At 40.1% G+C, this 57,671-nt stretch carries 52 protein-coding genes (1 of these 52 running past the window's edge); 16 read left to right on the plus strand and 36 right to left on the minus strand.

Annotated elements, in window-relative coordinates; translation table 11 throughout:
* Nucleotides 1-52: 52 nt before the first annotated feature.
* Nucleotides 53-748, minus strand: a complete 696-nt coding sequence (locus L3Q70_RS16755; protein ID WP_237115484.1) for a hypothetical protein — start codon at nucleotides 746-748, stop codon at nucleotides 53-55.
* Nucleotides 749-1,934: 1,186 nt separating this feature from the next.
* On the opposite strand from L3Q70_RS16755, the gene L3Q70_RS16760 reads away from it, so the two are divergent.
* The 3 genes from L3Q70_RS16760 to L3Q70_RS16770 all read left to right on the plus strand — a co-directional run bounded on the left by L3Q70_RS16760 (nucleotide 1,935) and on the right by L3Q70_RS16770 (nucleotide 3,032).
* Nucleotides 1,935-2,288, plus strand: a complete 354-nt coding sequence (locus L3Q70_RS16760) for a hypothetical protein (RefSeq protein WP_237115485.1) — start codon at nucleotides 1,935-1,937, stop codon at nucleotides 2,286-2,288.
* Between the two features lie 28 nt (nucleotides 2,289-2,316).
* A complete protein-coding gene (locus L3Q70_RS16765; protein ID WP_237115486.1) occupies nucleotides 2,317-2,547 on the plus strand; it encodes a hypothetical protein in 231 nt (76 codons plus the stop codon).
* Between the two features lie 140 nt (nucleotides 2,548-2,687).
* Nucleotides 2,688-3,032, plus strand: a complete 345-nt coding sequence (locus L3Q70_RS16770; protein ID WP_237115487.1) for a hypothetical protein — start codon at nucleotides 2,688-2,690, stop codon at nucleotides 3,030-3,032.
* A gap of 179 nt (nucleotides 3,033-3,211) precedes the next feature.
* On the opposite strand, the gene L3Q70_RS16775 is transcribed toward L3Q70_RS16770, so the two are convergent.
* Both L3Q70_RS16775 and L3Q70_RS16780 read right to left on the minus strand, forming a co-directional pair.
* Nucleotides 3,212-3,493 (minus strand): antibiotic biosynthesis monooxygenase, encoded by a 282-nt coding sequence (locus L3Q70_RS16775; protein ID WP_062567770.1) that lies wholly within the window; start codon nucleotides 3,491-3,493, stop codon nucleotides 3,212-3,214.
* Nucleotides 3,490-3,711 (minus strand): DUF2798 domain-containing protein, encoded by a 222-nt coding sequence (locus tag L3Q70_RS16780; RefSeq protein WP_062567771.1) that lies wholly within the window; start codon nucleotides 3,709-3,711, stop codon nucleotides 3,490-3,492. Before L3Q70_RS16780 ends, L3Q70_RS16775 begins: the two co-directional genes overlap by 4 nt.
* Nucleotides 3,712-3,792: 81 nt before the next feature.
* On the opposite strand from L3Q70_RS16780, the gene L3Q70_RS16785 reads away from it, so the two are divergent.
* Nucleotides 3,793-4,647, plus strand: a complete 855-nt coding sequence (locus tag L3Q70_RS16785) for a LysR family transcriptional regulator (protein ID WP_237115488.1) — start codon at nucleotides 3,793-3,795, stop codon at nucleotides 4,645-4,647.
* 121 nt (nucleotides 4,648-4,768) lie between these two features.
* Here the strand turns inward: L3Q70_RS16785 and L3Q70_RS16790 are convergent, their stop codons facing one another.
* Nucleotides 4,769-5,242, minus strand: a complete 474-nt coding sequence (locus tag L3Q70_RS16790; RefSeq protein WP_237115489.1) for a hypothetical protein — start codon at nucleotides 5,240-5,242, stop codon at nucleotides 4,769-4,771.
* A 217-nt stretch (nucleotides 5,243-5,459) separates the two neighbouring features.
* Between L3Q70_RS16790 and L3Q70_RS16795 the strand changes: the two genes are divergently transcribed.
* Nucleotides 5,460-6,170 carry a hypothetical protein gene (locus L3Q70_RS16795; RefSeq protein WP_062567774.1) on the plus strand — a complete coding sequence of 237 codons (711 nt, stop codon included), beginning with the start codon at nucleotides 5,460-5,462 and terminating at the stop codon, nucleotides 6,168-6,170.
* A 65-nt stretch (nucleotides 6,171-6,235) separates the two neighbouring features.
* Here the strand turns inward: L3Q70_RS16795 and L3Q70_RS16800 are convergent, their stop codons facing one another.
* The 4 genes from L3Q70_RS16800 to L3Q70_RS16815 form a co-directional block, all read right to left on the minus strand.
* Nucleotides 6,236-7,162, minus strand: coding sequence for a histone deacetylase (locus L3Q70_RS16800; protein WP_237115490.1), 927 nt, complete (start codon nucleotides 7,160-7,162; stop codon nucleotides 6,236-6,238).
* Nucleotides 7,163-7,352: 190 nt separating this feature from the next.
* Complete coding sequence (locus L3Q70_RS16805; protein ID WP_237115491.1) at nucleotides 7,353-9,197, minus strand: hypothetical protein; 1,845 nt, start codon at nucleotides 9,195-9,197, stop codon at nucleotides 7,353-7,355.
* A gap of 395 nt (nucleotides 9,198-9,592) precedes the next feature.
* Nucleotides 9,593-10,624 carry an HNH endonuclease gene (locus tag L3Q70_RS16810; protein ID WP_237115492.1) on the minus strand — a complete coding sequence of 344 codons (1,032 nt, stop codon included), beginning with the start codon at nucleotides 10,622-10,624 and terminating at the stop codon, nucleotides 9,593-9,595.
* A 305-nt stretch (nucleotides 10,625-10,929) separates the two neighbouring features.
* On the minus strand, nucleotides 10,930-11,523 hold the full coding sequence (locus L3Q70_RS16815) for a class I SAM-dependent methyltransferase (protein WP_237115493.1): 594 nt from the start codon (nucleotides 11,521-11,523) through the stop codon (nucleotides 10,930-10,932).
* A gap of 337 nt (nucleotides 11,524-11,860) precedes the next feature.
* Between L3Q70_RS16815 and L3Q70_RS16820 the strand changes: the two genes are divergently transcribed.
* The gene (locus L3Q70_RS16820; RefSeq protein WP_130151967.1) at nucleotides 11,861-13,009 is read left to right on the plus strand and encodes a porin; all 1,149 of its coding nucleotides are present in this window, start codon (nucleotides 11,861-11,863) and stop codon (nucleotides 13,007-13,009) included.
* A 12-nt stretch (nucleotides 13,010-13,021) separates the two neighbouring features.
* A complete protein-coding gene (locus tag L3Q70_RS16825; RefSeq protein ID WP_237115494.1) occupies nucleotides 13,022-13,429 on the plus strand; it encodes a phosphate ABC transporter substrate-binding protein in 408 nt (135 codons plus the stop codon).
* Nucleotides 13,430-13,515: 86 nt separating this feature from the next.
* On the opposite strand, the gene L3Q70_RS16830 is transcribed toward L3Q70_RS16825, so the two are convergent.
* The 4 genes from L3Q70_RS16830 to L3Q70_RS16845 form a co-directional block, all read right to left on the minus strand.
* Nucleotides 13,516-15,141 (minus strand): methyl-accepting chemotaxis protein, encoded by a 1,626-nt coding sequence (locus tag L3Q70_RS16830; protein WP_062567780.1) that lies wholly within the window; start codon nucleotides 15,139-15,141, stop codon nucleotides 13,516-13,518.
* Nucleotides 15,142-15,432: 291 nt separating this feature from the next.
* Nucleotides 15,433-15,930 carry a DUF417 family protein gene (locus tag L3Q70_RS16835; protein WP_062567781.1) on the minus strand — a complete coding sequence of 166 codons (498 nt, stop codon included), beginning with the start codon at nucleotides 15,928-15,930 and terminating at the stop codon, nucleotides 15,433-15,435.
* A 69-nt stretch (nucleotides 15,931-15,999) separates the two neighbouring features.
* Entirely contained in the window at nucleotides 16,000-16,536 is a 537-nt protein-coding gene (locus L3Q70_RS16840; RefSeq protein WP_237115495.1) for a peroxidase-related enzyme, read from the minus strand.
* An 88-nt stretch (nucleotides 16,537-16,624) separates the two neighbouring features.
* Nucleotides 16,625-17,185, minus strand: coding sequence for a TetR/AcrR family transcriptional regulator (locus L3Q70_RS16845; RefSeq protein ID WP_237115496.1), 561 nt, complete (start codon nucleotides 17,183-17,185; stop codon nucleotides 16,625-16,627).
* Nucleotides 17,186-17,472: 287 nt separating this feature from the next.
* On the opposite strand from L3Q70_RS16845, the gene L3Q70_RS16850 reads away from it, so the two are divergent.
* Nucleotides 17,473-18,240: an EAL domain-containing protein gene (locus L3Q70_RS16850; RefSeq protein ID WP_062567784.1), complete on the plus strand. Its 768-nt coding sequence runs from the start codon at nucleotides 17,473-17,475 to the stop codon at nucleotides 18,238-18,240.
* A gap of 207 nt (nucleotides 18,241-18,447) precedes the next feature.
* A complete protein-coding gene (locus L3Q70_RS16855; protein ID WP_083515247.1) occupies nucleotides 18,448-20,043 on the plus strand; it encodes an ABC-F family ATPase in 1,596 nt (531 codons plus the stop codon).
* 67 nt (nucleotides 20,044-20,110) lie between these two features.
* Here the strand turns inward: L3Q70_RS16855 and katG are convergent, their stop codons facing one another.
* Together katG and L3Q70_RS16865 are read right to left on the minus strand one after the other, a co-directional pair.
* Nucleotides 20,111-22,288, minus strand: a complete 2,178-nt coding sequence (gene katG / locus L3Q70_RS16860; RefSeq protein WP_237115497.1) for a catalase/peroxidase HPI — start codon at nucleotides 22,286-22,288, stop codon at nucleotides 20,111-20,113.
* Nucleotides 22,289-22,870: 582 nt separating this feature from the next.
* A complete protein-coding gene (locus tag L3Q70_RS16865; RefSeq protein ID WP_237115498.1) occupies nucleotides 22,871-24,244 on the minus strand; it encodes a GAF domain-containing sensor histidine kinase in 1,374 nt (457 codons plus the stop codon).
* Nucleotides 24,245-24,515: 271 nt separating this feature from the next.
* Between L3Q70_RS16865 and L3Q70_RS16870 the strand changes: the two genes are divergently transcribed.
* The gene (locus L3Q70_RS16870; RefSeq protein WP_062567788.1) at nucleotides 24,516-25,406 is read left to right on the plus strand and encodes a tetratricopeptide repeat protein; all 891 of its coding nucleotides are present in this window, start codon (nucleotides 24,516-24,518) and stop codon (nucleotides 25,404-25,406) included.
* Nucleotides 25,407-25,622: 216 nt separating this feature from the next.
* Here the strand turns inward: L3Q70_RS16870 and L3Q70_RS16875 are convergent, their stop codons facing one another.
* The 5 genes from L3Q70_RS16875 to L3Q70_RS16895 form a co-directional block, all read right to left on the minus strand.
* Nucleotides 25,623-26,333, minus strand: coding sequence for a nuclear transport factor 2 family protein (locus L3Q70_RS16875; RefSeq protein WP_237115499.1), 711 nt, complete (start codon nucleotides 26,331-26,333; stop codon nucleotides 25,623-25,625).
* 70 nt (nucleotides 26,334-26,403) lie between these two features.
* Nucleotides 26,404-27,144 carry a ferredoxin--NADP reductase gene (locus tag L3Q70_RS16880; RefSeq protein ID WP_237115500.1) on the minus strand — a complete coding sequence of 247 codons (741 nt, stop codon included), beginning with the start codon at nucleotides 27,142-27,144 and terminating at the stop codon, nucleotides 26,404-26,406.
* A 166-nt stretch (nucleotides 27,145-27,310) separates the two neighbouring features.
* Nucleotides 27,311-29,665, minus strand: a complete 2,355-nt coding sequence (locus L3Q70_RS16885) for an Ig-like domain-containing protein (protein WP_237115501.1) — start codon at nucleotides 29,663-29,665, stop codon at nucleotides 27,311-27,313.
* A gap of 269 nt (nucleotides 29,666-29,934) precedes the next feature.
* Nucleotides 29,935-30,636 (minus strand): purine-nucleoside phosphorylase, encoded by a 702-nt coding sequence (gene deoD / locus L3Q70_RS16890; protein WP_036972525.1) that lies wholly within the window; start codon nucleotides 30,634-30,636, stop codon nucleotides 29,935-29,937.
* On the minus strand, nucleotides 30,636-31,865 hold the full coding sequence (locus L3Q70_RS16895) for a phosphopentomutase (RefSeq protein WP_062567791.1): 1,230 nt from the start codon (nucleotides 31,863-31,865) through the stop codon (nucleotides 30,636-30,638). The genes deoD and L3Q70_RS16895 overlap by 1 nt, the downstream gene beginning before the upstream one ends.
* A gap of 191 nt (nucleotides 31,866-32,056) precedes the next feature.
* Here L3Q70_RS16895 and udk point away from each other — a divergent pair, with 191 nt between their 5' ends.
* From udk to L3Q70_RS16910, 3 genes are all read left to right on the plus strand, one after another.
* Nucleotides 32,057-32,686 carry a uridine kinase gene (gene udk / locus L3Q70_RS16900; protein WP_062568159.1) on the plus strand — a complete coding sequence of 210 codons (630 nt, stop codon included), beginning with the start codon at nucleotides 32,057-32,059 and terminating at the stop codon, nucleotides 32,684-32,686.
* Between the two features lie 18 nt (nucleotides 32,687-32,704).
* The gene (locus tag L3Q70_RS16905) at nucleotides 32,705-33,928 is read left to right on the plus strand and encodes a NupC/NupG family nucleoside CNT transporter (RefSeq protein WP_062567792.1); all 1,224 of its coding nucleotides are present in this window, start codon (nucleotides 32,705-32,707) and stop codon (nucleotides 33,926-33,928) included.
* 157 nt (nucleotides 33,929-34,085) lie between these two features.
* Nucleotides 34,086-34,817 carry a transporter substrate-binding domain-containing protein gene (locus tag L3Q70_RS16910; protein WP_237115502.1) on the plus strand — a complete coding sequence of 244 codons (732 nt, stop codon included), beginning with the start codon at nucleotides 34,086-34,088 and terminating at the stop codon, nucleotides 34,815-34,817.
* Here the strand turns inward: L3Q70_RS16910 and L3Q70_RS16915 are convergent.
* The 14 genes from L3Q70_RS16915 to L3Q70_RS16980 all read right to left on the minus strand — a co-directional run bounded on the left by L3Q70_RS16915 (nucleotide 34,814) and on the right by L3Q70_RS16980 (nucleotide 48,766).
* The gene (locus tag L3Q70_RS16915) at nucleotides 34,814-35,500 is read right to left on the minus strand and encodes a transporter substrate-binding domain-containing protein (protein ID WP_167346331.1); all 687 of its coding nucleotides are present in this window, start codon (nucleotides 35,498-35,500) and stop codon (nucleotides 34,814-34,816) included. The genes L3Q70_RS16910 and L3Q70_RS16915 overlap by 4 nt on opposite strands.
* Before the next feature lie 188 nt (nucleotides 35,501-35,688).
* Nucleotides 35,689-35,898: a cold-shock protein gene (locus L3Q70_RS16920; RefSeq protein WP_036972536.1), complete on the minus strand. Its 210-nt coding sequence runs from the start codon at nucleotides 35,896-35,898 to the stop codon at nucleotides 35,689-35,691.
* Between the two features lie 203 nt (nucleotides 35,899-36,101).
* Entirely contained in the window at nucleotides 36,102-36,806 is a 705-nt protein-coding gene (locus L3Q70_RS16925) for a hypothetical protein (RefSeq protein WP_062567794.1), read from the minus strand.
* Entirely contained in the window at nucleotides 36,794-37,540 is a 747-nt protein-coding gene (locus tag L3Q70_RS16930; RefSeq protein WP_237115503.1) for an iron transporter, read from the minus strand. The genes L3Q70_RS16925 and L3Q70_RS16930 overlap by 13 nt, the downstream gene beginning before the upstream one ends.
* Nucleotides 37,527-37,847 carry a cupredoxin domain-containing protein gene (locus L3Q70_RS16935; RefSeq protein WP_062568161.1) on the minus strand — a complete coding sequence of 107 codons (321 nt, stop codon included), beginning with the start codon at nucleotides 37,845-37,847 and terminating at the stop codon, nucleotides 37,527-37,529. The genes L3Q70_RS16930 and L3Q70_RS16935 overlap by 14 nt, the downstream gene beginning before the upstream one ends.
* Nucleotides 37,848-37,866: 19 nt before the next feature.
* Nucleotides 37,867-39,177, minus strand: coding sequence for an ATP-binding protein (locus tag L3Q70_RS16940; RefSeq protein WP_237115504.1), 1,311 nt, complete (start codon nucleotides 39,175-39,177; stop codon nucleotides 37,867-37,869).
* Nucleotides 39,177-39,836, minus strand: a complete 660-nt coding sequence (locus L3Q70_RS16945) for a response regulator transcription factor (protein ID WP_062567797.1) — start codon at nucleotides 39,834-39,836, stop codon at nucleotides 39,177-39,179. Before L3Q70_RS16945 ends, L3Q70_RS16940 begins: the two co-directional genes overlap by 1 nt.
* Nucleotides 39,837-39,839: 3 nt before the next feature.
* A complete protein-coding gene (locus L3Q70_RS16950; protein WP_237115698.1) occupies nucleotides 39,840-40,460 on the minus strand; it encodes a hypothetical protein in 621 nt (206 codons plus the stop codon).
* Nucleotides 40,461-40,507: 47 nt separating this feature from the next.
* Nucleotides 40,508-41,284, minus strand: coding sequence for an SDR family oxidoreductase (locus tag L3Q70_RS16955; protein ID WP_062567799.1), 777 nt, complete (start codon nucleotides 41,282-41,284; stop codon nucleotides 40,508-40,510).
* Complete coding sequence (locus L3Q70_RS16960) at nucleotides 41,281-43,440, minus strand: AMP-binding protein (protein WP_237115505.1); 2,160 nt, start codon at nucleotides 43,438-43,440, stop codon at nucleotides 41,281-41,283. The genes L3Q70_RS16955 and L3Q70_RS16960 overlap by 4 nt, the downstream gene beginning before the upstream one ends.
* Nucleotides 43,437-44,078 carry a thermostable hemolysin gene (locus tag L3Q70_RS16965; protein ID WP_237115506.1) on the minus strand — a complete coding sequence of 214 codons (642 nt, stop codon included), beginning with the start codon at nucleotides 44,076-44,078 and terminating at the stop codon, nucleotides 43,437-43,439. The genes L3Q70_RS16960 and L3Q70_RS16965 overlap by 4 nt, the downstream gene beginning before the upstream one ends.
* Before the next feature lie 185 nt (nucleotides 44,079-44,263).
* Nucleotides 44,264-46,423 carry a S46 family peptidase gene (locus L3Q70_RS16970; protein WP_237115507.1) on the minus strand — a complete coding sequence of 720 codons (2,160 nt, stop codon included), beginning with the start codon at nucleotides 46,421-46,423 and terminating at the stop codon, nucleotides 44,264-44,266.
* Nucleotides 46,424-46,537: 114 nt separating this feature from the next.
* Nucleotides 46,538-47,422: a GTP cyclohydrolase FolE2 gene (gene folE2 / locus L3Q70_RS16975; protein WP_237115508.1), complete on the minus strand. Its 885-nt coding sequence runs from the start codon at nucleotides 47,420-47,422 to the stop codon at nucleotides 46,538-46,540.
* A gap of 12 nt (nucleotides 47,423-47,434) precedes the next feature.
* Nucleotides 47,435-48,766: a dihydroorotase gene (locus L3Q70_RS16980; RefSeq protein ID WP_237115509.1), complete on the minus strand. Its 1,332-nt coding sequence runs from the start codon at nucleotides 48,764-48,766 to the stop codon at nucleotides 47,435-47,437.
* 129 nt (nucleotides 48,767-48,895) lie between these two features.
* Here L3Q70_RS16980 and L3Q70_RS16985 point away from each other — a divergent pair, with 129 nt between their 5' ends.
* Together L3Q70_RS16985 and L3Q70_RS16990 are read left to right on the plus strand one after the other, a co-directional pair.
* Complete coding sequence (locus L3Q70_RS16985; RefSeq protein ID WP_237115510.1) at nucleotides 48,896-49,831, plus strand: endonuclease/exonuclease/phosphatase family protein; 936 nt, start codon at nucleotides 48,896-48,898, stop codon at nucleotides 49,829-49,831.
* Between the two features lie 15 nt (nucleotides 49,832-49,846).
* Complete coding sequence (locus L3Q70_RS16990) at nucleotides 49,847-52,012, plus strand: M3 family metallopeptidase (protein ID WP_237115511.1); 2,166 nt, start codon at nucleotides 49,847-49,849, stop codon at nucleotides 52,010-52,012.
* A gap of 115 nt (nucleotides 52,013-52,127) precedes the next feature.
* On the opposite strand, the gene L3Q70_RS16995 is transcribed toward L3Q70_RS16990, so the two are convergent.
* The gene (locus L3Q70_RS16995; protein WP_237115512.1) at nucleotides 52,128-56,141 is read right to left on the minus strand and encodes a rhombosortase-dependent M36 family metallopeptidase; all 4,014 of its coding nucleotides are present in this window, start codon (nucleotides 56,139-56,141) and stop codon (nucleotides 52,128-52,130) included.
* A 124-nt stretch (nucleotides 56,142-56,265) separates the two neighbouring features.
* Between L3Q70_RS16995 and L3Q70_RS17000 the strand changes: the two genes are divergently transcribed.
* Nucleotides 56,266-56,760, plus strand: coding sequence for a hypothetical protein (locus L3Q70_RS17000; RefSeq protein WP_237115513.1), 495 nt, complete (start codon nucleotides 56,266-56,268; stop codon nucleotides 56,758-56,760).
* Here the strand turns inward: L3Q70_RS17000 and L3Q70_RS17005 are convergent, their stop codons facing one another.
* Both L3Q70_RS17005 and L3Q70_RS17010 read right to left on the minus strand, forming a co-directional pair.
* On the minus strand, nucleotides 56,761-57,462 hold the full coding sequence (locus L3Q70_RS17005) for a M15 family metallopeptidase (protein ID WP_237115514.1): 702 nt from the start codon (nucleotides 57,460-57,462) through the stop codon (nucleotides 56,761-56,763).
* A 50-nt stretch (nucleotides 57,463-57,512) separates the two neighbouring features.
* Nucleotides 57,513-57,671, minus strand: partial view of a sensor domain-containing diguanylate cyclase gene (locus L3Q70_RS17010; protein WP_237115515.1) — the end only. The gene runs 1,455 nt beyond the window's last position; 159 of the gene's 1,614 nt are visible here — the last part of the coding sequence; its start codon lies beyond the right edge, outside the window; the stop codon is at nucleotides 57,513-57,515.

Raw genomic sequence — 57,671 nt, forward strand, 5'->3', positions numbered from 1 at the left:
GTTGATATTAGTTAGAGTGCAATAAACTATTCATAGTTTATTGCACTCTAACTTAGTCTTTAATAGCAGGACGTGGGCGCATTAAAAAGTGAAAAATAAAGATAAGCGAAAAGAACACCGTTACGGCTAACGCACATAACACAATAATATTTGTTGGTAGAATTGTATCGTTAGTGTAGCTATAACGCTTTAACTCCCGTTCAGCCATTATTCTAGCTCGTTCAGACTTACTCGGTAATACAAACTCGTGAAAGGAATCTGTCGATTTAGCCTCAGCTCTTTCATACTGCGCACTTTTTTGCTGCCACAACATATCAAACTGCTGAAACTGAACCTGTTTATTCTCGATACACCAATCTAAATATTGAATATTTAAAGGCCTGTGTAAACAACGCGAAGGAATAACATAATAACGCTCCCACGCTGCTTGTTTACTAATATAACCTTGCTCAGATAAGGGTTTAGCTAATGGGTTTTCAAGATAAGCAATATCTTGGTTATAAAACGAATGAGTTCGCTTTAATATTTGTTCGTCGGTTAAGCAATTATCTGAAATGCGCGATGAAAGATTATGTAAGCGTTGTTTGTACGAATCAATTTTATCGAGTAGGTGGGTTTTTCGAATGGCTGATTGCAGCTCAGCTCGCTCTGCTTGCATGCTTTCGCATTGCTCAACACTGAGAGCTTGCTGCCCCCATGCAAAACAAGGAGCCATGAATAAAGCTGATAATAAAATCCTTTTGATCATAAATTTACGTCACTGTAAAAGTTAGAGGTACAGCCTAACATTTTTATATAATACTGCAACAAAACAGCGCTAAAATGACTAAAAAAGATGATAAGTAACTGCTTTTTTGTTAATACATTTTAACTGCTTATATACTAAATAACTCCCGTTAATATTTCCCCTCTTGAATTTAACTTTTAGCTTAGACATTGCGAGCAAACTTAATTTTATATAGAGCATGAGGAATGGAAATAGACCTGTTTATTTATCTGTTATAAAGTTAAGCTTCTAAACATGCTCTATAGGAAACCTTATACTCGAGAAAGTATATTAATGTCTATGGCTTATTTATCAGGCTACTTACTAATAACATTCATATGTGTTTGCTTTATTTCATCTCTTTTATTTTCAAAAGTGTCAATTAAGCATATAAAAAATGGAACTAGACGACTTGCACCTTCATAGTTGGGACCGAGGTATCGGCGCAAGCGATTCGTTTTATGTATTTGCAATACTTTTTAACAACTACAGAATTAAAAATAAACTATTTGATGCCCGCTTTATAGCTAACCATACACGACCTATTGATAGAGTGATTACAGCGGCTTACTTTCTCTCAGTTACAGGAACTACCATTAGTCTTTGTATTGCCTTATATTATCAAAGCAACTGATGACGTAGCCACTACAAAAAAGCTAAAACTTTATATAATAGATAACCCTTAACACAAGATTTTTTTGCAATGACAGTACTTAACTTTATCCTGTATTGTGTAATTTTCTTCTTTGCTCTCATGATGATAATGACTGTGATATTCCCCAGAATATCAATACGACATATAGAAAGTAAAATGCAGGAAAATGGAGTTTCATCTCCTAGTTGGGATAGAGGAATTGGAGCAAGTGCTCCTTTTTACGCACTCGCTATCTTTGTAAAAAGAACTCGTAAGTCTACGCCATTATTTGATGGCAGGTTTGTCGCCAAACACGCAAGGCCTATTGATAAGTTTCTCGCTTTTTTGCACCTTGTATCAACATCTGGCTTTATAATTAGCGTATTCCTTATGGTAATTTTAGAGTACTTTTTGTTGTAGCTGAGTTTTTTTACTTATTTCTAAAATAAATATGTGTATTAATACTAATAGCTTCGTAAAAAAGGCTATTGATAATATTTATGATCGTAAACTATTCATAGGGGTATTTTATAGATGGATCTTACTCTAGCTCCTATTTTAACTTCCTTATTTTTAACTTTTCTTTTCAGCTTTTTTATTTCATCTCTTTTATTTTCAAGAGTGTCGATTAAGCATATAAATAAAAAAATGGAAAAAGATGGCGTGTACCCACCCAGTTGGGATCAAGGGATTGGAGCAAGCGCTTCGGTTTATGTATTTGCAATACTTTTTAACAAGTACAGAATTAAAAATAAACTATTTGATGCCCGCTTTATCGCTAAACATGCGCGGACTATTGATAAAGTAATTGCAGCAATTTATTTTACTTCAGTGGCTGGCATGATAATTTGCCTCTGTATTATTACTTTATTTAAAAGCCTTACCTGAATTAACCTCTATGACAGGAGGCGCCATTATGACGATCTCATTGGAAAAATTAGTTCTAGCGAACATGTTTGTATTCATGGCTTTAGCGTTTCTTTTTGTAGTTTTATTTACACGCATCTCTATCGAGTACATAAATAAACAAATGCTAAACGACAGTGTTACTCCTCCGCTTTGGGACAAAGGCACTGGCGCTAGTACCCCCTTTTTATGCCATGGCAATATTTTTCAAACGCTCGCGATTACCCACACCTATTTTTGATGGCCGTCTTATAGCAAAATATGCAAGGTCAGTAGACAAAGTACTAGCATTCTTACATCTTTTTACAATGATAGGGTTCACAATCAGTGTATTTACAGCCATGTATTTAGATAAACTCTAAACAAAAGAGAATTTACAAAATGGATTTTAAAATCTTTATTTTCTACTCCTTCATTATATTTACAGTGGTTACTTTTGCGTCAGGCGTGCTGTTTTATCGAGTGTCAGTGAAGTATATAGATAAGCATATGGAGAAAGATGGTGTATCTCCCCCTAGTTGGGATAAAGGTATCGGCGCAAGCGTTTCGTTTTATATATTTGCTATGTTTTTTGAGCGTTCAAGAATCCCAACGCCACTATTTGATGGCCGCTTTGTAGCTAAATATGCAAGGCCTATCGACAAAGTTATAGGAGCTGCGCACTTAATCTCGGTCTTTGGGGCGATTATTTGCCTATGTATCGTTTCTTATTATCAAAAAGGCTAATTCCTTTGTCTAACTACAAAACTATCGATGATCTAAAAGTGCGACTGAGTAGGCGTGAAACTTGTTTCGCGCGCCATGCCATATGGCCATGCAGTAAAGCGCCCCACAACCAATTTATGAGTAATAAACGAGCTATAATGAGGCGCTTTAATAACCGAATATTTATATTTGGCTTTTAACTAATACACCTCTACTTTTGAAACCTCAACAGGCTGTGCCAGCGCATTTTCATAAAAAGCGAACACAGCTTTGGTGTATGGCTGCTCGTAATGAGCATCAAGTGCAGCTTGCGATACAAACTGCTCAACTAAAAACAGACAACGCTGCTCTTTACTCGCAAACAGCTCAAAACGATTACAACCCTGCTCTGCACGAGTGGCGTTTAATATGCCCTGTAAACGCCCTTTACAGTCTTCAAAAAATGCTGCTTTAGGGGTAATTTTTGCTACGATATTAATCATACTAACTCCTTAGCGTATAATTTTAAAACCAATGCCCTTATTGGCGGCGCAACCGTAAAAGCCACCACAAAAGCAGCAGGCCATGCATTGGCAAACGCCTTCATCCAGCTTGCTAAAAATGTATCGCTTAGCCCTAAATTGACATAGGTAACCCATGCCGAAAGCAAAAACGACATTAAAAACGAAAATGCCGCAGTAAATGTAAAATGAATTTTCATATGTCCTCCTTGGCGTTACTATATTTGCATAGCCCAAGTAGCAACAGTCACTAAAATGCAAACTAAGATTGAGGGAGTAGTATGCTGGATGATCTGCATTTATTTATCGAAATAGCCCGCCGTAAAAGCATGAGCCAAACAGCAAAAGATTTAGGACTGAATCTATCAACGCTTTCTAGGCGCATTCAAACACTCGAAGACAAGCTCGGTGAGCCATTATTACAACGCACGGCCAGAGGCATTGTGTTAACCACCAAAGGCGAGTCACTTTATAACGAATTAGGCGAGCAAGTGCTTGCTCTCAATAGTCAGTTAGCACAATTAAACGACTCGCCTACCGCAAAAGACTTTTACCTGTTGTGCCCACAAAACATCATTGCGGGTCCACTGATGGGCGCAATTAATCAATTTGCGATGGCAAACCCTGCGTTAAACCTCCACATATACCCAAGCAATGCCAATAGTCAGTTAAGCCAAAAACGTTTTGACTTAGCTATTCGTATTGGCGAACAACAAGACTCTAGCTACTACCAAAAACGCCTAGGTATGATTGCAATTAAACTTATAACAAAACAAGGCGCACCTAAATCACGTTTAATTATCCCCTACTCTGAGTCACAACTACCCAGTGGTTTGCTAAACAAATTAAAAAAAGAGTATGAGCAAATAAGCTTTTGTTTTGATATCACCATTGCCAGAAAAATGATTGAAGCAGGCTATGGTGCAGGCATACTCCCTATGAGTGAAATAGGCTGTATAAAAAACACCAATCAATTTAATTACCTAGATACGCCACACAATTTACCTGCGAGACCTATTTACGCCCTCTGGCCGCATTCACGCACCCCCTCTGCCAATGCCCAGCTCTTAATAGAGCAACTGCAAAACAGCATTACTCACACCCCTAGCTTACAAGGGGATGTGATAGAGCTATAGAATGAGTAGCAGCGATTTTACATCGCGTTTTAATAAGCTACTTTTAATAACTTACCGTCGCAGCATAAAGCCACTGCTACGCGTGTAAGAAAGTAACTTAAAAAACAAGCCTAATTTTGATTTAAGGCTGGGCATTCCAAGCAGATTCAAACAAGGCTTTTTGCTCAACTTTGTTTTCACTACACCATACAAAATCCGCTTGCTGGATTTTCTTTGCTCTACAGCGCTCTGGTAGCTTATAAAACTCTCCCCACGCTTTACGTTTTTCATCATCATTGTATGAATTGGAATAAACAGTAGAGTTATATACTTTCGTATTTAAAAGCCCTGTCGGGTTTGACCGATAACTATAATTACCGCCATTACCCGCGCTTCTTGTCGGTTTTTTGCAATGTCTTGCCAGCAAAGTAAACAGCTCGTCGGAGCGCTTATTCCAACGCTCACCTTGTTGTGCGCTATAACTGCGATTCATTCTTTTACGAATAGACTCACGTTCAGCTTTAATGTTATCGCATTGGTTTTGAGAGTATTGCTCGTTGGCAATTGAAGTTGGGCTTACTAATAAACTAGCGAGTAATAAAATCCATTTATTCATAATTTCACATCAATTTTGTTAATTGTTTTTCCCTACAAATATTACCGACTAAAAAATATAAATAGTCTCAGAACTGACATGCCTTTTATAACATAATTTAAACAAAACTCTATTTATTTTAGGGCTATATAAAGTACCCAAAATTTATTTTTAGCATATTAACATTACAAATAATCATGATAGAATTCTGCCCATAGGATTTTAATAAGGATATTTTATGGATATTATAATTGGTCAACACGTGCTGAAGAAAAAAGCACAGTTAACCCAACTTTCAGATCGCGCAATCGGGCGAGAATTTAAAGATCAAGCAGCCCTAGCAATACAAATGACACAATGTAGCGCAGCTGTTTATCGTCGCTTACAACGAACGTATAAATCAACCATCACACCAAAAGATCAAAAACGTGTAAAAGCGGGCGGCTTAAGTACAGAATCTGTGACTTTTTCAACAAGTAACCGTAGCCAAAAATCTTTTAACAGTTTACTTCCCGCTATGCGAGGAGGTGCATCTGCTCCTGGTAATGTGCCAAAAACATCTAATGATGTTGCTGTTGCTTCTAACCAACCCCAAGCAACTAACTTACTCGCTTTACTACACCCTATACTCAGCGAAGATATTATGAAAACGGGTAACAGTGTAGAAAAAGCCGCAACAATACTTGGCCTTGTCACAACAACAGCGGGTTTTGTTATTCCTGGCGGCGGCGTTGCTTCTTCAATCGTAAGTTGGGTAGGAAGTGGCGCAACTTATTCAAGCTACTCAATGTCAAGAATTCGTCCCGATGCACCAGACCGCGCTTTTCACCAACTAACAAACTACATTACCTGCTTAGCAGCATGGAATAAAAAAGCGTGTGAGTTAATTGATATTGCCGACTCAAACGGCCAATGGACTTTCCGCGATATTGAAACGGGCTTTGCATAAAACAAAGCTCGTTTTAATGCACAGACACCACAGCATTGTGCTTGGTGTTTGTGATTTTAAAAAAATTAACGCTTCCATAAGGCCGTACACGCTCTAATTGCAGCAGCAATAGCTGACGCACTTTGTTTTGAGTAACCCCCACCACCAGTAACGACGGTTGGTATATTTAGGCTTTTTAAACGAGATAAAATACTCTTTTCACGCTCAACAACATCTTCTATTGTCAGTTTAAAGCCACCCAGTTTATCAACGGCCAGTACATCTGTTCCTGCAATTACAAAAGCCAAAGCATATTCATCAATCACTAATTCGAGCGCTTGATTAAGTTTCGTCAAATACTCTTCGCCTTCGACACCGCTTTTTAATGGCACAGGAAAATTCACTCTATTGCGGGTGAAGCTCGATGTTGGGTAAATATCTTCATTGTAAACATCTAACAAATGTACGTTTTCATTATCTTTAAATGAATACGCATTACCGTTGCCATGATGAGCATCAACGTCAATAATCAACACTTTATCTGTTTCGCTTAAATGGCCATTTTTTCGTAATTGCTGGTAAGTAATGCCAATATCATTATAAATACAAAACCCTTCCATATTTAAATTACTAGCATGATGAAAGCCACCAGATAAATTCCACATAGTCTCGCCAGACTCTAGCGCTTTTTCGGCACCTAATAGAGTACCCGAAACAGCTAAACGCATAGGCGTTAAGATTTTTTTATCTAGAAAATCAAAGCTAACAAAAGGGATTTTAGGAACTTCAAGGGCACGGAAAATAAGCATTCGACTCAAGACCAATTTTCTCATTAGCTCATTGAGGTACTCGTTAATTATATCGGTAGAAATTGGTTCATTCGGTTGGATTACTTCAACATCCACACTATCAAGTTCAGATGCTACTTTGGCAAACTTTTCACCATCAAATGGATGCAAATACTTCAGTAATCCTAGCTGATAATTAAAGCGTGGTTCATAAATAACTTGCATATTTATGCATTTTCCGTTTCTGCAAGCTCTTTAGCGTAACGCAATACCTCATGAGGTGTCTAAACATATACTTTCAACATACAAAAAGCTTTACCCCTATAAGGACCAACCTATACATTTAAAAGATAATAATCAATTACGTGGTTCAAAATAACCATGCAAGTAATTTAGGCTTTGGAACTACACCTTTCTATATATTCTTGGCTATTAACTCTGCTTTCAACAAGCCACCTTTTGTAAGTAACTTTGGCGCAAAACTGGGGTTTCGTTTAGATTTAAAAGCATCAAGAATCAACTTCAGGCCATGCGCTTCAAGAAGAGAAATGTTTACCTCTGTATCCATTTCAGCAGATTCAATAAAATCCTCAGAAAAACTCGGTGCAATTATTAGTACTTGAGCAACTCGTTTGCCCTGATTCTCAGCACGATTTACATAAGCTTTAATTTGACGAGAGGTTGTTGAATATTTAGCAAAGTCACCGTTCTTGCAAGTTTTAGCTTCACCAATGATAATATCGTTATCACTCAGTGAAATAACAATATCGGCCTTATCTTTGGCCGTATTTAGATCTTTGCGTAAGTCTTCATCAATATTCAATTCTAAAACTTCTAATATCGCTTTTGTAACTTCTTCGAACTTAATACCTAAATCCACCTCTGAAACTTCAACCCCAACATCTCGAAGAGCATTAACGTCTCTTTTAGCCAATAAGTCATAGTTCTCTATTAACTTGTCTGTTGCATTAGCGAAACTTTCTAGTATGGCAAAGCGAGGATTACCACGCTTTGATAACCCCATACCATCTCGTACTTCTTTTACTTCTTCATTAGATAAAAGATATAAAATGTCATGTGGCGTAATACTCAATGAACGAAGCTTTTCAGTATCAATAATCTCTGTTGGCTCTAATTCAAAAGCCTCTTTCAAAACTGCTTGCATGGATGGAAAATGATCTTCCAAGGTCTTTAACAATTGTTTAAAGCCACTCACGCTTAAACAATCGAACTCTTTTTCAGTCGCCCCTGAGAGTGAATTTAGAATTAAGCCAATTCTTTCATCGAGTGTTGTACCCAGTTTATCTGTATCAATTTCTAGGTCAGTAATTAGCTGTTTTAATCTTTCTTTACGCTGATTTTGAGTGTCTTCTGGATTATGGATATCATCACTTAAAAGCTTAGATGCACTTATACCTGAATGAATAATAGTTTGAATCTTCTCGGCGCGACTAATGCCTCTGATCTTACGACCATGAGCTTTCAATGCATTTGAAAGCTCAGCATCTGTGCAGGTTCTTAATATTCTTAACACATATTTATCAGCTAAGTCTTTGCCTTGTAATTCATTTAATAATGTAACAATTTCATCAGGAACAAATACTTCTTGTCGTTTTTTGCTGATAAATACAAGCCCAATATCTCTTAGACTATTTAATGCATCTAAAACACCCGTCTCAGGAATAACATCCACTAAATGCTCTATAGCTGCACATTCATCGGTGGTAAGCTCTAGTTGATTTGCAAGTACATTAAGGATACTTCTCTCATCGTCAGTAACCTTTGCATCACGGTTATTCTTTTGATCATTAAAATATGCTTCACTCATACAAGCATGATAAATTTTAAGTGCTTTATCTCTATCAATTGATGCATCAGATGAACCTTGGTTTATACAATTAAAAAGCTCCTTAGAGAGCTTAGATAGTTCTTTCCACTCTTTCGCATAAAGAGTTTCAATCCAACTGATACGAGCAACACAATTCCCGTCACGGCTCAGTAAATTGACTAATAAATTTAATTGAGCAGAACTCATCAGAATTTGCTCTTTGACAGACTCTTTGAAAAACTCCCTCACTGTATTAAACAGTTGGGTTATTTCACTGCCAGATGCATTTTTTATTTGCCCATCTATGTTATCTATTGTTTTAGCGAGTTTTTTGTTACTTTTTGCTGCATCAGAACAAAGGCGATCGAGACATGAAATGAATTTTGATTTTTCAACTTGATTAACGATAGATAAAACTTGATTAAGTTTCATAGATAGAGTCCTTTCTTATTATGTAGTTACAAACCTAGCAGCTATTTATAATTAGAGCAATTTTCATTCAGTCTATATTCATTAACAGAGTTAAATGAAACATCTTTTGAGTAACACCAATCTACCAGTACACTCCAATTCCCCATGATCACACCTAAAACCATTTAGGCAATGTTGTACATCAAGTGTGCTCCTCGGCAGCCTCTCTTTGGTTGCCATCGCCAACGCGATAAAACCTCAAATAGAGGTTTTTAAATCCCTTCGCAACTCCTAAAAACACATAAAAATACGTGCCTTAAAACCTGTTTTCAAAAAGCAAAGCACGATATAAAATCGAGCCTACGCGTTATAACTTGGCTTACCGTCCGCCACTTAACCAAGCTCATTTTTTGCTATTAATAAACAGCACTTTCTGCAAACTCAAATCTATCTTTTGCAAGCCAGAGTTTTGCGCCATTACTGCTAGCCACTTGATACGCCCAGTCGCTCACTGAGCGTGACTTTTCAGCATCACAATTAAAATAATCGCTCAACTCACGAGTTATATGCTGGTTATTTATAACGAGGTTTTGTTCTTGCCAGCGCTCGCGATGCTCTTGCGCAGCTAAAAAGTCGCGTTTGCTGTTATTGCATTTACTATGAGCTGCCACAAAGTTATGGCCTAAATCGTTGGCGTAACGCGTAAACGGAATAAAGTGGTCAATCTCAGTTTTGCTGTTTAATGTCTTTTGACAATAAAAGCACTGCCCTTTTTGTAGTTCTATTAATACAGGTTTTTCTTTATTGAGTGCATTGCGATCAAAGCCAAATAAAAAGTCATGAAGTTGGCTTTGCGGGCCAATTAGCGCTTGGTTGTATTTAATACTTTGAATTTTTTGTAGCCATGCATTTTTGGCTAAGTAAACAACTAAGTCGTAAAATCGTCTAAAGCAACTGGCAATACCTGCATTTAAGGTAATGTATTGCTGGCCTTTAACATGAGGGTATAAAAAACACTCTTCCTTACCATTTAGCTTTTGTAATAACCATAACGGTCCTTCTTTAATGGTTTTTAACGTTGTTTTACGTATGTTTTCCCAATCACTGCACTTTTTTAATTGGCTAACTGAGTTAATGTTTCTTAATTTTGCATCGTGCAGTGTGGTGATGATTTTGGCTTGTTTTTTGGAATTGGTGTTTTGTAAAAGCAACAGGTCTCTATTATTACCAATAGCAGCAAAAGGAGATGCTTGGTGCCAATACAAGGTAATAAACTTTTCGACTAATTCGTCAAAGGTTATTTGTAATTGGGCATTCGGATCTATTTGCTGTTTTTCAATGCTGATATCAGCAAGCGCATGTAACAAAGCAAACTTATAAGTGGCACTAAAATCCCCTTCCACCAGCATGCGCTGGATATAAGCGATAAAGTCGAGCTGTTGCTGCATAGCCATATCCAAACTATGCCTTTAAAAAATTAATGAGGGCTGCTTTTAAGCGCATAACTAAATCCTGTTACTGCGGCTTAAAACTAAAAAACCGCTCCATGGTTTGAATTAATACTTATTAACTAGATATTAAGCTAGCGTTAAGTTTTAAATAATCTAGCATAAGTAGTGATGAAAAATATAGACTTTTTCAGTAGTCGGGGTAATAGATCTAATTTTTAAGGAGGGATTTTATAGCTAGAATGCGGTACTTTAGGGGTGTACCACATTATTTTTAATAATTGACTATAAGACTAAAAGATTACTTAAATAGTCCTTCTGTGCAAAATAGCATTCAGCCAGATCTCTGACGCTCGCTCGGGCCGTTGGTCGGCGCTTTGCCACGATTTTAAACTAAACAGGTTGGTGTTTTTAATAATGCTCTCAAGCATTTTCTCGTTTAGGTCGGTAAATTCGCGGCCGTTGTGCTCGCGCTCACCGTCGCCGTATTTAAACGATACGTACACAATTCCTTGTGGTTTAAGTGCACGGGCAAGGTTGTTAAATGCCTCGGTTAAGTCTTTTTTTGCGACATGAATTAAGCTTGCGCAGCACCAAATACCATCGTATTTATCAACATCATCAAGCGCTTGAAAACTGCTTACAGCCACTTTTTGATTTAGGTATTCTGAGGCGAGTTTGGCAATTTCAGGGCTTATATCAAACGCATCAACATTAAAACCACGCTCTTTAAAAATGAAGGCGTCGCGTCCTGAGCCACACCCGGCATCTAACAACGTGCCATTTTTGGGGATTAACGGTAAAAATTCATCGTAAAGCTCTGTTAAGTCTACATCGAGCGTGGCATCTACAAATGCTTGTGCATTCTGGTTGTAATAATCGATTGTTTTGGTTGCCATTTTATATCCTTTATTGCGGCAGCGGTGTTTGCGTTAAAAATATCATTAAAAGGTGAGGATCATAAATAAATTTAGCAAATGTAGTAAGTATATAAATAAGTATTTATATGTAGAACGCCATTTAAGTACTATAAAATTATAAATATAACCTCTACTGACTTTTTAACTGCTACCTCAATTTATAATATTAAAACACCTTTAAACATTATTAATTAAAACAACAATTTTTTATTGCTCTGGTAACAATTTTCTCATACCTTATGTCGCCCATTTCGCAACTTACTACTATAATATTAAGCGAAATCAACATTTTCATACTAAATATTAGGGATACACAATGAAAAAACTTCCTATTGCATTAGCTCTATGTGCTGCTTTTGTGTCTGCAAACACGCTAGCAGAGGTTCGCATAAACGGCTTTGCTTCAATAGTTGGTGGTAAAACTCTTGATGACGACAACGCGACACTGTACGGCTACGATGATGACATTTCGTTTAAAAACGAGAGTATGTTTGCATTACAGCTGTCTGCTGATTTACAAGAAAAACTAAGTGCCACAGCGCAAATTGTTGCTCGTGGCAGTGATGATTTTGATGCTGAATTTGAATGGGCTTATCTAACTTATGAGTTTACAGATGAGCTACAAGTTAGTGCAGGTAAAATGCGCGTGCCTTTTTATCGCTACTCTGACTTTTTAGATGTGGGCTACACGTATCGCTGGGTTCGTCCACCACAATCGGTATATAACTTACCATTTTCGACTTATGAGGGTTTAAGTCTTCTTCATAATACACAGCTAGGCGACTGGGATTCTACGGTACAGGTTATCTATGGAAGCTTTGACGACAAAATTGCGGTGGTTTCTGTAAACGGTGATACCGAACTAAATGATATTGCAGGTATTAACTGGACGCTATCTTACGACTGGTTTAGTGCCCGCGCTGCTTATTTTGTAGCAGAAACCTCAATTGCGATTGAAAACGATACCGATGCTGGCATTGCACTAAATGGCTTAGAGCAGACATTGCGTAATGCAGGTTTTGTTGATCAAGCTGATGATATTGCTGTTAACGAAGATGATGGCTCTTTCTTAGCGCTTGGTTTTTCAATTGATTACAACGACATTTTATTTGATGCCGAATACACTGAGTTTGAAGTTGATAACAGCGCGCTTGCTAAGCAAACACAGTATTACACGTCGGTAGGCTACCGTATGGATGAGTGGACTGTTCACTTAACTTACGAAAATAACGATGATAAGCACGATAGTAGTCGTTACAACGCTCTTCCTGCTGTACCTGCTTTAAACGCCGGTATTAACCAAGTATTGGAAAGCGGTAAAGCTAAAAGTAATGTTTACACTATTGGTACTCGTTATGACTTCCACCCTTCAGCCGCTTTGAAAGTGGACTTTAGCCGCTTTAAAGATGACATCACTGATACAGACACTGATGTTGTTGCTGTTGCTGTAGACTTAGTTTTTTAATTGGAGCGCATAATGAAAAAATTACTTTTAGCTACAGCGGTAGCGCTTTTATCAAGCACCGCTTTTGCTGATGTTGCTGTGATTGTTAACCCTGCGAATGGCAATGCAATTGATGAAGGCACAATTAAAAAAATCTACTTAGGTAAAGCAAAGTCATTTGATGATGGCACTAAAGTAAACCCAGTAAACCAAGACGGCAACAGTGTTAGCGATGAATTTAACGATAAAGTAGTCGGTAAATCGAGCAGCCAGCTTAATGCTTATTGGTCAAAATTAGTATTTACAGGCAAAGGCACGCCGCCAGAAAAACTTGCTAATGACCAAGCTGTTATCGATTTCATATCAGCAAATGGTGATGCTATTGGTTATATTGATGCATCAAAAGTAACTGATAAAGTGAAGGTTGTTGCAACGTTCTAATTGCGTTTCAATAACAAGAGCCACCTTCTAAAAGGTGGCTCTTTATGAGTCTACTAAAGCTGGGGTTGCCAGCTTTTTATGTGATTTTATTCGACCTTAAATTTAGCCGTAGCATCTAGTAGTGAGTCCGAGAGGTAATGCAGGTTCTTCGCAACATCTCTTACCTCAGACAACGAATTCATTGTCTCTTCAAATGACATATGCATATTAGAAACATTATCAACCACCATACTCGCGACCGATGTTTGCTCTTCAGTAGCCGCTGCAATTTGTGAGTTCATACCATTTATTTCTAGAATCTGCTCCGCAATTTTTTCAATTGAAAGGCCTGTACTCTCAGCTGCTTGTGCATTATTTGTAGCCATATCTCTGGCTGATGTCATGGCATTAACTGACTCATTTGCTGCCGTTGTTAATGTTGTCAGCAGCTCTCTAATTTCGTTGGTAGAGTGCGATGTTCTTGATGCAAGTTCTCTCACTTCATCTGCAACAACGGCAAAACCTCGTCCTTGCTCACCAGCCCTTGCAGCTTCAATCGCTGCGTTAAGTGCCAATAGGTTAGTTTGCTCAGCTATAGAGGTAATAACGTTTAAAATCTGTGTCACATTTTTTGTGTCATCAGCGAGTCGGTTAATGGTCGTTGCAGCTTGATTAATTTCATTGCTCAAAGTGCGTGACTCTTGCACTGAACGCTGTATTTGGGTGCGGCTTTGCTCTACTTCTTGCTCAGCAGTTTGTGCTGCATGTGACGCACTGGCTGCCGATTGTGAAATGTCAGCAACGCTTTGACGCATTTCTTCCATTGAGTGTTTTACCACTTCTGCATCTGTTGTTTGCTTGGTTGTTGCTTTTTCTGCACGCTCCATACCTTGCACTAAGCGTGTTGAGTTTTCCATTAACGGCTCACACACAGACATCACATCCAGCACCGCGGCCTTTAATAGCTTAATAAAGGCATTAAAGTTAATAGACACTTGGCCAATTTCATCCTTTGCATGAACTGCAAGTTGTGTGCTTAACGAGCCTTTACCATCAGCAAGCAAGCCTAAATTATTTGCCGCTGCACTGGCTGACGAGCCAATTCCACGAGCAATCCAAATAGAGGTGATTACCAATAAAAAGAGTGAAATAACTGACACCACAAGCATTAACTGCAACGCATTGTCTGAGCGTGCTTTAGTCGCCTGAACAAGTTCAAAGAAACGGTCATCCGCGCGTGTTTGAGCACGCTTAAAACCTTCAAGTACAGCCTCATAGAGTTGTGTTTTTTGCTGAGCTTGCTGCTGAATTTTACTAAAATCAGCGGTACCTGAGATCATTGAGCTGGCGATCGTAGACGAAATATTAGCATACTGTTTTAGCTTTTCTTTCGTATCATCATGAACATAGGTATCGTTAATGGCTATAATATTTTTTAAATTTTCATTAATTGTCTTATAAGTTTGTGCCGCACTTTCAACTAAGTCTGGCTCGCCAAATGTCACTGCTTGTGTGTAAAGCTCGTCTAATTTTTCGAGTAAGCCAACATTTGATGACGTTAACTTTACTACTTCGTATGAAGACTTTTCTAACTCATCAAGTGACGCTCTGTTGTCATTCATTGCGATGTAGTTTACTAACACAATAATGACAAATGCTGCCACTGCTATACATGTAATCGCGTGTATTTTTTTAGTAATACTTAAGTTTTTAAAAGAAATACCTGCCGCCATTGAATTCACCTTTGCTGTCTTGTTATACGTATTATCGCCCGATTTATAAAAACTGTTAACTATATTTATATATTTTCAGGTTTTTTTGTTAGCAACTGGCAAACAGTTTTAATCAAAGATACGTTTAACTTGAATGTAAACTCAGTATAGCAGTAACTTTTAGCTCGCAGCTTCTTGATTACAAAATCAATCCTTTTTTATCAAATTGACTTTATGTTTTAAAATAAGGGAGGGGTGCTTTATTAGTGAGCAAAATGAAAAAGGCCCTTTCGGGCCCCAACGTGGAGAGGGTTATTCACCGCCTTGGTTTGTAGCGATAATTTTCAGGCTATTTCCAGCAATAAATAAAGATGCTGCAAACAAACCGATATCTTTCAGTAGAAACTCACCAACAAAACTTAGCACAGGGAAACCTGCTTCCGTTGTAATGCCGGATAGAAATACCATCATGCTAATTGTTACAACAAATAACGCCATTGATAAAAGGCCACCAACCACTGATAACGCAGGATTGACGAAACGTCCAAAAAATAGCAAACCAATGATGATTTCAAGCGTTCCTAAAAAATTCACCAAACCTTGTTTCGAGAAAATGACATACATCCAAGAAACGAGAGGGTTATTGGCAATCATGCCGTACATGCCTTCAGCCTGTCCTTGCGTAAATTTAATCCCACCAAACCAAATATAAATAATACCTAGGGTAATATATAAAAGTGGTAAACCAGCATTCTCTAGTTTGCTTGCAATACGTTGTGCTGTTTGTTGCTGTGTTGTAGTTAAGTTCATGAGTTTCTCCTGTGGCTATAGCCGTTTTTGTTTAAAGGCTTTTAGCCTCACTTAGGGTAATTAGGTTAATTAGGTTAATTCAACTTGTGGAAAGTCAATTTCAATATCGAATGCTTCGTTAAAGTAATTAGTAAAGCTATTTAGGGCGATATGACCAATCACTTCAACAAGCTGCTCATCGCTAAAACCGGCATTTTTTACGCGCTGTAATTGCTCTTGCGATACACTACCGCGTGATTCAATCACTTGCTTTGCAAAGCTCAGTAACACATTTGTTTGGTCGTCTGCTGAAGTCGCTTTTAAATTCGCTTTAATTTCATCAGCAGACAGGCCTAGCTTGTCGCTAATATATGAATGAGCAGAAGCACAGTAACGACAACCATTAGTACCTGCGATTGCTAACGCTAATTGCTCTGAGTGCAATTGTGTTAAAGAGCCTTTATCTAAAGCCGCTTTAAAATTTAAAAAACCTTGTAACGCTGCGGGTGAATTAGCGAGCGCACCAAATAAATTAAGCTCTGCGCCCATTGCCTGCTTAAGGTCACTTAACTGGGTTTGCGCTTGGCCGCTCGTGGTGTTTACTGTCAATGTTGTAATGCGTTGCATAATAATGCTCCTTGTACAATTTAATTACCTACTAGTAGGTAGGTTTGTTGGGTAAATTTTTTAGAAACAGAATTTATGATCTAAACGATCATAAACTCAGTGTTTCTAAACATGCATCACAAGTTTGTATGAATAAACCTTGATGATGCTCACTTCTGTTTAACATTAATGCGCCTTTAATCGCGCAACATATTATTACTGCTTGCTGATAAGCTGAGGTTTTAAAACTAAACTCATTTCTCTCAAGGCCAGCTTGTAAAATAGAGCTAAGTATCTGTAATTCAAGATCAGCCATTTTCGTCACTTGCTTTTGCAGCGGCTCTGCCATTAAACGTAAATCTGTTTGCATGGCATATATTCCGCACATTTGCTTTTCGCTGGCACAGCTTTGAAAAACATCAAAATAGCCTTTTAAGCGCTCTTTAGCTGAAGGCAATGTTTTTAAGTGTGACTCAAGTTGCTGAAGCTGCTCACATTTAAGTTGGCAGAATGCAATACCTAAATCTGCTTTTGTTGCAAAATGATGGTGGATACTCGCTTTACGAATATCGAGCTCTTTTGCAAGGTCAGCATAACTAAAACCATGAAAGCCATTACTCTGAATGAGCTTATCTGCAAGTTGCAGAATATTTGTATATGTCGTGTTCATGGCAGCCATCTTACCTACCAATTGGTAGGTAAGCAAGTTATTTTTTAAACTTTTGATCAAAAAGATCCTCAAATTAAATATAATCTATTAAAAATCAGATAATTAATTATTACAAAAAATAATCAGTAGAGTCTAAATCTTGAGTAAATCTTTTACTAGATATAATCCTGCTTCTAAAAACAGCTGTAAGTTATCATTTATAAGTGTAAATTTTTGGTAACAACATTTGCACATTAGCCCATTTACTAGCACTATGGTTTAAAATCGAAATAATTTATAGGTAATAAATGCCTTCTAATAACGCTTCTTGCCAGCAAACTTGCAGACACTGTGAAGATCTAGCTGCACTAGATTTTGAATTTACCATGGCTTTTCAACCCATAATTGACTGTACGGCAAAACGTATTTTTGGTTATGAGGCGTTAGTTAGAGGAGCAAATAATGAGTCTGCTTACTCTGTAATCTCTCAAGTTAACAACGAGAACCGATATACATTTGATCAGCTTTGTCGAATAAAAGCCATTTCACTCGCAGCACAACTAAAACTCGATTCAATTTTAAGTATCAACTTTTTACCAAACGCAATTTATAAACCTGAGCGTTGTATAAAAACGACGCTAGAAGCTGCAAATAAGGTTAACTTCCCTGTTGAACAAATTATGTTTGAGTTTACTGAGGTAGAACAAGTAGAAGACAGCGCACATATCAAACGTGTCATTGAGTACTATCAATCACTTGGTTTTATCACTGCCACGGATGATTTTGGCTCTGGCTACTCGGGGTTAAACTTATTAGCTGATTTTCAGAGTAATATAATTAAGCTAGATATGAATCTAATTAGAGACATTCATCTTAATAAAGCAAGACAAACTATTGTCAGTCATTGTATTGCTATGTTTGAAGAATTAAATATCACTACACTTGCTGAAGGAATAGAAACAATTGAAGAATATCAATGGTTACGCCAAGCTGGTGTGAGTTTGATGCAAGGCTATTTATTTGCGCGCCCAGGGTTCGAGTCTTTACCTAGCGTTGACTTTAGCGTGCTTGATTAAATGAAGCGGCTTTATGCCGCGACATCACAAATTGCAACGCGATGTAAAATACGCCTAAGATTGAACTGTATCCAACTTTATCTTGTTTTTAATAGCGTTCTGAAAGGCTGATCTGTATAATCCGCGGCCTATTATTTACCCTATTGCTTGTTTATTTTCGCAGTTGCTGCGCCCATAACCTGTCAGTCTTTTTCTAGGAATAATTCGTTGATTTCAACCGCTAATATCACCATGCAGTTTGGCGCAGAGCCTTTATTTGAAAATATATCAGCCAAGTTTGGTAACGGTAATCGCTATGGTTTAATTGGCGCCAATGGCTGCGGCAAATCAACCTTTATGAAAATCTTAAGCGGCGCACTTGTGCCTACCGCTGGTAATGTGTCGATTGCGCCTGGTTTAAAGCTAGGTACCCTTAGCCAAGATCAATTTGCTTTTGAGCAATACTCTGTAGTTGATGCGGTGATCATGGGTGATGCTGAGCTTTGGAAAGTTAAACAAGAACGTGACCGTATTTACTCATTACCTGAAATGAGTGAAGAAGACGGGATGAAAGTCGCTGAACTTGAAAGCATTTTTGCTGAAATGGATGGCTACACAGCCGAAAGCCGCGCTGAAGAAATTTTGCTTCAAGCAGGTATTGAACAAACGTTTCATTACGGCTTAATGGCGAACGTTGCACCTGGTTGGAAACTGCGTGTGTTATTAGCACAAGCACTCTTCGCGAATCCTGATATTTTACTTTTAGATGAGCCAACCAATAACCTTGATATTCACACTATTACGTGGCTTGCGAATGAGCTAAATCAACGTAAATGTACAATGATTATTATCTCGCACGACCGCCACTTCTTAAATTCGGTATGTACTCACATGGCCGATATTGATTACGGCGAGCTAAGAATCTACCCAGGTAACTACGAAAAGTGGATCGAAGCTTCAAGCTTACAACGTGAGCAACTGCTTGCTGAAAATGCCAAAAAGAGCGCAGAAATAGATGAGTTACAGGAGTTTGTAAATCGTTTTGGTGCGAATGCTTCAAAAGCAAAACTGGCCAGTTCTCGCGCTAAACGTATGGATAAAATTAAGCTTGATGAAGTAAAAGCATCCAGCCGTATTAGCCCATCACTTCGTTTTGACGAAGGGAAAAAGATGTATCGCCAAGCATTAGAGCTCACTAAGTTAGGTCATGGCTTTGATGGTGAAACCCTGTTCAGCGGCGGTGACTTATTACTGGAAGCCGGTGCTAAGCTTGCCGTTATTGGTGAAAATGGCGTAGGTAAAACCACTTTTTTACGCTGCCTTGTTAATGAATTACAAAGCAACGAAGGCGTGGTGAAGTGGTCCGAAAACGCTAGCATCGGTTATTGCCCTCAAGATAGTAGTAAAGAATTTGATAACGATCTCACGCTGTTTGATTGGATGTCACAATGGCGCACCGCTAAGCACAATGATTTAATGGTTCGCGCTATGTTAGGTCGATTATTATTTACCGCCGACGATGCCAATAAAAAAGCACGTAATTGCTCAGGTGGAGAAAAGAACCGCCTATTGTTTGGTAAGTTAATGATGCAAGACATCAATGTATTGATTATGGACGAACCGACCAATCACATGGATATGGAAGCCATTGAAGCACTTAATAATGCATTAAAAGATTATCAAGGTACCTTGATTTTTGTCAGTCATGACCGTGAATTTGTCTCATCATTGGCAACTCGCATCATCGATATTAAGGATAAACAGGTCATCGATTTTCAAGGTACATTTGACGAGTATATGGATCATCTGGCTCAGCAAGCATAGTGCATTCAAGCACCATAAAAAAAGGCTACAGAGTTCTGTAGCCTTTTGGGTGTAGCATCATATCAAATTAAATATCAAAGCGGTCAGCGTTCATCACTTTAACCCACGCATCAACAAAGTCTTGTACAAAACGCTCTTTGTTGTCGTCTTGTGCGTAAAACTCTGCGTATGAACGCAAGATTGAGTTTGAACCAAACACTAAGTCAACACGTGTTGCTGTCCACTTAGTAACCCCAGTGCTGCGCTCAACAATATCGTAGAAACCTTTGCTTATTGGCTTCCACGTGTAAGCCATATCGGTTAGATTTACGAAAAAGTCGGTGCTTAATGTACCCACGTTATCAGTAAACACACCGTGTAAAGTACCATCATAGTTAGTACCCAATACACGCATACCACCGACTAGTGCCGTCATCTCTGGCGCTGTTAAACCCATTAATTGTGTACGCTCTAGCATTAGCTCTTCAGCAGAAACTGCGTAGTCTTGTTTCAGCCAGTTACGAAAACCGTCATGAATTGGCTCAAGCACATCGAACGAATCAGCATCGGTCATTTCATCCGTTGCATCACCACGACCTGGGGCAAATGGCACGGTTATATCAACGCCTGCGGCTTTTACTGCTTGCTCAACCGCCGCTGTTCCACCTAGTACAATTAAATCAGCTAAGCTTACTGGTTTACTTAAACTCGCTTGCACCGATTCGAGCGCACTGAGAACGTTTGCTAAACGTTTTGGTTCGTTACCTTGCCAATCTTTTTGTGGCGCAAGGCGAATGCGTGCACCGTTTGCACCACCACGGTGATCTGAGCCACGGTATGTACGTGCGCTATCCCATGCGGTTGCAATTAAGTCTGCTTGGCTTACACCACAGTTCAGCAGCTTGGTTTTAAGGTCACTAATTTCGCTGTCTGATAATGTGTAATCAACCGCAGGGATCGGATCTTGCCAAATTAGATCTTCGCTTGGTACATCTGCACCTAAGTAACGCGATTTTGGACCTAGGTCACGGTGCGTTAATTTGAACCATGCACGTGCAAAAACATCACTAAAGTATTCAAAATCATCGTTAAAACGCTCGATAATCTTACGGTAGGTTGGATCCATTTTCATCGCCATATCGGCGTCGGTCATAATTGGGTTTAGACGAATTGATGGATCTTCCACATCAACTGGCTTGTCTTCTTCTTTGATATCGATTGGTTCCCATTGCCACGCACCTGCTGGGCTCTTCTTAAGTTCCCACTCGTAGTTAAGCAGCAAGTAGCAATATCCGTTATCCCACTTAGTTGGGTAAGTCGTCCACGCACCTTCGATACCCGAGGTCATCGTATCGCGACCAATACCGCGTGAGTTGTGGTTGTTCCAACCTAGGCCTTGCTCAAACACATCGGCCGCTTCAGGTTCAGGACCAACGTTTGCTTCGCTGCCGTTACCATGCGTTTTACCTACGGTATGACCACCGACTGTTAACGCCGCAGTTTCTTCGTCATCCATTGCCATACGGGCGAATGTTTCGCGAACTTGCTCCGCCGTTTTAAGCGGATCAGGGTTACCATTAACCCCCTCAGGGTTTACGTAAATTAAGCCCATTTGCACCGCAGCAAGCGGATTTTCCATCGTGTCGGGTTTTTCTACATTGGTGTAGCGTTCATCACTTGGTGCTAGCCATTCTTTTTCAGCCCCCCAGTAAACATCTTTTTCTGGATGCCAAATATCTTCACGGCCGCCAGCAAAACCAAAGGTTTTTAAGCCCATTGATTCATAAGCCATATTACCAGCTAAAATCATTAAATCGGCCCAAGATAGCTTGTTACCGTATTTCTTTTTAACAGGCCAAAGTAAACGACGTGCTTTGTCTAGGTTAGCGTTATCTGGCCATGAATTTAAAGGCGCAAAACGTTGGTTACCTGTACCACCGCCGCCACGGCCATCTTCTAAACGGTATGAACCCGCTGAATGCCATGCCATACGGATCATTAAACCACCGTAATGACCCCAGTCAGCAGGCCACCACTGCTGGCTTTCAGTCATCAAATTTTTTAAGTCAGTTTTTACAGCTTCAAGATCGAGCGATTTAAATGCTTCAGCGTAGTTAAAGTCTTTACCGTAAGGGTTAGTTTTGCTGTCGTGTTGATGAAGAATGTCGAAGTTTAGAGAATTTGGCCACCAATCTGTATTTGATTGTGCGGTGACAGTGTTACTACCATGCATAACTGGGCAGCCGCCCGTTTTTCCATTACTCATTGTATGCTCCTCAAAAGCTAAAGATATGACAGATATTTATGTATTAATACTGATACGTCTTTGTCATAAAAAAGGATTTCCTGTTAATAATGAATCACTAATCACTTAGAATTTCCCGTTGCTTTAAACTATAGGGGCAGTGCAAAAATAAAGCTAGGCCTGTCTTTATTTTTAAATCGATTGTATTAATTGAAAAATCTGATTTGAGTTATTGGCAAAAGTCATACATTTTATAAGGGTATTCATTGACGGTGAGAAAATCATGAAAGCCATAAACCCGCAGGTTGCAAGACAACTAAGTATTAACTTTTTTATCGCTAATTTACCTTTATTAATGTTAACAGGAATGCTTGTTGCCTCAATTGTTGGGCTAGTGTTTCGAAGCCCAATTTTATTTTGGCTCACACTGATAATGACGCCTCTGGCTATAAATCACGTATATTCAAGAAGAAAAATTAAGCAATTTTGCAAGACAAACTCATGCGATAATTTATCTTGTCTTGGCAAAGCTGTTGATTAAAAATTAATTTTATTACCCAGTCACCAGATTATTTAACCTGCATTTAGCTTAAATTTTGTTTATTAAGCTATATTAATAGGCAGTTTTAAGGTGACTGAGACACCTTGATCAGGCTGACTAGCGACATTAATTTCGCCTTGCAGAGCTTGGGTTGCAAGGTTATACACTATCGACATTCCCAAACCGCTTCCACCTGTGCCACGCTTAGTGGTAAAAAATGGTTCAAATACTTTATGCATCACCTCATCAGTCATTCCACAACCATTATCTTTATAGCAAAGTGTGTATATCCCCTTTTCATCATCTAGGTGAACGCTAATATCAATCACGTTATGATCTTTTCCGACAAAACCGTGTACACAACTATTATTCACTAAGTTTAAAATGATTTGGCTAAGCGCTCCTGGAACGGTTATTAGCGTAAGGTCATCTGCACAGTCAATATTAACAATAACATTATGGCTGCGTGTTAAAGGCATTAAACTATGGACAATATTCTCAAGGTAGGCTTTTATTTGAGTTTCTAATAAATTTAACGAAGATTGATCAACCGCAGTTTGCTTGAAATCACTGATCAGTTTTGCAGCACGCTCTAAGTTAGTAAATGAAATTTTTATACATTCATTTAAATGCTTCATTCCTTCTAGCAACGCGTGCTTGGTTAACGTATTGGCACTTATGAGTTTATCAAGTTCAGTAAGTTTATCTTTTGCTGAACTATTTGCTGTAACAGCAATACCAATCGGTGTGTTTACCTCATGAGCAATACCTGCAACTAAGTTACCCAAAGAAGCCATTTTCTCAGACTCAATGAGCTTTTCTTGCATTTCTGTCAGTTCATTTAAGGTTTTTTCGAGAGTGCGAGTTCGCTCGGCAACCCGATGTTCTAAATGTTGGTTAGCTTTTTCTAACTCGGCATTAACGCGCTCATTCTCCTGCGCCGATAATGCACGTCCGTACAGGTCAGCTAATGCGCCAATAAATGAACATTCATCTTCAGTCCACTCTCGTTCTCCCCCTATATGCTCACAGCAAAATATACCTATCATTTTTCCTTTATAGCGTATTGGTGCATCAAGCATGGCACCAATATTTAAAGGGCTGAGGTAACTTTCACTAAATTCGTAAGTCGCAGGGTCGGTGTGAGCATTAACAGCGGTAATGGTTCGTTGCGTATCAAGAGCTCTAAAATAAGCAGGGTATGCGTCTCTTGGAAGCACCAACATTTGAAGCTCTTTGCCATTTTCTCTATCAAGTAAAAGGCGGCATTCAATGGCGGTATTTTCTTCATTCAGTAACCAGATACCCGCTCTACCTATTTCTAGGCCGTCTAACACCGCATTTAGAATTAAACGTTCAGCTAATTCAACGTTACCACTATCAAGATCTGATGATATTGACACTCCATAGAGTAGTTGGACTAGTTGTTGGCGCATCACTCTCACCTTTTAGTTGTAAGACCATTTAAGTCTAGACGAACATAACTGATCTAGCATATTGAAAATAAATTTTTAGAAACTCTTTTAGGATTAAGTAGTTGTTCAGATACCAATGGTTATATTACACCTAACTCCTGTTGATACCCCTGACAACTTATGTTGTTTATGCAGTTTGACCAGCTCACCCTACGAGCTGGTTTTTTTTGCCTAGTCCACAGTGCTCACGCATGTTACAGTTAGCCTAGAATTCACTATAAATGAATAAGCTATGCGTTATATCTTACTATTAATTACCCTATTAATGAGCCTTACCATCTCTGCAAGTGCTCAAAACGAAACAGAAAACCGCCCTGCGCTGACTGAGGTTGAGCAACAGCAAGCTCTCGATAAGCTACAAGAGCCTATGTATAAGCCGCTCTTAGAGCGCTACATTCTTGATGAACTTAAAGCTGTGCGCCAAGATCAACAAAAGTTACGCGAAGATGTAACAAAACAAGTCGCTCACACTCAATTAGATACTGCTGACCGTGCTTTAACTTATACAACGGACACGATAAATAATGTCTTCTTTATTATTACGATTACTGCATCTATCTTGGTTTTAGTTGGCTGGAATTCATTACGTGATGTGAAAAATAAAGTAGAAGACATTGTAAATACCCGCGTTAGTGCGATCACTAAAGAGTATGAAGAACGTCTTAAAGTATTAGAAGAGAAGCTACGTGAACGTTCTGAAGAGATTTTACTTAACCAACAAAAAATCTCGATTACAAACGAAGTACACTCTTTATGGATGCGAGCTAATTTAGAAAGTGATGTTGCGAATAAAATTGAAATATTCGACGAAATTTTAAAACGTAAACCAGAAGATGTTGAAGCCATTGCCTACAAAGCAGATGCGCTACTTGAGATAAACGAAACAGGCGAAGCAATCGAGTTATGTAATCAAGCACTTGAAATAGATAGTGACTATGGTTATGCATACTGGCAACGCGCTTGTGCTTATGCTCTATTGCATAAACATGCTGATGCAATGGCTGATATTCGCATGGCGCTTGAGTATTCACCTAATCTTCGCAATGAATTATTACATGAAAGTGCTTTTGCAAGCTTGCATGACAACGAAAGCTTCAACTCATTGTTAAATGAAACGGCTTAGCCGAGACGCGCGAAGGGTACGTTGGGTCGAGCCCAGCAACACCCAACGTAAAGGAGCTTTAAGCCGTAAACTCTCAGCCGACATGTAGCAACGGGTTTATCCCGCGTCATTAGGTGCTTGGTTCTAGGTACAGGGACGCGATGTGAAATCGCTGCTACCTCAAATCTAGTAACTTTCATCTACCCAAAAAAAAAGAGCAGCTAAGCTGCTCTTTTTTTATCTGAAAAATAATACTTTGGTTATTTTACCGTTTTCGATTTGGTAACTTGTAACAAACTCAGCCCGTTTATCAACCACATTCGGGTCTTCTGAGCAGGTTTCTGATAACTCATGATCAATCACTATATTGCCATGCACAATACGTTTAATCGGTGATGATTTGATACACTTTAACTTTTTAAACATGATGCCGTAGCGAGCTATAAGCTTTTCTTTCCCCGTGAACATAAGCTCATTAGGAAATGTATAAAACTCAACATTTTCATCATACATTTTGATAAAAGCGTCAATATTGCGGGCATTATAAGCCGCAATAACTTGTTCGATAACCGCTGTCGCCTCACGTGACTGACGCGCTTTTTCTTGCTGTTTCTCTGTGAGTGCCTTTTTAGCTTTAGCAACAGCTTGTTCAGCCTCATTCACAGCTTCCTGTTTTTCCTCTGCGGTCTTTGGCTGTTCTGCCGGTGCAGGATTTTGTGAACCTAATACCTTACTGTCATCAACCTTAGCCAGCGGTTTTTTAGCTTGGGCTGAACTCGGTACTTGCTGAGTTGCTGGCTTCTGTTCAATAAATTCAAGGCTATCAACCTCTTTCTTTTCAGGCTCATTTACTGAAGCTGGCTGAGCTTGCTTTTGTTCAGTGCTTGATTCAGTAGCAGCCAATTGCCATGAAATAAATAGACTTATTGCAAAAAGTAACGGTTTCATAGTTTTCCTAAACACACCATGCTCATTTGAGGCGCTAAAGTAGCAAATTCTAGCTATTAGGCATAGCTTTTTACCAATATTGCTCAACAGTTATATGACCAGGATCACGACGTCTGTTGCGGCTAAAGCCAAGCTCTAACAAAATAGCTGTTGTATCTTTCACCATTTCTGGATTACCACAAATCATAAATTGTGTAGTATCAGGCACAGCAGGATGACCTGTAACATCAAACAAACGGTGGTCTTTAATTACATCTGTGATCCGACCATTAAACCCCAGTGTGGCTGACTCTCGGCTGACTACAGGAGAATAATGCAAATTTGAGTACTGTTGCTGTAGCGCTTTAATGCGAGCTTGGTAGCTCAAATCTTCATTGAGGCGCACGCCATGTACAAGGTGAACATGCTCGAACTTTTGCCACACCTCCCCCTGCTCTAATATTGAAATAAAAGGCCCAAGTGCCGTACCTGTACTCAGCATGTAAAGCTGCTCACTGCTTGGCACTTCATCAAGGGTAAAAAAGCCTGTGGCGCGGCGCTCAATAGTGACGCTATCGCCTGGCTTTAATTGTGCCAGCTGCTGAGAAAGTTGACCGTCTTTAACATTGATCAAATAAAACTCAAGGTCGGGATTATTCGGCGCATTCACATAAGAATAGGCACGTGCAACACGTTTATCATCCACTTGCATAGCGAGTTTAGTAAACTGCCCTGCGGTGAATGGTTCTACGTCCGCATTTACAATTAAGCTAAATAATGAGTCTGTCCACCATTTAACGTCTTTGACCTTAGCTTCAACCCAATTAGACATACACATCCTCAATTGTTGTTCCTCTATTAAAAGTGGCAACAATTGCTTGAATTTTCAAGTTTTAAGGTGCGAGGTAAAGGCAACGAGCTGAATTTTACGCGAGATAAACTCGCAACTATAAAAAAAGCCGCATAAATGCGGCTTTGAAAGGGTTTCATTAATTAGGTTATAAGCCTTTATTAACCGTGTTTTGCCATGCAGCTTCCCAAAGGCTAAGATCTTCTAGCTTGATAAAGTTAATGCGAGGATAAATCAAGTTTTCAATTTCATCCTCAGAAATTTCACCATTATTATCCTCATCATAACCATAATAACCATATTCATGTACTAATGCAGAATTTGATTCAGGAACGTATGCAAGTACATCCCAAAATATATAGCGCAAATCAAAGTCACTTTCATAGCCCATTTTAAGCTGGTTTTCGGTTCTGCTCCATGTCCATTCGTTACCAATGTGAAAATAGTTATCAGGTCCATCTATTAAATGAGCTGAACGAATAGCCCGTTTTACTGTATTATTTGCATCAAACTGATAAGCATTTAGATAATCAATATTCATTAAGTCATCTTCATATACACTCTCACTACCATGATTCATTACTGTAATCATAGGTTGATACACCTTTGGTAGCTCAGTAATCATGTTTTCAAAAAACAATTCAGCATCGTCTTTTACTTTTACAACGGAGCCTGTACCTTGAAAAATTAGTTCGTCATTTTCCCATTGCTGTACAAAGGTTAAGTAACGATTACCATCAGACATAATCGGCGTATAAGTCACTTTTTCTGTAGAGCTAGAAAGAACCAAGCTATTTTCTAAGCGTTCTACTACATAAGATTTACCTGTGTGTTTCGCAGTTGCTGTCACGCCTGAAATTGTTAAGTACTCATGTTTAAGAATGCTTCCTGAAATTTCCTCTGAAGCATACAGTGATGGAACTGACCACTCCCCAACTAACTGTTCTGAACTAAGCAATGAAAATTCATCGTTGGTGCCGTTAACAATTTTTAATACATCATCAATTGGTTTTTCGTAAATTAAAGTATCTGTTTCCCATTCAACGGCATCCGGGATCTCTAACTCTTCAACATCTACCCCAGAAATGTATGCTAAAACACCTGACTTATCATTGGCTAATTTAGAAACAGTTCTTTTTAGTGGGTACTTTTTAACAATAATAAATGAATTTATTTTGCCTTTATAGTAAGCATCTCGTATTGCTATAGCGATATCTTCGCCCCATTTATTAGCAATTTCCACCATACCACTATCAATGTTGAAGCTTAAGTCAATTGCATATCGTAAAACTGAGTCTTCTGCAAAATCGAATACAAGCTTACCTTGTTCGATTTTCCACTCAACACTCGCCTCTCGAGTATCGTTATTGTTAGCGACTATACTTTTACCTTGATAATCACTATTCAAAATAAGTGTTTTATCTGCATATAGCGGCATTAACTTTTTACGGTACGCTGAAAATGTAAATAGTGGTTGCTCAGTGAGCTCTTGTTCAGTAAAGGCCAAATCAGTACCGCTGATAGAATCATTTTTCGCTTGTGTGAAATCAGCTTCATACTGCTCGGTTAGATTACCTTGCGTATCCATTGCAGCAATACTCACTAAGTAAGCATTTATAGCCTCTTTAACTTCACCAGAGTTTAGTAAAGTCAACGATGTACCTTCAGCAACTGTATAGTTGTCATTATCGACCAACAGTTTTATAAAACTTGCAGTATCTAATAATTCCTTTGGTGATATTTGTGCAGATAAACTATCGTAAGCTTCTTGGGTAGTTATTGTGTCTTCAGCATTTTGTTCTTCAGCCAATAAATAGTGAGCAGTCGATAAGTGAGTGATGTTGGCATTATCCCCTTGCTCATATGAATAAATGCGGTCCTCACCCGAAGCTAGCATTACACTTTCAAAACTCCCAAATAAATTAACTAACTCGACGTGTTGTTGATCATTAGCCGTACCAATCGCCTTTAATAAAAGCATATCGGTTATATCTGACGTTTTAACATCTAACTGATAAAAGCCATTACTATCAGCGTGAGTTTCAAGTGTTTCGCCATTAATTGTTAAAGAGACATCAGCATTTGCAATTGGTTTATCAACCACTTGCCCATGTAAAGTCAACTGCTGATATAAAGTTAGCTCAACGCTTGCTTGTGACGTTTTTTCTCCATCTGTTATTTGATAGCTAAAGCTATCTTTTCCTGCAAAGTTTGCATCAACCGGAGTATAAAGCACTTGATTATTTGAAATCATTGCTGTTCCGTGAGTTGGCTGCGTTAATATTTGCGCAACAGTTAACGCATCACCATCACTATCTGTGTCATTTTCCAAAACACTAATTACAACACTTTCACCATTAAGGGTTGAACTAGTATCAATAACTGCAACGGGTGCCGAATTTGTTAATTCTTGTTTAGATTCCTCATTACTATCACTATTGCCACCGCAACCAGTAAGTAAAGATGAAAAGACAAGGCTTAGAGGTAGGTATTTATATTTCATACTAATCCTTAGTATTTTTGTCCAAGAGAGTTATTAATTATTATTTACTTTTTAGGTACAAACCAAAAGACTAACAGTAAAGTATTGTTGCTTATGATTACAACTCTTTTTTATTAATCAAGGCTTAAAATTGCGAGATGCGAGTAGGATTTTACGCGAGATAAACTCGCAACTATAAAAAAAGCCGCATAAATGCGGCTTTGAGGTTAGTCTCACTTCACTTTGGGCGTGTTTCCAAATTTCAGTGAATACGTTACCAAGGAACTTATTTAAATTGATTCTAAAGCAATTTTAACCATTTCGTTAAAAGTGCTTTGACGCTCTTCACTTGGTGTCGCTTCACCAGTGATTACGTGGTCACTAACAGTAAATAATGCCATCGCTTTTGCGCCGTATTCAGCGGCTACGCCGTACATGCCAGCTGTTTCCATATCAACAGCAAGTACGCCTAGCTTGTCTAATTCTTGATAGAATGTGTTATCTGCTTGGTAGAATGTATCTGTTGTAAATACATTACCTACCTTCGCTTCAATGCCTAATTCTTTTGCTGCGTTTACGCCGTTAAGTAGTAAACCAAAATCAGCAATTGCGGCAAAGTCATAACCACGAACGCGCGCACGGTTTACGTTTGAATCTGTGCTTGCACCTTGTGCAAAGATAACGTCACGGATTTTGATATCGCTACCAATACCGCCACAGGTACCAATACGAATTAGATTTTTAACGCCGTAACTAACGATCAATTCACGGGCATAAATTGACATTGATGGAATACCCATCCCAGAGCCCATAATACTCACTGGTTTACCTTTGTAGGTACCGGTAAAACCATACATATTACGAACGCCTGTTACTTGTTTTGCGTCATCTAAAAAGTTTTCAGCAATGTATTGAGCGCGAAGCGGATCACCTGGCATTAATACCGTTTCTGCAAATTCGCCTACATTGGCACTGATATGAGGAGTACTCATTATTGGTTTCCTTTTTTGTTCGCTAATAGCTGGTCTTTAAAGCTATCACCGTATTCAAGTGCAGGAAGATTAAACCACTGGGCAAGGGTTTGACCTATGTCTGCAAAACTAGCTCGTTCTCCAAGCGGGGTGTTTGTCATCCCAGGTTGGTAAGCAAGTACTGGCACGTATTCACGTGTATGGTCAGTGCCTGCTGCTGTTGGATCACATCCGTGATCGGCCGTGATAATTAACACATCATCACTATTTAGTTGATTTAAGATGGTCGGTAGATAATCATCAAACTCTTTTAATGCTTTAGCATAGCCAACGGCATTACGGCGATGACCGTACTTTTCATCAAAATCAACTAAGTTTGTAAAAATCAAACTATGCTCTGGTGCGCTTGCGATAACTTCTGAGGTTTTCTCAAGTAAGTTTATCAGCCCTGGCGCTTTGTGTTTTTGGGTGATGCCTTGGTGCGCATAGATATCAGCAATTTTACCAATACTAATCACTTCACCGCCGTCTTGCGATAATTTATCAAGCAAGGTTGGCGACGGTGGCAGCACCGAATAGTCACGACGATTACCGGTACGGGCAAAATCGTCACGGCTCGAACCCAAAAATGGCCGCGCAATCACTCTTCCTATGTTCATTTCATCAAGCAGCGCCCGTGCGATTTCGCAAACCTGATAAAGTTTCTCCAGTCCAAATGATTCTTCGTGCGCGGCTATTTGAAACACGCTATCAACTGAGGTGTAGCAAATCGGCATACCGGTTTGCATGTGTTCTTCACCCAGTTGTTCTAAAATGGTTGTTCCTGAGGCATAGCAGTTACCCAAAATGCCAGGAATACCTGCACGAGCTATTAGCTCGTCCACAAATTCTTGTGGAAAACACGGCTGTGTATTTGGGAAGTAACCCCAATCAAATAACACAGGGACACCAGCCATTTCCCAGTGCCCTGAAGGCGTGTCTTTACCACTTGATAACTCTTTAGCGTAACCCCATGCGCCAACAGGTGCTTGGCGATCACTGACTAAACACGGTTCTTTACCAGCGGCTTCGCATGCATCGGCCAAACCTAAACGGGTAAGATTAGGTAGCGATAAGTGCTCACCGGTTTCTTCAGCATAAGCTTTGAGTAAATGAGCGAAAGTATTTGCGCCCACATCACCAAACTTGTCTGCGTCAGGTGCTGCGCCAATTCCTAGGCTATCTGCCATTAAGATAAGTGCTCTTGCCATGGGTACCTCGTTATCAATGTGTGAATACTTTATATGCTCTTCGAATTTTTGGTACAGGACATAAGTCCTGTTTCATAAAACAGAAACATTATAAATTTGCACCTCTGAGCGAAGCAAAAGAGATTAATCGTGTCTTTTTTGCTATTGTGATCTACCTAACAATGTTTCCTTCTGTGTGGGCGAGAACTTTAGTGACACGAACAATTATAGCTATTGCTGGCGCATCTGCGTCGGGCAAGTCTCTTTTTAGCAAGACAATTTATAACGAATTAGTCAATGAGCTTGAACCGGGCGCGATCGCAGTGATCGAAGAAGATGCTTATTACAAAGACCAGTCGCATTTGCCGTTTGACCATCGAACGCAAACTAATTACGACCATCCTGATGCTTTCGAGCATGAGCTTATGCATGAGCATCTACTTCAATTACGCGCTGGAAAATCAGTAGACGTACCAACTTATGACTATGCAATGCATACTCGCAGCGAAGAAACGCGCCGAGTTGCACCGGCAAAAGTACTTATCGTTGAAGGTATTTTGCTACTGAGTGATCCGGCACTCCGTAAAGAATTTGATATTAAGGTGTTTATTGATACACCATTAGATATCTGCCTTATGCGCCGTATGCAACGAGATATGGAGCAGCGTGGCAGAACATTACAGTCCGTTGTTGATCAATATCAAGCGACAGTGCGACCTATGTTTTATCAGTTTATTGAGCCATCAAAGCACAAAGCTGATCTCGTAGTCACACGCGGCGGTATGAATCGCGTTGCCATTGATATAATTAAAAGTAAAATAAAATATTTACTGCAACAATAACAACGGGAAATAGTCAGTATGACAACATTTATGAGCTTAGTAGGCATTGTTATGCTACTAGCCATTGCTTTTGCGGCCTCAACAAACCGTAAAGCAATTAATTTAAGAACTGTGGGCATCGCCTTTTTACTTCAAGTGTTAATTGGTGGCTTTGTCTTGTTCTTCGAGGTGGGCAAAAACGTACTGGCAAGTATGTCACGAGGCGTGTCATCGGTCATTGGTTATGCTAATGACGGTATAGGCTTTTTATTTGGCTCACTGGCATCGCAAGATACCTTAGGGTTTATTTTTGCGATACAAGTATTGCCCGTTATTGTGTTCTTTTCAGCACTCGTTGCTGTGTTGTATCACATTGGGGTGATGGATTGGATAATCAAGATTCTAGGCGGTGGCTTACAAAAGCTATTGAAAACCTCGCGCCCTGAGTCGCTTTCTGCAACCGCCAATATTTTTGTTGGCCAAACAGAAGCACCATTAATTGTTAAACCATTTATTGCCAGCATGACTAAGTCTGAGCTGTTTGCGGTAATGGTCGGTGGCTTGGCTACCGTAGCAGGCTCCGTTATGGCAGGTTATGTAACGATTGGTGTAGAGCTTAAATACTTAATTGCAGCCAGCTTTATGGCGGCACCGGGTGGCTTCTTAATGGCAAAAATGATTGTGCCAGAGACCGAAACACCCAAAGAAGATTTAGCTGATTTAGACGTACAAGAAGAAAAACCGGTTAACGTAATTGATGCTGCTGCATCAGGTGCCGCAAACGGTATGCATCTGGCACTTAATGTAGGTGCGATGTTACTTGCTTTCGTAGCACTTATTGCACTTCTAAATGGGTTATTAGGCGGTCTTGGTGGTTGGTTTGATCATCCAACATTAACGCTTCAGGAAATTTTAGGTTACGTATTCGCACCGGTTGCATGGTTATTAGGTGTACCTTGGGACGAAGCAGTAATCGCAGGCAGTTTTATAGGTCAAAAGGTTGTAGTTAACGAATTCGTTGCTTACCTCGACTTTATTAATTATCGCGATACGTTAAGTGCGCACACACAAGCGATTGTCACATTCGCGTTATGTGGGTTTGCTAACTTATCATCGATAGCAATTTTACTAGGTGGATTAGGCGGTATGGCGCCTAGTCGGCGAAAGGATATCGCACGCTTAGGGCTCAGAGCAGTGTTAGCAGGATCTATGGCTAACCTCATGAGTGCAGCAATTGCAGGTTTTTTCCTCTCGCTAGCTTAGAAACTTAATGAGATGAGCCGTAGTTGCAAAACAATAGGATAGAACTTTAAGGGGTTAAAGGTCTATCTGACTTGAACGATACTTCACCAAGGGCCGCAAGGCCCTTTTATCGTTTTATGTGCTAAGATTTAAATACTAAGTCTTTTTAAGTACATAAATGAAATACTCTCTATTTTTATTCACCTTATTATGTATAAGTTGGTCTGCGCATAGTGAACCGGCCTTAACAGTCGTGACCGAACTCTCCCCTCCCAATCAAACTTTAATAAATAACCAAGTTTCAGGCGACAGTACACAGCTTGTGAAGGCGATATTTGCCAAAGCCGAATTAACAGCCAATATTGAGGTTTATCCATGGGCACGTGCTTATAAGATGGCGTTAAAAAAGCCACATACGTTTATTTTTAGCATGGCTAAAACACCTGAGCGAGAAAATAAATTCGAGTGGATTGGGGCAGTGGCAACCTATCAAATGGGGTTTGTAAAGCTCACCCAACGCGCTGATATTAATATAACAACAAGCGAACAGGCAAAGCAGTATAAAGTCGCTGTTCAACGAGATGACCTGTCAGCCAAACAACTTTCGGAGCGAGGCTATACAATCATATACACTTCAGATATAACCCGTTCTTACCAATTACTCATATCTGGAAAAGTCGACCTAATCGTTGATGATAAAAACTATATCGCAGCAATGGCAGAGCAATTAGCACAAGACGAACAAAATTTTACCTTTGCTCATTCTATCGACTTCTTAGCCATGAAAGGCTACCTTGCAGCCAATAAGAATACAGATCCACGTTACATTAAAGCACTGAAAGATGCTTTTGAAGATGTAGCAAAGAGCGAAACTTATCGTAAAGTGATGATGCTAACTGAATACAATTAGTGCTGACCGACTAAGTACTCGTTTGTTAGCTTGTCTAATTTGCCTTGTTTCATCAGCTTTTGGTAACTGATTTGAAATTGCTCAACAATTTCTTTAGGCATATTTTTATTTAACGCTAAAAAATTACCCGTTGTATTATTAAGTGGTAATTCTATTAGCTTTACAACTTCTTGACCTGCATAGCCGTATTGCATAAGTTGATAATGGAAGGATAATTCTGAGCCGATAATAAGGTCGAGCTTTCCCTTAAAAAATAAGTTAATGCATTCATAATAATGGCTAAATTTAAGCAGATTCTGCTCGCTTTCAAAACCAATATTTTCTACAAACTGCTCATAAATACTGTCTCTCACCACCCCAAGAGTATAATCTTTCACTTCCGATAAATCTCGAGGGTTAACTTGCGAGTTCGACTTTAAACGATAAAAATAGTTACGAGATGAAGCCATAGGCCCAATCCAATTGAAGAAGGGCTCTCTATCAGGGATACGGGCTGTAGACACAAGCCCTGCCATCGGTTCTTCTTGCGCTAAGTGATAGGCTCTTGACCAAGGCAATAGCACAAATCTACACTCGATATTGGCATCCACGCACATTGCGCTTACAAAGCGAAGATTAATGCCTTCCAAGTGCCCTTTGTTAGAGAAGTTATAAGGGGGAAACTGCTCAGTATAGATGGTCACACTATGCTTGGCGTACACTATCGGAGCAATGCCCAAACACGCTAATAGAAGATATCTAAAAATGATTAAAACACCCAAATACGACGACTGAATTAACTATAGGAATGTTAATGCTCTCAGTCAATTTTTAGACATAAAAAAAGCAAGCCGTAGCTTGCTTCTTCTTAATCATTACTTTTCAGTAAGAATTATAACGGAGTGATGTTATCCGCTTGAGGACCTTTTTGACCTTGTGAAAGAGTGAACTCTACACGTTGGCCTTCAGCTAAAGTTTTGAAACCGTCGCTTTTGATTGCGCTGAAGTGTGCGAATACGTCTGGGCCATTTTCTTGCTCGATGAAACCAAAACCTTTAGATTCGTTAAACCACTTAACTGTACCTGATACGATGTTAGACATAGTATTATTCCTGATATAAAAAAATTAAACATGCCCTAGATGGGCGGGTGTAGCAAAAAATGAGATGGTACTTAAAAACTTCAGGACGGTACTACAAGTATTACTTATACAACAACGAAATAAAGATTTATTAATTACACGCTTTCTTTCTAGCTGGGGCCCACTATATAGAGTTAAGAAGATAAGTCAAATACTATCGACAATTAAAATTCAAACTCTAGTGCTAAACGAAAACTATGATCTTTGCCTGATTGAGTTAATTCACTTATGAACCCCGCTTCCCATTTTAGTTGATGCTTAGGACTAAAGCGATGCAAACCAATAAAACCGGGGCCTATGCCGAAAAAGTCTTCCCCCGCATAAATTTCAATAGAGGGTTGAAACTCAGAGCGGTAGCGATAGCGATACTGGGCACGAAACTCGCTTTCCCATTCATTTTCAATATCAGCTCCCCACTCATAAACTAAAAAAGCATTCAACGTTAAGCTGGTGCGGCCAAACTCTTTCTCCCACAGAAAACCACTTGTCGCTTCATATGCATCTAAAGTGTGCTGTTTTTCAAGCTCAAATAATGCGCCCCAATCTGCCCATAAGCGACCTTGCTCTACTAGCTGCCAACGCAGTTCAAGCTCATAAGAAGCGAGACCAAAATCACCATTGTCATCACGCTCTCCTACTACATATCCCTCTAAACTCATAGTATCGTTAATTGCACCACCAAAACCGGCACGCTGAGCCAGCACATTACCTGAATCAGTTTGCCTTGATACAAGTCGCCATTCAACTTCTCGCTCAAAGGGAAGCACATAGGGGTGATATACTTTATCAACCACCATACCATCGGCATACGCGACTTGGCTAATGCCTGCTAATAGCAAGCAACTTAAGCTAATAATTAAGAACCGCATACTGGCTCCTCTATCTTTTTAATTTTTAAAACACGCACCAAGGCGATAAATGTAATTGCTGCAATCACATATACCCAAAGCGCAGTTTTACTGGGTGTTGCTTCGTAGCCTGCTAAAGCTTTTAATACACGGCCAAGCTCTGAGTTTTCGACTAAAAACCCACGCCAATCTAAATAATTTGCGGTCACGTCAATTAAGTCGACCTGACTTGCTAAATCAAGAAGTACCAATAACTTTGCCGTTGCATTTAAAGCTAACAACACAATCAAAGACTGCACGCCAGCACGTCTAACAATACTTTCAAGCAAAAAGAACAGTAACACCCCAAAACTAATACAAATACCAACACCTAAAAAGGTACCGAGTATTAAAGGCTCTGCGGTGTCTTTGCTATGCCAAAAACTCACTAAATAAATCATGTAATGGCTTAAATACAAGGTCATGGTAGCAATCAATGCGACCGCTGCTGCATGACTACGCTGCTGACAGCTAATTAACGCGGCAACATAAACCATGACACATAGCAGCATTTGCAGAAACTCTAAGCCACGATGGTCAAATAACTGGCTCACCCACGCAGCGCCTTGCACGAACACTAGGCTCACGAGGATACCAAAGACAGCATAAATACTGAGCTGGCGTTGATTTAAAGGCACAATCAAACTCAATAACACAGCTAAAATCACCACGGGCAGAAGTTGATTAATACTCATCAGTAAACTAGTTATCAGCATTATCTACCTCCGTAGCAACAACAGTTCCTCGGGCAGTATTAGGCGAGAACTCCCCAAAAAAATCATATCGGCCAGGGCTTAACGGGCCGATATAAATGACACTCGTGCGGCTAGGGTAAAGTACTTTTTCACGGTTTAAGTCGAAACTATCGAACTCTTCCGGAGTATCATCTTGATTTTCGATTAAGAGTCGTAGCTTTTTATTGGCAGGTACTTTAATTTCAGCGGGGTAAAATAGATGATCTTTTAAGATCAACTTGTACTCTTTGGCATAGGCGAGCCAAGACGACATACATAGTAGCAACATAGAAAGTGCCAGAATCCATTTATTCACTAACCTCTCCTTGCATAAAGGAGACGATCACTCGTAAACCACCGAGATGGCTATCAGCAAGTGCAATATCAGCGTTGTAAATCGATACTATATGTTCGACAATAGCCATACCAAGCCCAGCTCCTTGCTCACCGGATGGGTGTTTATCGCCACCCACGCGGTAAAAACGGTTAAAAATGCGCTGCTTTTGAGCTTCATCAATACCTGGACCCGAGTCATCAATTTGCCAGATAAAACGATTATTTTCGGTTTTCAGAGTAATACCTATTTCTCCCACAGCTGGGGTATATTTTATGGCGTTACTCAGTAAATTACCAAACAAAGTGACTAAGGTGAATTCATCTCCAGCAATAACAAAGTCATCACCATCAATGCTAATGCTATGCTCTTTTTCGTCTATACGATCATAAAGTTGTGCGACAACGTGCTGGCTAATTTCTAACACCGATACAGGACTAAATTGTGCCTGCCATTGCTCTGGATAAGTACGCCCTAAAATCAACATCTGTTCAACAATATTACTTAGTTTATCAACCCCTTTTTCCATCGCATTAAGTTCTACACTATCAACCCCCTGAGCGAGTAAATTATGTACATTGATTTTTAAACTACTGAGCGGCGTGCGTAGTTCATGGGCCGCATCTGAAGCGAAAAAGCGTTCTCGTAAATAGGCACTTTCAACACGTTTAAATAAATCGTTTAAGCGGCTAATTACAGGTTTAATTTCTTGTTCTGGGGTTTGCCAAGGAATCGCCGTAAAGTCATTTGCTTGACGATGTTTTAATTGATTAGATAATCGAGTCAGTGGCGCAAGCCCTTGTTTTACAAAAACACTAATAAGCACTGCTAGAATTGGCACGCTCCATAACAGCGGCGTCATGGCCGACAAAATCACGGTTTCGGTTAGTGCCACACGCTTACTTAGAGGCTCAGCAATAAGCACCCGCTTATTGCCTTCACTTAAACGATACACTTTGACTCGTTGCCCTGCCAGATTCTCAACACTAAACCCAGTTTGCCACTGACTTTTATTGATTGGATTATGCTGCAATGACTTTGAGCTTGAAGCCAAGCTACCATCAACCCAAACCTGAAATAATAACTGCGGTAAATCACTTGTATAGGCAGGAGTTTCTTTACTTAGAGGTTGTTCAATCAAGACATGCGCCAGCGTAACTAGCTCGTTATCAAGCAGTGCTTCAGCCTGATTCATGCTTTCACGGTAACCTTTAGTAAAAGCCAAAAAGCAGGTTAAGATCACCATCGACAAGATAAGTAAGGTCAGTCTTTTACGGATTGACACTAGCGTTTACCCACCACATAACCAATACCGCGCAGGGTTTTAATAAATTCTTTCGGGAATTTTTTACGCAAGTGATGAATATGTACTTCGATGGTATTTGACCCCACCTCTTCGCCCCACTCATAGAGCTTATTCTCTAACTGCTGTTTTGATTGCACGCGGCCTTGATTTTCGAGCAACGCTTTAAGTAACATGAACTCTTTACGCGGCAAGTTCACAGGCTCTTTTTGAAAACTCACGGTAAAAGCTGCGGTGTCCATTTCAACATCACCGACTTTTAAAGTGCTAGTTTGTGCTTGGGTAAGACGCCTGCTGGCAACCCGAAGGCGTGCAAATAACTCAGCGGGATCAAACGGTTTTGCAAGATAATCATCAGCACCTAAATCGAGTCCCATCACTTTATCGTCGATACTCCCCCTAGCAGTTAAAATCACCACAGGCAGGTTTTTACGGTGCTTTTTGATGTGCTTTAGAATGTCGATGCCATCACCATCTGGTAGTCCTAAGTCTAGGACTACCAGCTCAATTTCATCGTTTTGCAGCCATTGCATCGCTGACTTAACGGTCGAACTATGTTCAACACTATAACCTTGTTGACGCAAAGAACGGCATAGGCCTTCTGCCACTAAGTGATCGTCTTCAACGAGCAATAAATGCATAACTTATCTCTTTATTTTTTTCTCTACCTTAGCCAATAGTTCAGTAATTTCTTGTTGGCGGTAAAGGTCTGCTTTTGGTCTATCAGGACGCGCAGGCGCTTGCTGAGCAACCAATAAAAATTCTTTAGCTGATTTATATTTGCGCTCATCATATAGAAATGACGCATATAAATAGTTGCTATCGATACCACGCGGGTTCAGCTCAAGCGCTTGTTTAAACAGTTTCTTCGCTTCATCGTCATCACCAAAACCAATTGGCCAACCCGGCACTTTACCGTATAAGGTGGCAAGACTGGTATACGCTGAACCTTCAAGTGCTTTTGGATCTAGACTTAGTGCTTTTTCGAATTGCGCTTTCGCATCTTTTGCAAGGCCAAGCGCACCTAAGCCGCCTTTCGCACCTGCATAGCTCGATAGCACAATACCATACCAAATATGGCTTGCAGCTTGCTGGTCGTTCGCTTTTGTAAACTCTGCGGTTTCGCTCGCTAATTTTTCAAATGCATCCAACTGCGCATCGTCAACTAATTCGTAATTAACCACTGCCCACTGCTTCTGCACCGAACTTAAATCGCTATTAAAGTCGGCTTTTGCAGGCGTAGCCATGATAACACCTAACATCATTAGGGCTTTAAAATTTAGTTTAGTCATAATCATTCACCTTAATCAATTTAGTTCGCAAAAAAACTTTTAATTTTAGGAAGTTGTTTTGCTATTGCGTTATCAACAAGAGATGGAAATGCGCCGTTAATACGAGCAAATAATGTTTCTGGAAAGCCGATAAAACGGCGACGCTTTTTTGAGTTAATTAAATCTAATAAAGCATCCGCCACTTTTTCTGGTGGATCCATGGTGTTACCCAACGCTTTATTCATCGCCCGTACTTGTGGCGAATTAATCGCGGTATCGGTTGCACGAGGCGCTAAATATAATACTTTCACATCGCTGTGGCTAAGCTCTCTGGCAAGGGCTTCGGTCATCCCTCTTAAGCCAAACTTGCTAGCACAGTACAAGGTTTGATACGGATAGCCGATACTACCAAACGATGAACCTATGTTCACAATCGTGCCTTTGTTGAAAGTGACTTGGGGTAAGAACAATTGACACAATTTAATTGGCACATGCAGGTTGATATTTAATAAGTGCTCAATTTGCTGCTCACTGATTTCACTAAAGCCCTGCATCACGTTAACGCCCGCGTTATTGATAAGTAGCGTTGCACCACCTAGTTGCTGAGCAAACTTGGCAAGTTCATCGCGAGATTCACTGTTACTTAGATCAGCCTGAAAGTACTCCGCTTCATTACCACACTCCAATTTAAGTGCGGCAAGTTGCTTAATATTTCGACCTACCAGCAATAAACGCCACCCCTCTTTTGCAAGGCGAAGGGCAATAGCCCGGCCAATGCCACCTGTAGCACCGGTTAGCACACATACTGGGCTATTCATGCGCTCTGCTCCAAATCAGCCTCACTAAAGAAAGGCTCAGTATCAAGGTCACGGAAAATATTGCCGTACAGTTTGTAAAAACATTTTGCGGCGTGAATGATGGCTTGCTGGTCGTCCTCGTTATCAATTTTGTTCATGAGATTTTCGAAGAACTTCACGTGTTCAATATCAAGTGCACCGTGCGAAGTAAGGTAGGTAAATGCCTTTTTAGGTAAACCTACAACCTCACGGATTTGCCCTGCTGCATTATCGGCTAATGCAATCGAGGTACCCTCAAGAACATGAACCATGCCAAAAAATGCCAAAGGATTGCCACGATTAATTACATCATAAGCATACGACACCATTAACTCGGTCGAAAACTGTGGGCGAGAATGACGCACCAGCTCTTTATCGAACCCACATGCTGCAATATCATTTAACACCCACTCTTGATGGCCTAGCTCTTCTTCGATGTATTCTGCAACAGCTTCGCGCAGCCACTCTTGTTTATCGGTAAGCTTTGCACCTAGGGCCATTAATAGTGGGACTGTGTGCTTAACATGATGATAAGCTTGCGTTAAGAACGATGCATATTCACTCAGGCTCACTTCACCTTTAAAAACACGGCTAATAATCGGTGCAGCTAAAAGGTAGTCGCGCTCTTTTTGTGTTTCAGTTTGTAATGTATTGAAAAATTGACTCATGCTCGTTGCCTCTTGATAAAGTGCTGAAATCTCTGTAGCAAAAAATTGGTTAATAACATCGCGTTTAGGGCGATTATTGCTGGTTAATAAGCCTTGCGTGTGGCTCATAGGCTCTGCCATTCGATGCCATTTTCTGATCTGTGCGTATTCGGGTAGTTGCGCGTTTTGTGCCGTAATATGAGCAGCAAGTTCAGCGTCACTCATCGCTTGATTTGCATAGATAAGCGCGGCTAAAAATGCTTGGCCTTCGCCAATCACCACCGTTTGCTGAACCTGGCTGTGGCTAAGCAATAACGACTCTGGCCACTCAGCGCTGATATTGCGCCCAAAGCTGGTGATCAGCTGGTTTTTCAAACGCCCTTGAATAACCAAGCGGCCTGCTTGCTCAGTGACCAGATCACCGGTTGCATACCAATCGTCAGCATTTTGTGCAGCTTGACCTAAATAACCCAAAAACAATGAACCTTTGATATAAAGCTGGCCATTTTCAATTTTATATTGAATGTGCTTAAGTACTCGCCCTGCGGTGTCGATGTCATCATCATCGCGCGTGTTTAAACTCACCACTGATGAAGATTCAGATAAACCATAGCCTTGATAAACGGGTAAACCGAGCTCACGGGCTTGCTTAATAAGTGCTTGGCTTACAACCGCGCCACCAACGGCAATAAACTTTAAGCTTTTAGGTGCTTGCCAGCCTTGCTTTGCAAAAGCCACTAAACACGTTAGTAGTTCTGGCACTAAAATAAGGGTATTTGGCTCAGTACGTTCAATTGCGGCTATTAATTTATGTGGTTCAAGTAGCTGCGCACCAGAAAAACCAAGTTCAGCTAAAGGCACTAAATTAACCGTGCCACCCGCTAATAGCGGCGCATACACACCAGCTAAATTCTCAAGCAAAACCGGTAGCGGCAGTAAACACAAATGGTTTGGTTTTTCTAAACCTATGCTTTGATACAGTGATGTTGCCACTTGCAATTGACTCTCAAGGGATAAACACACCCCTTTAGGTGTGCCCGTTGAGCCTGAGGTAAAGGTAATCTTTTGCGTGTTTGCAAAATATGGCACAGGCTGTGTGTTACTCAATTGGTAAACATATAAAGGGTAATGCTTACACACATCCACTAACGCCACTAATTTAGCATGCCCACCTTCGTAAGCACGGTCGCATACAAATAGCCCTGCCCCACTGTTTTGCAAACCAAACGCAATTTGCTGAGCAGTAAAAAACGTTGGTAGTGGAATCGCCACTCTATTAAGCTCGCTAAGCGCAGCTTCTAATACACACCAAGCGGGTGTGTTATCTAATTGATAAGCGACGCCTTGAGCATCAAATTCAGCCAAGGTAGGAAGCAAACGAGTCACTTGTTCAGTAAACTCTTGTTTAGTTAGTGAGCGCACACCATCACTTTGATGGCAAACCATCAAGGTATCGCTATCCTTATGCGGTAATTGTGTTAACCAGCTCATAACGCCTCCAAATAGACAGCCAGTTCAAGGGATGACTGCAAACATTGCTGTTTGATATTGAATAAAACGGGGGTATTTAATACACGTTGATGTGCTTCGTTTAGGTCAACCACACAAATGGTTGGTTGATTGTCGTAATAGCTACCCCAGCTTGCTGGATCTTGTAGTGCTTGTGCATTGGCAACACCGATTTCTTTGCAATTCACACCCAGCATTTTTAATAGCGCTCTCACTTTACGGGTTGCACAAAATACTAAATATTTTGCCCCTGCTTGATAGAGTGCTTCGTTCATTAAAACAAAATGTGCCAAGGTGGCTTTTCGATGCGTTGAGCATAAATTACCTAGCTCAAAAATGTGCTCACGCTTGGCACTGACAAAGTGCTCAATAGACGCAGGGAGATATTGCTCAATAAATAAAGCTTGTGATGCAGAGCGAAGACCTAACGTACATACTTCATCGTCAACATTAAGCTCACACAGTAGCGGCATGAATTGCGAAATTTTCGCGTTATAGGCCGCAGCAAAACCTTGCTTGATATTACGCTCAAGACGGTCACGGAATTGACCTCCTTCACGCGTGCAAACGAAGGCTGGCTCTTGAACTTGAGTTTGATATGATTGCTTGACTGAAAGCATAATTGTTCGCTCCACTTAGGTTATGTGTAAAATTTATCGAGCGAAACTTAAATAAAACTTAAGAAAAATTAATTTTTATAAATATTTTTCAACTTTATGAAATTTAATGTTTTTATTTTTATAAAAACAAAAATGCCAGTCTGTTAGACTGGCATTTTAATACTTAAATTAATGTTAAACTTAGATTACTTAACGATAGTCATCTCTTTAAGTAGGTTTTGAGCATTATCAACTTTATCCATCACCCACAACATGTATCGTGAATCAACGTGAATTGAGCGATTTAAGTTTTCATCGTAATCCCAATCACCAATAATGCTTTCGTAAACACCATCAAATAACAAACCAACGAGCTCAGCATTACCGTTTAACGTTGGAGAGCCTGAGTTACCACCTGTGGTATCTACATTTGATAAAAAGTTAACCGGAACAGTGTTCATACCGCCGGTGTAATCGCCATAAAGCTTTTGCTTAATCAACTCATTTTGTTTCTCTGGTGAGTTGAATGGTTCAACACCCGTGTTTTTAGCAAGCAGTCCTTCTAAAGATGTAAAGGGGGTTGCCACTAAGCCATCTTGCGGGGAGTAGCCGCCTACCGTACCGTAAGTTACACGTAAGGTGCTGTTAGCGTCCGCGTAAACCGGCTTATTAAGTGCTTTGTTGTAAGCTATGATTGCTTCCATTAATGCAGGGCGAGCGGCTTGCTGTTTACCAGCCAGTTCTTTTTTCGCATCTTCAATATCTTTCGTAACGGCAAAAACAGCCTGAGCATATTGAATAAATGGATCGCTACTTTGCTTTAATTGTGCAAGGTCAAGGCCTGCCATCCATAAACGTTTGCTTTCATCTGCAAGAACCGATTTAGCATACATATCATCAAGCAAGGCTTGTTGTTCTTGCTTATCAAAGCCGTTTGTTAAACCAAGCGCCTTATCAACCTCAGCAACTCGCTCATCGTTTGGTAATGCGGCATATTGCTCAATAAAGTACAGTAAAATAGCTTTATCTACAGTTTCGTCGTAACGACGGCTCATGCTTTCTAAACGTGACTTAATGCGTGGCATATCACGCTCTTGATAACCACTTTCACGCTCAGCATCTGGCTTTTGTTTTTCATAGGCTAAACGATACAGCATACGTGCCGATGACATCATTTGTGAACGGTGTACGTAGCCTAACATGCGGTCGCGCTGGTTATGCTCTTGAGACTCAGCAACTAGTGTCGTTAAATCAGCGAGTACATGTCCGTATTTAGCTTTGCGCTCGCTATCTTCATTGATCCACGCAGTGAGATCTTTTTCGAATTGTTGCTTGCGGCTATACATTGAACCCTTGTTAAAGCTCTCAATCATTGAGCCATAGTTTTTAATGTAATTGTTGTAACCAGCAATCGTGCTTTCATAAGCGATTCGTGCCTCTGAACCCTCTGGCGCATTTTCTTCAATCAACGAGACATATTTAGAGTTATATTTACGCGCTAATGGGTAAGCTGTGTTAAATACATAGTCAACTTCAGGCGAAATACGGTAACGGTTTGTGCTGCCTGGGTATCCGGTCACCATCACAAAATCGCCTTCTTGTACGCCTTTAGCACTTACTTTTAAAAACGCATCACTTTGGTATGGCACGTTATCTTCTGAATATTCAGCAGGCTTACCATCTTTACCTACATACGCGCGATAGAACGAGAAATCACCGGTATGACGCGGCCACATCCAGTTGTCGATATCACCGCCGTATTTACCGACGCCCATAGCGGGTGCATACGCTAAACGCACATCTTTAATTTCTAGCGATTTGATCAGGTAATACTCAAGACCACCGTGGAAAGTATACACATTACAGCGGTAGCTCTCGTCTTTCTCACACTCACTAACAAGTGCTTTTTCATTTGCTTGAATAGCATCAAAGCGTGCTTTACCTGTTAGCTGTTCAGTACCTTGGTTTACTTTCTCTGTAACGTCGGTCACTTGCTCGGTTACATAGACACGAGAGCCTGGGGCTGCAGGCACTTCATCATTGTGCTTTTTTGCTAAAAAGCCATTTTCTAAAATGTTGTTCTCGGTGGTCGAGTTATATTGAATCGAACCGTAGGCACAGTGGTGGTTTGTTACAACTAAACCTTTTGGTGATACAAACGAAGCCGTACAACCACCAAGGCTAATTACCGCATTCATCGGGAACTCAGTCAGTTTTGAAATTGACTCTACATCAATACTCAAGCCTTTCGCTTTTAAGACCGATTCAAGTTCTGGCAGTTGATGAGGTTGCCACATGCCTTCGTCGGCAACGGCAACATTTGCGACAGCAATACCCACTGCAGCAGCAATAAATTTAAAACGCATAGTCATCCTTTTTTATAATATTTTTGGTAGGCATATCATTCACCTTGTTTTTATTAATAGCAATGATTTGCGACTATCTTTGTCAAAATTTGTAAACACTTAAGGTTATGAGATCTAATTCTTAGACTCATGAACCACTGCATTGTGGCCATGTAAACTTTCTTGATGCTCAACCTTAAATTGGTAGTCAGCAATACTCGGCATAGTTTCGAGGCGTTGTTTTAATCGCCTTGCTGCATCTTCACAAAATAGTAAATTTTTCGCGTTTAGGGCTGCAAATGCTTGTTCATCTTCACGTTTTACGGCGGTTTGCACAGGAGTGCCAATAGCTTGCTCACAGGTACTAATAAAAGCACTCAGATCAGGCAGCTTTTCATTACTAAAAGTGACATCTATATAAGCATAAGAGCGCTGACTATGCGGCGTTGCTATTGAGCCCTGAGCACTTGCAAGCCAATTAAGTAAAGATGCTTTATCAATAGCGGCATCGCTAAATTGTTTATCGACCGCCTCACTCAAAAGCTGCCTTGATAATGCTGCAGAGCATGGGCAAGTACTACTGTAGGCAATATCGACCTTTAAGTTAATAGTGAGCGATTGCTGCTTAGTAATTGTTAAAACAACAGGGTAAGCATTGTAACCTGCATTATCGCTAAGGAGTGCTGGTTTAAGCAGTGGTAAATCAAAATGCAGCACCAGTTTTGCGCCTTTACTTAAGCCTTTTTGTGATGTTAAAACAGCATTCATAAACTCGTTAACACCCTGACTCGTTAAGTTCTGTTTTGCCAATAGCTGATTTAGTAACAAATAAAGACGCGACATATGAATGCCTTTTGCATTACTATCAAGGCTAACGAACACATCCGCTTTGGCATGAAGATGTACATCAACATGAGGTTGTGCAAGCTTTAAAGGAAGTGCAATTTTTTCCATGCCAACCCATTTCAAAGGCGACTGAAAATCTACATTAGAGTGCGAGGTAATATCCGGTAATTGCATATCGACTTCTTTTTAACGATTGAATATTAAGGCCATAGCGGCCTGCTTATGCGGGTAAACATGTGTGCCATCAAACACACACTCTCCATTTACAAAGGTATGTGTAATTCGGTGTGAAAAAGTGGTGCCATTAAAAGGAGTCCATTGGCATAAATAACGTGTATTTGTGTGCTCGACGTGCTTTTCAGCGTTTGGGTCAACCAGGACTAAATCAGCAAAATAACCTTCACGAATGAAGCCCCGCTCTTCGATAGCAAATCGCTTTGCTACATTATGCGCCGTTTTTTCAACGACTTGCTCAAGACTTAACGCACCGCGTTTTACCTGCTCAAGTAACGATAATAACGCATGCTCGACTAATGGGAGACCTGCTGGTGCAACACTGTATTGTTGCTGCTTTTCTTGCCAAGTATGAGGTGCATGATCGGTGGCAATAATATCAATGCGCCCATCGCGCACTGCTGCGAGTAGCGCTTGGCGATCTTGCTCTGATTTTATGGCGGGGTTACATTTAATTTGATTGCCATAGTTTGCGTAATCATCTTGGTTAAACCACAAATGATGCACGCAAGCTTCGGCAGTTATGTGCTTTTGCTCTATGGGTGCGTTGCTAAATAGCGCCAACTCTTTTGCTGTTGTAAGGTGTAAAACATGCAGCTGCGAGCCATAGCGTTTTGCCAACGACACGGCATACGATGAAGATGCATAACACGCTAATTCATCACGAATTAACGGGTGATGTTCTATTTGTAACTCGCCATAACGTTTTTCTAAACGGCGCTGATTTTGTTGAATCACTTCACCTTGCTCACAATGGGTTGCAATAAGTACAGGGCTTTCGCGAAAAATGGCCTCAAGAGCATGAGGATGCTCAACCAGTAAATCACCTGTTGATGCCCCCATAAACACTTTAACGCCGCATACCTTTTTGGCATCAAGGGCTTTAATTTCATCGAGGTTATTAGGGGTTGCGCCAAAGTAAAATGCATAATTCGCAGAGCTGGTTTGCGCCGCTATTGCGTATTTATCTGCCAAGGCTTTTGCTGTGGTGGTCGAGGGTGAAACATTAGGCATTTCCATAAAGCTGGTAATGCCACCGGCCACAGCAGCGGCCGATTCACTGGCAATTGTACCTTTATGGGTTAGGCCTGGCTCTCTAAAATGAACTTGGTCATCGATCATGCCGGGTAACAGCAATAAACCGTTTGCATCAATCACCTGATCATTCACTTTAGCTGTGATATCTGTAGCGATTTGAACTATTCGTTTACCAACAATTTTTATATCTTGTGATCCGCGCTGTCCTTCATTAACAACGCAGGCATGTTTAATTATGATAGCCATACGACTCCTTGCTTATTCAGCAACATTTGCAACTTATCGTAAAAAAATGCACTCCATGGCAAGATTGATTGCAGATTAAGTTGTTACAATATAACATACCATAACATTATTCTTAGGTAATAGTCGTAGATGAAAATAATTAAACATTCGCATTTGACTAGTTTGGCATTACTACTGCTATCTGCTGTAAATAGTAATTTTGCAAATGCCAAAAGCTTACGCGTGGTTACTTGGAACACCGAACACTTAGCAGCCCACAATGGTACAGGCTGTAAAGCCAGAGACACTGAAAGTTACACTCAGATGCGCCAATACGCGCAATCACTTGATGCAGATGTAATTGCACTTCAAGAAGTTGGCTCTTTGGCAGCTGTTAAACGAATATTTCCTGCCTCACAATGGCAAATAATCATGTCATCTCGAACGGATTCACCCAGTTACACCTGTAGAGAAAACAAGCAAGCATCAACACAACAAAAAGTCGCCTTCGTGGTGAGAAAGCCCATTTTAATAAAACAGGTTAATCATCTAAGTGAGTTAGCTAACGCAAAGGTGGGTGCAAGAGAAGCGATTCATTTACAAATTGAACAAGCGGGTAAACCATTAAACTTACTTAATGTTCATATGAAAAGTGGCTGCTTTGTTGAAAATTATGCAGTATCAAATAAATCAAATTGTGTAGTATATGCTAAACAAGCTGAGTATTTAAAAGGCTACCTAGCCAAGCATAACTTAGCTCGCGAAAACTGGCTTATACTGGGTGATTTTAACCATCATTTGACAGCCATAAATAACCATTTTAGAGTTGAGCTTTTAGCAGCTTCTGACCATAAAAATAAAAAAGATTATAATGATGGTTCGCCACTTATCGCAGCTAATAACCTTTTTATCGCAACAGATGGTGTAGTAGGTTGTCATCCAAAGTACCCTTTGCCCATTGATCACATTGTGATATCAGCTTCCATGAGGCGCGCTTTGGTGCCATCTTCTGTGAAATTTCACAATTACAACACAGATCATATGTTAAGCGATCACTGTGCTTTATCAGCGCAATTTAATTTTTAAAACAAAGAGAAAACAATGAAACACGTACTCGCAACCGCGATTAGCTCAGCGTTATTATTAACGGCCTGTTCTGAGCCACAAACAACTGAAAATAAAACAACAACTGAACAAGTTGCAACAACCGCTGACGTTGAGCAAGCAAACCCATTATTTACAAAAAGCGTATTACAATACGAAACACCTGACTTTAGTGTCATCAAAGATGAGCACTTTATGCCTGCTTTCAATAAAGGCATGACTGAGCAAATGGCTGAAGTACAAGCTATCATTAGTAATCAAGCTAAGCCTGACTTTCAAAACACCATTGTTGCCCTTGAGCTAAGTGGCGAATTACTGACTCGCACCCGCAGCATTTTTTATAATCTAGCTGGGAGTGATTCAAACCCTAAGCGTCGTGAAATACAAAAAGAGCTCGCACCAAAGCTTGCTGCACATAACGACAATATCTTTTTAAATAAAGACTTATTTGAGAAAGTCTCTGCTGTATATGCTGAGTCAGATAAATTAGCATTAACCGCTGAAGAAAAACGTCTTTTAGATGTTTACTACAAGCGTTTTGTACGTGCCGGTGCGAAACTAACCGCGGAAGAAAAACAACAGATCCGTGATATTAATACAAAACATTCAAGCTTAACGACTCAGTTTTCGCAGAACTTATTAGCACTGACTAAAACGAACGTTGTGCTTGTTGATGACAAAGCTGAACTTGAAGGTTTACCTGCAGGTCAAATTGAACAGCTTGCTAATGCAGCAACAGAAGCGGGCCACTCTGGCAAATACCTAATTAAGATCACCAACACGACACGCCAACCTATTTTAGCGACACTTAAAAATCGTGATTTACGTGAAAAAATTTGGCGTGCCTCAGCTGAGCGCGCACTTTCTGGTGAAAACAGTAACCGTGAAATCGTTGCAGAACTTGCTCAGTTACGTGCTCAAAAGGCTAAGCTACTTGGTTATGATAGTTGGGCGGCATTCGGACTAGAGTCACAAATGGCGAAAACGCCGCAGGCAGTATTTGATATGTTTGCAGGTATGATCCCTGCATTAATGCAAAACGTTAATGCAGAGGCTGAAGCGATCCAAGCTAAGATCGATGAGTCAGGTGAACAGTTCAAACTACAACCTTGGGATTGGTTATTCTACGCAGAACAAGTTCGTAAAGATAAGTACAATCTAGACGAAAATGCAGTGAAAGAATACTTTGAATTTAATCGTGTGCTAGAAGACGGTGTATTCTTCACCATGAACCGTTTATACGGTATTACTTTCAAACCACGTAACGATATTCCAGTTTACCATCCTGATGTTAAAGCCTATGAGTTATTTGATGAAAACGGTAACAGCTTAGCCATTTTCTTTGCTGACTACTTTGCTCGCGAAGGTAAGCGTGGCGGTGCATGGATGAGCTCATTTGTAAAACAATCAGGCCTTAAAGAACAAAAGCCTGTTGTTGTTAATGTAATGAACATTCAAAAAGGCGCAAATGGTGAACCTACGCTTATCAGCTATGATGAAGCGACAACTATTTTTCACGAATTAGGCCACGGCTTACATGGCATGTTCTCTAAAGTAAAATACCCTATGCTTTCAGGTACGTCGGTATCACGCGACTTCGTTGAGTTCCCGTCAACGTTCGAAGAAGACTGGGCAATGTACCCTGAAGTTATCGCAAACTATGCGAAACACCATAAAACAGGTGAACCAATTCCTGATGAGTTACTGAAAAAAGTAATCCAATCACGTAGCTTCAACCAAGGTTTTGATACGTTAGAATATGTTGCTGCTGCACTTCTTGATATGGAATGGCACTCACTACCTGCAGATGCACCATTGCAAGACATTGAAGAGTTTGAGCAACAAGCACTTACAAAACATGGTGTAAATGTACCATTTGTACCACCACGTTATAAATCAGCATTCTTCTCACACTCTATGGGTGGCGGCTACTCAGCTGGTTACTACGCATATATGTGGAGTGAAATTTTAGCAGCTGATGCGTTTGCTTATGTACAAGAGCAAGGCGGTTTAACTCGCAAAATGGGTGACAAATACCGTAAAGAAATTTTAGAAATGGGCAACTCGCGCGACTTAATGGAATCGTATAAAGCATTCCGTGGTCAAGAGCCTGACACTTCAGCATTATTAAAACGCCGCGGTTTAAAAGCGACAGTTCAATAGTTTTGTAATGCCACTTTTTACTTGCCATGACATGAGCAGGTAAGTCCACAGAAACTAAAAAAGCCCTTACAGAGAACTGTAAGGGCTTTGTTTTTATCACTGTCTGATAATTAACTTAGCGTTTGCGGCGACGGCCTACTAACGCTAATGGAGCAAGTAGTAAGGTCAAGAAACCAAAACTACCACTGCTTGATTTTCTAGGCTCTGGGGTTTCAACCACAGGCTCTGCTTCATTTGTAACAGCAACCGTTACTTGCTCTGACACGGATGCAACACCATCGCTAACAACAACCTCAAAGACGACCTCTTCATCTGCTGAGATTGAGCCTGGAGTGAAACTTAATGTTGCAGTATCTTCGCCTGATAATGTTGCTGCTGAACCACTTACTTGCGTCCAAGCATACGTTAATTCATCATCACTATTGCGATCAGTTGCAGTTACACTTAACGTACCGGTTGCAGACTCAGAAATACTTTCATCGCCAGACACGCTAATCACTGGCATTGCATTATCACATGCAAAAGTGTCACCCGCGATAACGTTTGATAGTATCGGTGTTGTTACATTGGTAAATGACACATTATCAATCCACCAACCAAACTCTCTCACTGCGTTATCCGATGATAAACGGAAACGAAGCTTCGCACGGTTACCATTTAACTCAGTACCAAATCGAATTGTTTCGTAATTACCATACGCACCATTCTCATCAATATTATTGCCTGTAAACGTATCACGGTCTTGAATTGCCTGTGCATCATTTTCAGTCAGCGGACCATCATAACCAACATCAAATGTGCCCCCCATTTCAGTGACATCAACCCAATTACCACCATTTACGCTGATCTCAACAACACCACCATCCCAATTTTCTTCAATTAGATAGAAATGCCAGAATGACACTGCAAACTCGCCAGCAAAACCAATCTCAAACTCTTTAGTTTCAACAGCAACGTCAGATTCAAAATCATTGTTATTTAGGTACATGGTTTGCTCACCAAGCCCAAAACCAAAAGTATTGAAAAAGGCTACGTTGCCATCATTAGCCATGCTTTGAGTGCCCTCAGCTAGGTCGCCACCCGTCATTACATTTTCTTTAAAGTCATGAAGTGACGTAGCAGCGACTTCCATGTTATCTGAAGTTTGAGAACCAACAGGTGCTTTTGCTTCAAAGTCCATGTTAACCGTATATGAGAGTGTCTCACTTGCTGCTTCAACAATTTCATCATCAGCAGAAAGCTCTGGGAATGACACTTGAATCTCAAGGGTATCTGCCGTACCAGCGTCATTAAGTGTAAACTTAATCGGCGCACTTGTAGCCGATGTGAATGGGGTCATCTCATCAAACGTGATTAAGCCATCATTTTCAAAAGTAACATCATGGTTACTAACAACACTCAACTGTGCTTGTGTACCTGTCAGTGTTTCACTACCTGTATTGGTAATGCTCACGGTTAGTGTGCCGGTTTCACCTTTATCTAGAATGTTATCATTCGAGCAATAACCTAACTCTGCACCGTTAAAGTTATTGTTTACGCTCACATCTTTAAGAGTAAAGCTAGCAAGCTCCATATCATCAGATTCAACCACACCGGTTAAGTCAGTGCTGAAACGCTCTGGAGCAACAGCGCCTAAACCCATACCACGCTTAGCAAACGCACCTAGAATTAGCTCGTAGTCGTTTGTATCAACAGCATAAGCAGCAGCTAAGATAGCATCACGTGCTTCTGTGTATAGCGGCGCAATTGGTGTTAGTTTATAACCCGCAACAAGGTAGTTTGCCATGCGATTTTGTGCTTCTTCAAAACCATGCTCGTTGATTAGTGCAACATAGCTTTCCCACAACATTGTTGCCCAAATTTCACCGGCAGCATGAGGCGAAGCCACATTTGTTGGCGCGATACCAACGTCCGTTCCTGCATTTTCAGTAATGTGACGGAAAGACAGTGGGTTTACTTCCATGTTTGTAGAATATGGAACACGGCGAATACCAAAATAGAAGTCTTCTACAAATGTACCGCTACCGTAAGCTTTCTGGAACTTGTCGTTACCAACAATGTTGATATCGCCTGCTTTGGCAATAAACATAAGTGAGTGGAAATCACCCCAGCCTTCACCCATGGCACGGCCTTGGAAGTTGATAAGACCAGACGAGTTACCGACTAAACGGTTACTAATATAGTGACCCCATTCGTGTGCAATAATACCGTTATCTAACGTGCCATCTTTTAACGTTGCTTTGTTAAACATGTTTACAGTTACAACATTACCTGCATCTATCGCGTCATACATTTTATGACCATCGGCAAAGTTAAGTCCCATGTTTGGAATAAGCACGGCATCATCTTCACCGCCCATAGGTGCAGGATCATCGGTATTAGGATCATTATTTACAACGATTGCACCAATAGCGCCCGCTTCTTGAGCGTGGAATACTTTTGCAGTGAAGTTACACGAACCACGGTCAACTAACGCAATTTTACCAGCTAAATCAGCTGCATTCGTTGCAGGCTCACAACCATCCGTTACACTCCCTGAATCAACATCATTACCATCGATTAGACGTACAACTTCAGCGGCTACGTCTGCAAACTGACCTTGACCAAAACCAGAAACTTGCGTTGACTCAAGAAGACCAATCGTTTCATCAGATGTAACTACAACACCAAAATCGACACCTACTTTCGCATCTTTTGAGTTGTATAAATACATTTGCATACGAGGGCTTGCACCATCTGCTGGTGTAGACATATTTGCGTTGTTTAGACCGCTGTTATCTTGTGCTTGCGCTTCAATAGGATCGCCTTCTACACCACCACGGCCATAGTTAGATACTTGTGCAACATTTGATGTTTCGTCAAAACCATGATCATAAAAGAAATCGTGTAAGAAGTTGTTCATGTAGAACAAGTTAACGATTGCTGCCTTACGGTTGTCATAACTATTAGCAACCTGATCAACTTGATATGGGTAGTCAAAAGTAAAATCAGACGTTGTTTCAGCGGTAAAGTCACCCTCAGTAAAACCTTGCGGTGCAATAACATCAGCATACGCAAATACGTTATTACCTGATGTAGTCGTTGCATCATCCTCAAGCCACGGGTCCATTGTGCTCAGCTTACTGTAGTAAGATAAGCTAACTAAAGGTGCATCTAGGATTTCAGTTTCATCAACTTGATCAGGGCCATCTGCTGGGATTACGTCACCATGTGGACCTTCCCATGGGTAACCATCTGCATCAGCCCATACACGATAGTTAAAGTCTGCCGCGTGTGCTTTTAAGTCTTTTTTGAAGTAAACCTTATTGTTGTCAGCACCAATAACATAGCTGAAGTAGTCGCTATCTAGACTATTTTTATCGGCAACTTCAACTTCAACATAATAAGCTGACTCAAGTTGTCCATTAACTTCAAAAAATACTTTCTTCGCACGTGGTTGACCAACGACAACTTTTTCACCATTTTGGTTAGTTACATTGTACTTAACATAGTCGCCTTGCTCTGTAGACTTAACCAGCGAAACATTGATATCTGCTAGCTCTTTAATAGCACGCTTAATACTTTGCTCAGCACCCACAAATTTAGCAAGTGGTGCAAATGATTTAGTCGCATTTGAACTAACGTTAGCAAAGTAACCAGAGCCAGCTACTAAGTTTTGCTCTTTATCCATGATTAAATTGTATTCACGGTTGAATACTTCAATATCATGTACTTTTTGCTTGTATTTAGCCGTGATTGAGCCCAGTTTTTGCTCAGATAAATCCGTTAATACGGCGCTTGATATACCTTTCTTAGCTGTACTTACACCCGTTAGCGCATTCAAATAAAAATCTGCAGCGTAAGCATTGCGTTGCTCTGGTAAAACAACTGACATATCTGGTTTTGCTTGACCAACAGCCTGCCATAAGAATGTTGCTTTACCTAATTGAGCATCAAAAATAGATTTATGACCCGATACAGTGCGGCGCTCAGCTAATGCACGTTGCTGAGTTATTTGTGGATTGAATTGCGCGTGTGAGCTTGTACTAGCGGCACTGTAGAAGCGAGTTTGTTCACTTGCTTGTACTTGTGATGATGCCAAAATAGCCGTTACTAATGTTGCTACAGCGCTTACTTTAAATTTAGCCATGCATAAGTTCCCTGTTGTTATATTTTTAATTTTGGTTAACAATTTAACCAACTATAATGTACCTAAAGCTGTTAATAAAAAACAGTAAAAACTGTAAACAAAAGTAACAATAGTAGGAGATTAGATGCACCAAATTAATAAAATACAACTAATTATAGTGTTATCCTTGTTAACATTAGGTTGTCAAAAAGATGAAAATATAAATAAAAAGGAAGATACACCTAAAAATACAGCGCTTCAAAAAGAGCAAAATACACCACAAACCACAACAAAAAAAACTGAAGAGTTAACGAAAACGAGTAATAATTCTGTTAATAACAATGGTGAAAAACTAACTTACAACTCTGAGCAGCTTTTAAAAGGAACCATCGTCTTTAACCACGCAAATTCAGAACAAGGGACGGTGACTGGTACTGTGTTTATTACACTAAAAACCGAAGAAGCATCTTTAGCACTGCTAGACACCTATCAGTTAAAAAGGGTAGCTGAGCATACGTACAGCTTTTTTGTCGATAAAGATACTGATTTAAAAGTAGTTAAAACTGAATTAGAAAAATACCCAGAAGTCGGTATTGTTGAAATTGCGGTGGATTACACACCCATTAGCGAAGTACGTTAATTATTTTATTACAAAGTTAAAATAAGTCGCAGGGTAAGCCTGCGGCTGATAAGTGAAATGCCACCATTCCATTGAATACGGAGCAAAACCCGCATCACTCATAAGTGTTTTAAGCTTATAACGATTAGCTTTTTGAGTGGCACTAATACGTGGATCATCCGTATTTGAAAGCGTATCAAACATGTCAAACGGTGATGCCATATCAAGCTCAACACCATATGCATCAACTAACGTTAAATCAATGGTTGAGCCACGGCTGTGGCCTGATTTAGCAGCAATATAATCACCTAACAGCTGATCTTTATTAAGGTTAGGATAAAACTCAGCTTTGGTGCGCGTATCACTTAAATCATTAACCCAACGTACAAAATGATCAACAGCGCGCTGTGGACGATAACAATCGAATATTTTTAAATTCAACCCCTCTTTCTGAGCTGCCTTTTGTACGTTTTTAAGCGCATTCACTGCGGTTTTGTGCAATAAACATTTAGGCGCAGTGTAACCATCAATAGGAGCGCCCACAAAGTTATGACGCCCAAAGTAGCGAATATCTAAAACCGCGTTAGGAAGGAGTTCACCAACATCAATAAACTCACTACGCTTATTCTCATTCGTCTTAGCTTGCACTGGCGATGTATGGAGTAAAATGACACTCAACACACAAGCCATTTTCATTAAACGAGACGAACTAATGGATACCATGTGATTTTCCAAAATAACCTAATGGTGTTTACTATTGCATATAAAATAACTTATTCCAACACTGGCACTTCAGACACAAGTGGAAGATCTTGGCAAAATGTAGCATCAAGTACACAACGATTTCGACCTGTTTTTTTAGCTTTGTAGAGTGCTTGGTCAGCTAATTTCATCACGTCCTCAATACTAAGCTGTTCCAGAGGCCAGCCTGA

Source organism: Pseudoalteromonas sp. CF6-2, from assembly GCF_021729425.1.
GTDB lineage: Bacteria > Pseudomonadota > Gammaproteobacteria > Enterobacterales > Alteromonadaceae > Pseudoalteromonas > Pseudoalteromonas arabiensis.

What these genes read in the sequence shown, in the direction of transcription:
- L3Q70_RS16755 (WP_237115484.1), bottom strand. Translation starts at nt 748, where the DNA reads ATGATCAAAAGGATTTTATTATCAGCTTTATTCATGGCTCCTTGTTTT.
- L3Q70_RS16760 (WP_237115485.1), top strand. Translation starts at nt 1,935, where the DNA reads ATGGATCTTACTCTAGCTCCTATTTTAACTTCCTTATTTTTAACTTTT.
- L3Q70_RS16765 (WP_237115486.1), top strand. Translation starts at nt 2,317, where the DNA reads ATGACGATCTCATTGGAAAAATTAGTTCTAGCGAACATGTTTGTATTC.
- L3Q70_RS16770 (WP_237115487.1), top strand. Translation starts at nt 2,688, where the DNA reads ATGGATTTTAAAATCTTTATTTTCTACTCCTTCATTATATTTACAGTG.
- L3Q70_RS16775 (WP_062567770.1), bottom strand. Translation starts at nt 3,493, where the DNA reads ATGATTAATATCGTAGCAAAAATTACCCCTAAAGCAGCATTTTTTGAA.
- L3Q70_RS16780 (WP_062567771.1), bottom strand. Translation starts at nt 3,711, where the DNA reads ATGAAAATTCATTTTACATTTACTGCGGCATTTTCGTTTTTAATGTCG.
- L3Q70_RS16785 (WP_237115488.1), top strand. Translation starts at nt 3,793, where the DNA reads ATGCTGGATGATCTGCATTTATTTATCGAAATAGCCCGCCGTAAAAGC.
- L3Q70_RS16790 (WP_237115489.1), bottom strand. Translation starts at nt 5,242, where the DNA reads ATGAATAAATGGATTTTATTACTCGCTAGTTTATTAGTAAGCCCAACT.
- L3Q70_RS16795 (WP_062567774.1), top strand. Translation starts at nt 5,460, where the DNA reads ATGGATATTATAATTGGTCAACACGTGCTGAAGAAAAAAGCACAGTTA.
- L3Q70_RS16800 (WP_237115490.1), bottom strand. Translation starts at nt 7,162, where the DNA reads ATGCAAGTTATTTATGAACCACGCTTTAATTATCAGCTAGGATTACTG.
- L3Q70_RS16805 (WP_237115491.1), bottom strand. Translation starts at nt 9,197, where the DNA reads ATGAAACTTAATCAAGTTTTATCTATCGTTAATCAAGTTGAAAAATCA.
- L3Q70_RS16810 (WP_237115492.1), bottom strand. Translation starts at nt 10,624, where the DNA reads ATGCAGCAACAGCTCGACTTTATCGCTTATATCCAGCGCATGCTGGTG.
- L3Q70_RS16815 (WP_237115493.1), bottom strand. Translation starts at nt 11,523, where the DNA reads ATGGCAACCAAAACAATCGATTATTACAACCAGAATGCACAAGCATTT.
- L3Q70_RS16820 (WP_130151967.1), top strand. Translation starts at nt 11,861, where the DNA reads ATGAAAAAACTTCCTATTGCATTAGCTCTATGTGCTGCTTTTGTGTCT.
- L3Q70_RS16825 (WP_237115494.1), top strand. Translation starts at nt 13,022, where the DNA reads ATGAAAAAATTACTTTTAGCTACAGCGGTAGCGCTTTTATCAAGCACC.
- L3Q70_RS16830 (WP_062567780.1), bottom strand. Translation starts at nt 15,141, where the DNA reads ATGGCGGCAGGTATTTCTTTTAAAAACTTAAGTATTACTAAAAAAATA.
- L3Q70_RS16835 (WP_062567781.1), bottom strand. Translation starts at nt 15,930, where the DNA reads ATGAACTTAACTACAACACAGCAACAAACAGCACAACGTATTGCAAGC.
- L3Q70_RS16840 (WP_237115495.1), bottom strand. Translation starts at nt 16,536, where the DNA reads ATGCAACGCATTACAACATTGACAGTAAACACCACGAGCGGCCAAGCG.
- L3Q70_RS16845 (WP_237115496.1), bottom strand. Translation starts at nt 17,185, where the DNA reads ATGAACACGACATATACAAATATTCTGCAACTTGCAGATAAGCTCATT.
- L3Q70_RS16850 (WP_062567784.1), top strand. Translation starts at nt 17,473, where the DNA reads ATGCCTTCTAATAACGCTTCTTGCCAGCAAACTTGCAGACACTGTGAA.
- katG (WP_237115497.1), bottom strand. Translation starts at nt 22,288, where the DNA reads ATGAGTAATGGAAAAACGGGCGGCTGCCCAGTTATGCATGGTAGTAAC.
- L3Q70_RS16865 (WP_237115498.1), bottom strand. Translation starts at nt 24,244, where the DNA reads ATGCGCCAACAACTAGTCCAACTACTCTATGGAGTGTCAATATCATCA.
- L3Q70_RS16870 (WP_062567788.1), top strand. Translation starts at nt 24,516, where the DNA reads ATGCGTTATATCTTACTATTAATTACCCTATTAATGAGCCTTACCATC.
- L3Q70_RS16875 (WP_237115499.1), bottom strand. Translation starts at nt 26,333, where the DNA reads ATGAAACCGTTACTTTTTGCAATAAGTCTATTTATTTCATGGCAATTG.
- L3Q70_RS16880 (WP_237115500.1), bottom strand. Translation starts at nt 27,144, where the DNA reads ATGTCTAATTGGGTTGAAGCTAAGGTCAAAGACGTTAAATGGTGGACA.
- L3Q70_RS16885 (WP_237115501.1), bottom strand. Translation starts at nt 29,665, where the DNA reads ATGAAATATAAATACCTACCTCTAAGCCTTGTCTTTTCATCTTTACTT.
- deoD (WP_036972525.1), bottom strand. Translation starts at nt 30,636, where the DNA reads ATGAGTACTCCTCATATCAGTGCCAATGTAGGCGAATTTGCAGAAACG.
- L3Q70_RS16895 (WP_062567791.1), bottom strand. Translation starts at nt 31,865, where the DNA reads ATGGCAAGAGCACTTATCTTAATGGCAGATAGCCTAGGAATTGGCGCA.
- L3Q70_RS16905 (WP_062567792.1), top strand. Translation starts at nt 32,705, where the DNA reads ATGACAACATTTATGAGCTTAGTAGGCATTGTTATGCTACTAGCCATT.
- L3Q70_RS16910 (WP_237115502.1), top strand. Translation starts at nt 34,086, where the DNA reads ATGAAATACTCTCTATTTTTATTCACCTTATTATGTATAAGTTGGTCT.
- L3Q70_RS16920 (WP_036972536.1), bottom strand. Translation starts at nt 35,898, where the DNA reads ATGTCTAACATCGTATCAGGTACAGTTAAGTGGTTTAACGAATCTAAA.
- L3Q70_RS16925 (WP_062567794.1), bottom strand. Translation starts at nt 36,806, where the DNA reads ATGCGGTTCTTAATTATTAGCTTAAGTTGCTTGCTATTAGCAGGCATT.
- L3Q70_RS16930 (WP_237115503.1), bottom strand. Translation starts at nt 37,540, where the DNA reads ATGCTGATAACTAGTTTACTGATGAGTATTAATCAACTTCTGCCCGTG.
- L3Q70_RS16935 (WP_062568161.1), bottom strand. Translation starts at nt 37,847, where the DNA reads ATGTTGCTACTATGTATGTCGTCTTGGCTCGCCTATGCCAAAGAGTAC.
- L3Q70_RS16945 (WP_062567797.1), bottom strand. Translation starts at nt 39,836, where the DNA reads ATGCATTTATTGCTCGTTGAAGACGATCACTTAGTGGCAGAAGGCCTA.
- L3Q70_RS16950 (WP_237115698.1), bottom strand. Translation starts at nt 40,460, where the DNA reads ATGATGTTAGGTGTTATCATGGCTACGCCTGCAAAAGCCGACTTTAAT.
- L3Q70_RS16955 (WP_062567799.1), bottom strand. Translation starts at nt 41,284, where the DNA reads ATGAATAGCCCAGTATGTGTGCTAACCGGTGCTACAGGTGGCATTGGC.
- L3Q70_RS16960 (WP_237115505.1), bottom strand. Translation starts at nt 43,440, where the DNA reads ATGAGCTGGTTAACACAATTACCGCATAAGGATAGCGATACCTTGATG.
- L3Q70_RS16965 (WP_237115506.1), bottom strand. Translation starts at nt 44,078, where the DNA reads ATGCTTTCAGTCAAGCAATCATATCAAACTCAAGTTCAAGAGCCAGCC.
- L3Q70_RS16970 (WP_237115507.1), bottom strand. Translation starts at nt 46,423, where the DNA reads ATGCGTTTTAAATTTATTGCTGCTGCAGTGGGTATTGCTGTCGCAAAT.
- folE2 (WP_237115508.1), bottom strand. Translation starts at nt 47,422, where the DNA reads ATGCAATTACCGGATATTACCTCGCACTCTAATGTAGATTTTCAGTCG.
- L3Q70_RS16980 (WP_237115509.1), bottom strand. Translation starts at nt 48,766, where the DNA reads ATGGCTATCATAATTAAACATGCCTGCGTTGTTAATGAAGGACAGCGC.
- L3Q70_RS16985 (WP_237115510.1), top strand. Translation starts at nt 48,896, where the DNA reads ATGAAAATAATTAAACATTCGCATTTGACTAGTTTGGCATTACTACTG.
- L3Q70_RS16990 (WP_237115511.1), top strand. Translation starts at nt 49,847, where the DNA reads ATGAAACACGTACTCGCAACCGCGATTAGCTCAGCGTTATTATTAACG.
- L3Q70_RS16995 (WP_237115512.1), bottom strand. Translation starts at nt 56,141, where the DNA reads ATGGCTAAATTTAAAGTAAGCGCTGTAGCAACATTAGTAACGGCTATT.
- L3Q70_RS17000 (WP_237115513.1), top strand. Translation starts at nt 56,266, where the DNA reads ATGCACCAAATTAATAAAATACAACTAATTATAGTGTTATCCTTGTTA.
- L3Q70_RS17005 (WP_237115514.1), bottom strand. Translation starts at nt 57,462, where the DNA reads ATGGTATCCATTAGTTCGTCTCGTTTAATGAAAATGGCTTGTGTGTTG.